This window comes from Gordonia sp. IEGM753, assembly GCF_050321825.1.
Classification (GTDB): Bacteria; Pseudomonadota; Gammaproteobacteria; order Pseudomonadales; family Pseudomonadaceae; genus Aquipseudomonas.
Window position 1 is genome coordinate 1 of sequence record NZ_JBNQGB010000004.1, and the last position, 56,880, is coordinate 56,880.

Consider the following 56,880-nt stretch of genomic DNA (forward strand, 5'->3'; position numbering starts at 1 on the left):
GCATTCTACAGCAGCCTCTGTTGCTGTCAAGTGGTTATTTTCAGAAGTTTTCGAAGGTTTCTTCAACAACTTCAACCACTTGCGCTTTCGATCTCTCGTTAGCGGGAGGCGAATTCTACAGCGTTACTCGCTGCTGTCAACACCTGTTCAACAAATAAATCAATCCGCTCAAACCCAGCGATACGGATCAATGCGTTCACTCCCAAATGGCCTTGACCACCCTCCTCATATATAGACAGGAGGCTCAATGCTGGAAGCATTCTGAAACTGGTGTCCCAGGGCAGGTTCGAACTGCCAACCTTCCCCTTAGGAGGGGGATGCTCTATCCAATTGAGCTACTGAGACAAATTCGCCCGCCAACACTGCGCGGAGAACGGCGTGCATGTTAACGGGCACTCTCGCTTTTGTCATGTCGTCCGTGGGCTTTTTACGTGTAGGCAATAGCCCTGCAGACGACATAAGCCCCGCGCATCGTGCAAATTGCATCACCACACAAGACCAGCATTGCAAAATGCAATCATGGCCAATTCCAGAATCAAACTAAGTCTTTGCTTTTAAACGATTTAATTTCAAAAAAGCCTTGGCACGACAGGTGCTTTAGCTGGTATAGAAGAACACAGTGGAGGCCTACCCCATGAACCATGCCCTTGTACTCTCTAATGCAATCGCCATGGCGGTTGTGTTGGGGCTTCATTACGCACCTCAAAATGGTACAGAAACGGTCGCGCAGCGCATGCCCCACTATCTTCAGCTGCAGAAAGCGCCCCAGCTGGCGGTTATGAATGATCGAAGCGACTCCAGAATTCTCGGAGTACGCGAAGAGGCTGGCTCCACTCTTAGTCAATCATCCGAACGCTGGATATTCTAAAACCGATCATCAGGAACACAATATGTCCAAATTAGCTGCAGGATTTTTGATCATGACATTGCTGACCGGCATTCTTCATCTGTCCTTGGCACAGGAGAAGGCTGTCACCCTGCCACTGATTGCGTGCGCAGTATTTGGCTCGCTGTTCGTCCTGGCACTTGTTGCAGGACGGAAAATCAAATTTGACCCTGTACTCCGTTAACGGCTAACAACTCGATCAAGCTTGCAACGGTGATATTTAGATCACCAGAGTTATCAAGGTTCTTTATCTGCACACTGTCTATTGGTCCGCGATCCACGAAGAGCGCATTACGCAGCAGCCTGGCTTCAACCTCGGCAAAAGATTCTCGACCGCGCCGCAACAATCGTTTGCGCAAAACCTTATCACTGGCAGTGATCAAAACCGGCAGCAGCGATGGATAGCGAAGCAATGCCTCCGCCAGATATCCACGAGAACCATTTACCAAGACATTCCGGCCACTCATAAGCCATTCATCTATCTGAATAGGAATGCCGTAATCCAAGCCGTTGGCACTCCACGCAAGTGCGAAACCACCCTGCGCCTTGAGGCGCGCAAACTCTTCACGCGTTACACCGATGGCATCCTCTCCAACGGACTCAGCTGAACGAGTGATGACCCGGCGCACCACCTCGCAATTTCGCGATCGCAACGATTCTCGAGCAGCCCCGATTAGACTGTCCTTGCCGGATCCGGACGGACCCATCAGATATATCAGCCTGCCACCCATCCTAAATCGCCCCCGCTACCCATCTGCCACTAGTAAATCGGCCAATTGCCACTATCCTATACAGGAAGGAGCAACACACGAATCCGCACAGCATGCGCCTACGGGGGTCTCTGGACATCATCTGTCGAGCAGCAGGGCGCGGAAGCTTATTCGGCCTGATCAAACTTTATTAACCAGTCCGCATTTCTGACAACTGGTGCTGGCATAAAGCCTTTATCCGGGTCAATATTTGTCACAGAATTGACGCCAATGATCTGGCAGCTTTGAGGCATGATGCGCGCCTCTATCAATTCAGGTTGAACATTTGGCGAGAAAGCTTGTCCTAACAGACATCCTGCGGCCAATCCCGAGAACCGCTCCCCTGAACTAACCGGTTAAATATATGCGCCCATTGAAACAGGCAATTTATTCCAGCCGTACGGCTGACAAGTTCGTCGTACGTCTGCCAGACGGAATGCGTGAACGCATTGCCGAGGTGGCTCGCAATCATCACCGCAGCATGAACTCCGAGATCATCGCGCGCCTTGAGCAGAGCCTCATTCAGGAAGGCGCTTTGGGCGAAGAACTGAGCATGCGCCTAGACAGTCCAGAACTGTCATTGCATGAACGTGAATTGCTACAACGCTTTCGTCAACTCTCCCACCGACAGCAAAACGCCCTGGTTTCGCTGATTGCCCACGATGCCGAATTGGCAGCCGACGCTTCCTGATTCATCAAATGCTCCAGAGCCAGCTTTATAGCTGGCTTTTTTTTGCCTTAATTTTGGCAATAAAAAACCCGTCAATTGACGGGTTTTTTAAGAAAGATCAGAGCAGGAAGATTGTCGCCAGCCCCAGAAAGATGAAGAACCCACCGCTGTCGGTCATTGCCGTGATCATCACACTGGCCCCCATTGCAGGATCTCGCCCTAGTCGCGCCAGCGTCATCGGGATTAGCACCCCCATCAATGCCGCAAGCAGAAGGTTGAGCGTCATGGCGGCCGTCATCACCACCCCTAGCGACCAACTGCCATAGAGCAAGTAGGCGACAACACCAATTACACCGCCCCAAACCAAGCCGTTAATCAAGCCAACCGCTAACTCTTTACGCATCAAGCGAGAAGTATTACCGGTACTTACCTGATCCAGAGCCATGGCGCGAACGATCATGGTGATCGTCTGGTTACCGGAATTACCGCCGATACCCGCCACGATGGGCATTAGAGCTGCAAGCGCTACCAGTTTTTCGATAGAGCCCTCGAACAAGCCAATCACCCGAGACGCGATAAACGCGGTAATCAGGTTTACCGCCAACCATGCCCAGCGGTTGCGTAGAGATTTCCAGACCGATGCAAAAATATCCTCCTCTTCACGCAAACCCGCCATGTTGAGAACTTCGTTCTCGCTCTCTTCACGAATCAGGTCGACCATTTCATCAATGGTCAAACGGCCTATCAACTTGCCGTTCTTGTCGACTACAGGCGCAGAGATCAAGTCGTAACGCTCAAACGCCTGAGCCGCATCATAAGCGTCTTCATCCGGGTGAAAACTCACCGGATCGCTTGCCATGACGTCCGCTACTTGTTTTTCCGGATCGTTGACCAACAAACGCTTGATAGGCAAAACGCCTTTGAGAACGCCGTCGTAATCAACCACAAACAGTTTGTCGGTATGCCCGGGTAATTCTTTCAGGCGACGCAGGTAACGCAGAACCACTTCAAGACTGACATCCTCTCGGATGGTCACCATCTCGAAGTCCATCAGTGCACCGACCTGCTCCTCGTCATACGACAGCGCGGAGCGAACACGCTCACGCTGCTGACCATCGAGGGTTTCCATCAGCTCGTGGACGACATCTCGCGGCAGCTCGGAAGCGAGGTCAGCGAGTTCGTCGGCGTCCATGTCCTTGGCCGCAGCCAGGAGCTCATGATCGTCCATGTCGGCGATCAGCGTTTCGCGGACCGAGTCGGATACTTCGAGCAGAATGTCGCCGTCGCGATCAGCCTTGACCAACTGCCAGAGCGTCAGGCGATCGTGCAGCGGCAATGCTTCAAGGATGTAGGCGACGTCAGCGGAGTGCAGATCATCGAGCTTGCGTTGCAGCTCAACCAGATTCTGCCGGTGAACCAGGCTCTCTACCCGGTCGTGATGCGGACCTTCCTGACGATGAGTCAGGTCTTCGACTACCCGCTGACGCTGCAACAGCTCAATTACTTGAGCGAGGCGGTCTTGCAGGCTCTCTTGCGTTTTCTTTACTTCAACTTCAGACATAGGCGAACTCCACTCCCAGCAGCGGGGAACGCCGGAAGGATCAATCAGTCAATTCATGATTGGAAAAACGGGGTATTGAGCAACTACTGGGTAAGTCCATGGAGGTATTCCACAAGCCCCGGCGGGGCTGACGGCCGTAATGATACACCGCCCAACGGTTTAAAACGTTAAAAAATCGCGTCTGAAACAAGCGCTTGCAAGACAAACCTGAGCGATGTCCTGATCTATAAAACTGCGACGACTTATTCAGAAAAGAAAACACACCCACATCGAGAAAAGCAGCAACTACCCTTCACATAGACCGTCACGGAGGACGATTGATGCCATCGACTGCAATTGTTTTTTTTCTATCCGCCCTGCCCTTCCTTTCATTCCAGGCATACGCGACAACAATCCATCGATGCGAAGCGGCCGATGGTGGCGTCACATTCACCACACTGAGCTGCATGGCGGGCGAGAGGCTTATACCGCAGGAAGTGCACGCCTTTAATCCAGTCAGCAGGTTTGCACTGATGCCAGAAGCCGAGCGTCACAAACCACCCCGCATCGAGATCAAGCGCAGCCAGCGCTACGAAATCGAAGTTGACGAACATTGATGGTCAATGAAAAAGCTAAATCCCAGACGGCAAAAAGCCCGCGTTAGACGCAGGCTTTTTGGTGTTTGGTGCACTCGACAGGATTCGAACCTGTGACCGCTCGGTTCGTAGCCGAGTACTCTATCCAGCTGAGCTACGAGTGCATTTTGTGTTTTTAGACCAGATCACAACTGGTTGAAGCAAGCCATTCACATTACTGCAAACAACCCTTAAATGGTGCACTCGACAGGATTCGAACCTGTGACCGCTCGGTTCGTAGCCGAGTACTCTATCCAGCTGAGCTACGAGTGCATTTGTTGCCGCGCATTATAGGCCGTTGAATCTTTTTGTAAAGCACTTTTTCTAGTAATTTCAACAACTTACAGAAGAAGCCAGATTACAACGTACTACGCAAATAATGGCGGAGAACGGGGGATTCGAACCCCCGACACCCTTTTGAGGTGTACTCCCTTAGCAGGGGAGCGCCTTCGGCCACTCGGCCAGCTCTCCGCAACACGGGGCGTATATTAACCAGCTTCTTCCCCGTTTGCAAACATAAAAAACGATAAAAATTAATGGCTTGGTTCTTCGTCCTTCTCTTTCTTTATACGCAGGTAAATTTCTTCACGGTGCACAGCAACCTCTTTCGGGGCGTTGACACCTATACGCACTTGATTTCCTTTAACGCCGAGCACGGTCACGGTGATTTCGCCATCACCAATAATCAGGCTTTCTGCGCACCGACGAGTCAGAATCAGCATACCTTTCTCCTCACGCATTTCAATTCAGGGACAACAGTCTGCAAAAAAAAGGCATTCGACCTACAACCGAAACGGTCGCAGCCCCCATGCCTGAGTATTGACTAGCGCGAGCAAAAGAAAAGCCTTGGGTCGCACCATTCAAAAAAACAAAGGGCGCGGTCAAGCCGCGCCCTTTGGTAAACGCATCACTCGCCCTGTCGCGCCGGTGCGTCCAGTTCGAAAGCCGTGTGCAGAGCACGCACAGCCAGTTCCAGATACTTCTCTTCAATGACCACGGACACCTTGATTTCCGAGGTCGAGATCATCTGGATGTTGATGCTTTCTTTCGCCAGCGATTCGAACATGCGGCTAGCCACGCCAGCGTGAGAGCGCATACCAACGCCAACGATCGAGACCTTGGCAATCTTGATGTCGCCAACCACTTCACGAGCACCGATTTCACGCGCAGTGTTTTCCAGCACGGCTTGCGCAGCCTGGAAGTCATTGCGATGCACAGTGAAGGTGAAGTCGGTGGTGTTATCGTGAGCAACGTTCTGCACGATCATATCGACTTCGATGTTAGCGCCACTGATCGGGCCAAGAATCTTGAAGGCCACGCCAGGGGTGTCTGGCACGCCACGGATGGTCAGCTTGGCTTCATCGCGATTGAAAGCGATGCCGGAAATGATCGGCTGTTCCATGGTTTCCTCTTCATCAATAGTAATGAGGGTGCCCGGACCCTCCTTGAAGCTGTGCAGTACGCGCAGCGGAACGTTGTACTTGCCGGCGAACTCGACCGCACGGATCTGCAATACCTTGGACCCGAGACTGGCCATCTCCAGCATCTCTTCGAAGGTAATCTTGTCCAGGCGCTGGGCCACGGACACGACGCGCGGATCGGTGGTATAGACGCCGTCGACATCGGTATAGATCTGGCATTCGTCAGCCTTCAAGGCTGCTGCCAGCGCGACACCGGTCGTGTCTGAACCGCCGCGGCCGAGGGTCGTGATATTGCCGTGCTCGTCGACGCCCTGGAACCCGGCGACAACCACTACACGACCTGCTTTCAGATCACCGCGAATCTTTTGATCATCAATCTGCAAGATACGCGCTTTATTGTGCGCGCTGTCCGTCAGTATCCGCACCTGGTTGCCGGTGTAGGACACCGCTGGCACGCCGCGCTTGATCAACGCCATGGCCAGCAGTGCAATCGTCACCTGCTCACCGGTGGAGACGATCACATCCAGCTCACGCGGAACCGGTTGATCGTCGCCACTGATTTGTTTGGCCAGATCGATCAGACGGTTGGTTTCGCCGCTCATTGCAGACAACACAATCACCAGGTCATCGCCGGCATCGCGGAATTTCTTAACCTTGTCGGCGACCTGCTCGATTCTCTCGACAGTGCCGACCGAGGTGCCTCCAAATTTCTGTACGATCAAAGCCATTTCAAAGCCGCCTCTGCCCATGAAGGGCGCCCAAATAATCACTCAAACAGCGCGCGGGCCCGCCACTAGACTGCGGGCCAGATACACTGCCTTATAAACCCTGCTCTACAAATGGAACGGTCAGGGCCAATGCGGCATCCAGTGCGCCAGCGTCGGTACCACCGCCCTGCGCCATATCTGGACGACCTCCGCCCTTGCCACCCACTGCCGCAGCGGCTTGCTTCATCAAATCACCGGCTTTGAGTTGGCCAGTCAGGTCTTTGGTTACGCCTGCAACCAGAACGACCTTATCCTCATGGACACTGCCGAGCAGGATCACTGCGTGGCCGAGTTTGTTTTTCAGTTGATCGACCAGCGCCAGCAGTGCCTTGCCATCCTGACCGTCCAGACGCACGGCCAGCACTTTCACACCTTTGACATCCAGGGCCGAGGCCGACAGATCGTCGCCCGCAGCGCTGGCTGCCTTGGCTTGCAGTTGCTCGAGTTGTTTCTCGAGCATACGGTTGCGCTCCAGCACAGCCGACAGCTTATCGATCAGGTTGTCGCGGCTGCCCTTGACCAGGTTGGCCGCTTCCTTGAGTTGTTCTTCGGCAGCGTTCAGGTAGGCCAACGCTGCTGCGCCAGTAACGGCTTCGATACGACGTACGCCTGAGGCAACGCCGCCTTCGCTGATGATTTTCAGCAAGCCAATGTCGCCAGTACGGTTGGCGTGGATACCGCCGCACAGTTCGACGGAGAAGCCGCCGCCCATGCTCAGCACGCGCACGTTGTCGCCGTACTTCTCGCCAAACAGCGCCATTGCGCCTTTGTTCTTGGCGGTCTCGATGTCGGTTTCTTCTGTTTCAACGGCGGAGTTCTTGCGAATTTCGGCGTTGACGATGTCTTCCAGCGCCTTCAGTTGCTCAGGCTTGATGGCCTCGAAGTGACTGAAGTCAAAGCGCAGGCGCTGGCTATCGACCAACGAACCTTTCTGCTGAACGTGCTCGCCCAGTACTTGGCGCAAAGCAGCGTGCAGCAAGTGGGTTGCCGAATGGTTCAGAGCAGTCGCATGCCGCACCTCGGCATCGACATGAGCCTCGACCGGCGCGCCGATCATCAGGCTGCCGGACGCCAGCACACCGTGATGCAGGAACGCACCGCCAGTTTTGGTGGTGTCACGCACATCGAAACGGCTATTGCCGACCGTCAAATAGCCGCAGTCGCCGATCTGGCCGCCGGACTCAGCGTAGAAAGGCGTCTGATCGAGAACAACCACGCCCTCTTCGCCTTCATTCAAAACGTCGACCGATTGTCCGTCCTTATAGATAGCAATCACTTTGGCCGAACCGCTGGTGGCTTTGTAACCCGTGAACTCGGTGGCCACGTCAACCTTGACCAGCGTGTTGTAGTCCAGGCCAAAGGAGCTGGCCGAGCGTGCACGAACGCGCTGAGCTTCCATTTCACGCTCGAAACCGACCTCATCGACAGTCAGGTTACGCTCACGGGCAATGTCGGCAGTCAGGTCCATCGGGAAGCCGTAAGTGTCATACAGCTTGAACACGACATCGCCCGGCACCACGGTCCCTTTGAGTTCCAGCAGGTCCTGCTCGAGGATCTTCAAACCGTGCTCCAGCGTCTTGGAGAATTGCTCCTCTTCAGCCTTCAGTACGCGCTCGATATTAGCCTGTTGCTGCTTGAGTTCCGGGAAGGCTTCACCCATTTCGGCAACCAGCGCGGCGACGATCTTGTAGAAGAAACTACCGGTAGCACCCAATTTGTTGCCGTGACGGCAAGCACGACGAATGATCCGGCGCAGCACATAGCCGCGCCCTTCATTGGACGGCAACACACCGTCTGCAATCAGGAAACCGCACGAACGAATGTGGTCAGACACCACTTTCAACGAAGACTGGTCGTCGTTGCTGCAGCCAATGGCTTGCGCCGAAGCACTCAGCAGATTTTTGAACAGGTCGATTTCATAGTTGGAGTGAACGTGTTGCATCACCGCACTGATCCGTTCCAGGCCCATGCCGGTGTCTACCGACGGCGCTGGCAGCGGATGCAACACGCCGTCGGCGGTGCGGTTGAACTGCATGAACACGTTGTTCCAGATCTCGATGTAACGGTCGCCATCCTCTTCCGGCGAACCCGGTGGGCCGCCCCAGATGTCGGCGCCGTGATCGTAGAAAATCTCGGTGCAAGGACCACACGGACCGGTATCGCCCATGGTCCAGAAGTTGTCAGACGCGTAAGGCGCGCCTTTGTTGTCGCCAATTCGGATCATGCGCTCGACCGGAACGCCAATCACTTGGGTCCAGATGTCATAGGCTTCGTCATCGCTTGCGTAAACGGTAACCCAGAGTTTTTCCTTGGGCAGGTTCAGAACGCCGGTCAGAAACGTCCATGCGTAGGTGATGGCGTCGCGCTTGAAATAGTCGCCGAAGCTGAAGTTACCCAACATTTCGAAGAATGTGTGGTGACGAGCGGTATAGCCGACGTTTTCCAGGTCGCTGTTCTTGCCACCGGCGCGCACGCACTTCTGGCTGCTGGTCGCGCGGGTGTACGCACGTTTTTCCTGGCCCAGGAAACAGTCCTTGAACTGATTCATCCCCGCGTTAGTGAACAGCAGGGTTGGGTCGTTGCCCGGAATCAAAGAGCTGGAGGCTACACGGGTGTGGCCTTGCTCTTCGAAGAAGCGAAGGAAGGCTTCACGGATTTCTGCGCTTTTCATAGGTTCTTCCACGGAGGCTGCGGCCAAAGGCCTGTGCGAAACGTCAACAGACGAAGCGACGGCAAAGGGCCGCATTATATCGGCCCTGCGCGCGGGGTACAGCGTGTTTATACGATAGAAACGGTCAATTGGACGGCTAACGCTGTCAGTTGCGTGAAAACTCGACGAATGCCGCGACGACTTGCTCTATCTGAGCGCGGCTGATGTCCATGTGCGTGACCATTCTGAGACGACCCGCGGCGCTTAGCTTGATCCCGCGCTCGGCGGCAAACGCCTTGATCGCCTCGGCTTTGTCGCCCATCTGCACGTAAACCATGTTGGTCTGTACCGGTTCGACTTCATAGCCAGCCTTACGCAGCTCGTCGGCCATATGTTGAGCGTTGGCATGGTCGTCAGCCAGACGCTGAACGTTATTGTCCAGCGCGTACAACCCCGCCGCGGCCAATATTCCGGCCTGACGCATGCCGCCACCTACCATTTTCCGCAAGCGGCGTGCCTTGCCAATCAACGCCTGAGAACCGCACAACACCGAGCCAATGGGTGCACCCAGGCCTTTGGACAGGCAAACCGACACCGAATCGAAATGCTGAGTGATCTCACGGGCGTCAACGCCCAATTTGACCGACGCGTTGTAAAGTCGCGCGCCGTCCAGGTGCAAGGCCAAGCCATGTTCACGAGTGAAGTGTCTCGCGCGCGCCAGGTATTCAAGCGGCAGGACTTTGCCTTGCATGGTGTTTTCCAAGGCCAGTAACCGGGTACGGGCGAAGTGGAAATCATCCGGTTTGATTGCCGCTGCCACCTGATTCAGGTCAATTGAGCCATCGGCCTGGACATCCAGTGGCTGAGGTTGAATCGAACCAAGCACCGCCGCTCCGCCACCTTCGTACTTATACGTGTGGGCCTGCTGGCCGACGACGTACTCATCACCGCGCTCGCAATGGGCCATCAGGCCTAGCAGGTTGCTCATAGTGCCTGTCGGAACGAATAGCGCAGTGGCGAAACCCAGGCGTTTTGCGAGTTCGGCCTCCAGGCGATTGACCGTAGGATCTTCGCCATAGACGTCGTCACCGGTGGCCGCTGTGGCCATCGCGTCGAGCATCCCTGCAGAGGGTTGGGTGACAGTGTCGCTACGAAGATCAATAACACTCATGAATCTGGCCTCGGCAAGCAGGGAGAAAATCCCTTTCAATCACGAATTACTGAGGCCAAGACGAAGAATAATCAACCCTTGATCCAGCAAATTGATGATCGCGGCTACGAAAAAACCGATATGAATCATCAGAAGGCAGCGATGCGCGTCTCGAAAATATGTGTTAAAAACGCTTCGCCGCCAGAAAATCTGTCGGCAAAACGTTCTCAGGGCGGGGTGCAACTCCCCACCGGCGGTAATTGCGCGCAACGCGCATAGCCCGCGAGCGCTTGGTGGCAGGCATGGCAATAGCCGTGCAGGTCGGCAAGGTCAGCAGACCCGGTGTGATCCCGGGGCCGACGGTCATAGTCCGGATGAAGAGAGAACGGGATTGGCGCCAAAGGGCCGTCCGCACGCGTTAATGCGAGCGAGCGCACCCTTAAATCCCATTCGATTCATAAGCCCTGTTTTTTACTCAAACAGGAACCAGAACATGCAACCCACCGCAATCGATAGCAAAAGCAAAAACCATCAAGGCGAGCGCGTCGCGTTCATCCAGGCCTGCTGGCACAAGGAAATCGTCGATCAGAGCCGTAAAGGTTTCGTCGCCGAAATGATTGCCCAGGGTTATCAAGAATCCGAAATCGACTTCTTCGAAGTCGGTGGCGCCTTCGAAATCCCGTTGCACGCCAAATTGCTCGCCAAGTCCGGCCGGTACGCCGGTATCGTCGCCGCCGGTCTGGTGGTTGATGGCGGAATCTACCGTCACGAGTTTGTCGCCCAGTCGGTGATCAGCGGCCTGATGCAGGTTCAGCTGGAAACCGAAGTGCCGGTGTTCTCGGTCGTTTTGACCCCGCACCACTTCCATGCCGGCGAAGAACATCAGAAGTTCTTCTTCGAACACTTCGTGCATAAAGGCCAGGAAGCGGCGAAGACGTGTGCCGATACGCTGCACAAGATGCGTGCATTGCGCCGCAGCGAACCACGCGCGGTAGCGGTTTAAACATCAAAACCGAAGGTGTGGGTGAGGTCTTCGGCTTCACCCAAAGCAAATGTGGGAGCGGGCCGTGGCGAGGGGATTTATCCCCGTCGGGTGGCGCAGCCACCCCAAAAACCTGGGCCTGCTCCACAGCCCAACGGGGATAAATCCCCTCGCCACAGCCACTCCCACACGTGTTGTGTGCTGCGCCTAGGCGAGGTTTTCGTCGGTGGTCGGCACGATCAGGATGCCAGCCCGCAGTCCATTCTTTACCTTGGGGTTCGGGAAGATAATCCGGGCGCCCTCCTCCTCGATGATCCAACGCGTTTGGGCAATGTCTTCTGCCAACACGTAGCCCATTTCCAGTTCGGAAAAGTTTTCGATGTCCGCTGGCAGGTTCAGGAGGAAATTATCGCTGTGCTTGATGATTTCCCGCGCCACGCTAAACAACTGCAAGCCCTCCAGTGATGCTTCGGCCAGGCTTGGCTCATTGCCTTCGATGATGTGTTGCAGGCGATTTTCCAGCAGCGAAACATTCACGCCTTCGTTCTGCCCGAACGGCCGCGCCTTACCCAATTCGAGAGTGAAAGATTCAGCATCGAGTTTGTCGTAGGTGTATGAGCTGAAAACGATGGACGGTTTGTTCTGCAACAATACCGCTTGCATGCCGGCGGCACGCAGGCGAGCCAGCTCCTGGCGTGAATGCTGGCGTCCCTGTTTCCAGGGGTATAACGCGAACTGCTCGATTTTAGAGCCTCGAATCGCAGTGTGCAGGTCGTAATGCAGGCGGCTGCGGTCCGGCAGACTGAAGAAACTTGCTGCCAAACGCTCCAGCTCACAAGCGCGGAGAGCCTCTGAGCCGCTACTTTGTTCATGACGGCCATTAAACAGCCGATTGACGTCCTGTTCGATGAAGCGCTCGCCTTTGCGCATCGCTTCCGGGTTGCCGAACAGAAACAGAATTCGTGCTCGCGGCTTCAAATCCCCGCGCGCGATGCCATTCAGCAGGCGATCAAGCAACTCGATCGGCGCTGTTTCGTTACCGTGAATACCAGCCGAGAGCAGCAAGTCCAGGCCGTTGTCACGTGCTTGCGGTGGCCTGACTTCCAGCGCACCTTCACTCAGCCAGCGCATCCGCACGCCTTCGACAGTCAGTTGAGTCTTCTCCGCCGGTTCACGGCCGGCGAGGGTCAGTTCAAGCAGTTTGCCGAGGGCGAGCATGAGGCGATTTCCTTAGTGGTCGTGTGCGCAATCCGGGCCGTGCACGTGGTCTTCGTCACCGACTTCAGCCGGTTCCATTTCCAGTTGCAGACTTACCAGATTAGTTGCCAATGGGCGCAGCAGCAGGTTTGCGTATTCTGCGTCACCTTCTTCAACGTCAACGCCGATCAGTAGTTGGCCACGGCCATCGTGCTGGATCCACAGCTCTTTGCCTTGCCAAATGACAGCGACGCGGGTGCAGGAAGTTTCCAGTTGTGTGCCGTCGGTGTCTTCAAGGATCAGCTGCAGGGTATCGCTCATGGTGTTTACGCTCTCGTCTTTCAATTGATCTGGAATGGATAAACCGCGCCCAGTTTAAGGATTTGCGTCAGTTCATCCAGTGCCGTCCGGCACTCAAGCAGCAATTGCGGGTCTGCAAGATCGTTCTCGGTCATGCGGTCGCGGTAGTGCTTGTCGACCCACTCGGTCAGCGTGCCGTACAACGGGGCCGTCATGATAACGCCTGGGTTGACGGCCGCCAGTTCGGTTTCATTCAGCGCAACGCGCAAGCGCAGGCACGCCGGGCCACCACCGTTTTGCATACTTTGCTTGAGGTCGAACACCTTGACCTCGCGGATCAGGCCGCCGGCGCTGGTCAACGTTTGCAGGTAATGCCAGACGCGCTCATTGCCGCGACATTCTTCCGGCACGATCAACAGCATCGAACCGTCCGGGCGCGTTAGCAACTGGCTGTTGAACAGGTAGGAGCGCACAGCGTCCTCGACAGCCACTGCGGAACGCGGAACACAGATCGATTGAAATTTCCCGCCCACTTTCGCCAGTTTGCGCTGCAACTCAGCCAGCATCTGCTCGGTGTCGAGGAATGCATCCTCGTGATAGAACAACACCTCACCATTGCCCACGGCGATCACGTCGTTGTGGAACACGCCCTGATCGATCACTGAAGGGTTTTGCTGAGCGTACACCACACCTTCTTCGCTCAGGCCGTGCAAACGGGCAACAGCCTGGGACGCTTCCAGCGTCTGGCGGGCCGGGTATTTTTGCGGCGCCGGGTAACGGGTGTCGAAGGCGCTGCGACCAAACACGAAAAATTCGACACCTGCGTCACCGTACTCACGGCAGAAACGCGTGTGGTTGGCGGCACCTTCGTCACCGAACTGCGCTACGGCCGGCAGGGCGGTGTGATGAGCGAAGTGCTTCTGGTCAGCAAACATCGCACCCAGCACGCGGCTGGTGGTCGGGTGTTCGATGCTGCGGTGGTATTTGCAGTTGAGGTTGGCAGCGGTGAAATGCACCCGGCCGTCGGCAGTGTCTGCACTCGGGCTGACGGTAGCGGCGTTGGCCACCCACATGCTTGAGGCTGAGCAACTGGCAACCAGCAACGGCATCGCTTCTTTAGCGGCGCGCTCGATGACCTGAGCGTCGGTGCCGCTGAAGCCCAAACGGCGCAGTGCGGCTACATCCGGGCGTTCTTGCGGCGCCAAAACACCTTGTTGAAAGCCCATTTCCATCAGCGCTTTCATTTTTGCCAGGCCTTGCAGCGCGGCTTCCTTGGGGTTCGACGATTGCTGGCTGTTGCTCTGCGACGCAACGTTGCCGTACGACAGACCGCCGTAGTTATGGGTCGGCCCCACTAGACCGTCGAAATTGACTTCATAGGATTTCATCAGCGAGGCTCCACGAGAATCTGTTGTTATAGGCTTCAAGTAACAATTCAGTACGACCGGTTGGCGGCCTTCGCCGGCAGGCTGGCTCCCACAGAGAATGGGTCGAACACAACATGTGTGAGCACCACAAAACCTGTGGGAGCCAGCCTGCTGGCGATGGGCATCACGCCATTTTCACGCCTGGTGTCAGGGTCGCAGGCAACGTCAGGCTTGGCGTTTCCAGGGAGGCAACCGGGTAGGCGCAGTAATCTGCGGCGTAGTAGGCGCTGGCGCGGTGGTTGCCCGAAGCACCTACACCGCCGAAGGGTGCGCTGCTTGCCGCACCGGTCAGTTGCTTGTTCCAGTTGACGATACCCGCACGGCTTTCCAGCCAGAATTGCTGATAACGCGCTTCGCAATCCGACAGCAAACCAGCGGCCAGGCCAAACGCAGTGTTGTTGGCTTCGGCAATGGCCGCTTCAAAGTCAGCGTAGCGAATCACCTGCAGCAACGGGCCGAACAATTCTTCGTCAGAACGATCGGCCACGGCCGTCACGTCAAGAATGCCGGGGGTGAGCAACGCGGACTGCGACTGGGGCTGAGTCATCTCCAGCAACGCCGATGCGCCATTGGCCAGCAAATGTGCCTGCGCATCCATCAATGCTTTTGCAGCCCCCAGGGAAATAACAGACCCCATGAACGGCGCTGGTTGCTGATCAAACGCACCCACCTCGATCGTCGCGCTCACCGCCACCAGGCGCGCCAGCAACGCATCGCCCCACGCGCCTTGTGGCACCAGCAAACGGCGTGCACACGTACAGCGCTGACCGGCAGAAATAAACGCCGACTGGATGATGGTGTAAACGGCAGCTTCAACGTCTGCCACTTCGTCCACCAGCAACGGGTTGTTACCACCCATCTCGAGCGCGAGGATCTTGTCAGGCCGACCGGCAAATTGTTGATGCAGATGATTGCCGGTACGGCTGGACCCGGTGAAAAACAGGCCATCGATGCCCGGGTTCGCCGCCAGGGCAATACCGGTTTCGCGAGCGCCTTGCAGCAGGTTCAACACGCCGGCCGGCAGACCGGCCTCGATCCAGCACTTGACCGTCAGCTCAGCAACTTTTGGCGTCAATTCACTGGGTTTGAACAATACGCTGTTACCGGCCAACAAGGCCGGCACGATGTGCCCGTTCGGCAAATGACCTGGAAAATTGTAAGGTCCAAATACTGCCACCACACCGTGCGGCTTGTGGCGCAGCACGGCAGTGGCGTCGCCCAGAGGGCCGCTCTTCTCACCGGTACGCTCACGGTAACTCTGCACCGAGATCGCGATTTTATTGACCATGCTGGTCACTTCAGTCGCCGATTCCCACAGTGGTTTGCCCGTTTCTTCGCCGATGCAACGCGCCAGTTCGTCAGCGTTGTTTTTCAGCGCGGCGGCAAATGCCTCCAGCACCGCAATGCGCTCCTCAAGCGTGCGACGTGCCCATTGCGGGAACGCTTGACGTGCAGCTTGCACGGCCGACTCAACCTGAGCGGCGGTGGCGCCCTCACCCGTCCACAGCACTTGCTGGGTGACCGGGTTTAGCGACTGAAAAGCTTCGCCCTGACCGGCCAGCCATTCACCTGCGATGTATAGCGAATTCATTATTTCGACTCCCGGGCAGCAGACAACGGGACGGCGCGCACTTGATCGCCGGCGTTGAGTTGAAGACGTTTGGCGGTCAGCGGATCGACCACCAGCGTACCGGCGGCGAAGCGCGCGGGTGCGGCGGTGATCCGGCAGTCTTCGCGCTTGCGGTTGTGAATCAGGAAAGGGGTGGCGTCGTCACCCGGTGTGCCGATGGCCAGCACCAATGCCTGGCTGTCGCGGATCGCGCGGATTTTGCCGGTTTCGCACTCCACGGCAGGGCCGGCGTCGAAGATATCGACGTAACCCTGATAGCTGAAACCTTCGCTCTTGAGCATCGACAGCGCCGGCTCGGTGTCCGGGTGAACCTGGCCGATCACGTTACGCGCATCGGGCGACAGGAAGCAGGTGTACAGCGGGAATTTAGGCATCAACTCAGCGATGAATGCCTTATTGCCAACGCCCGTCAGGTAATCCGCCTGGCTGAACTCCATTTTGAAAAAATGACGGCCCAGGCTTTCCCAGAATGGCGAGCGCCCGGCCTCATCAGACACGCCGCGCATTTCGGCGATGATCTTGTTGCCGAACAGTTGCGAGAACTCTGCGATGAACAGCATCCGCGCCTTGGCCAGCATCCGGCCATTGAGGCCAGTGCGGTAATCGGCATGCAGGAACAACGAACACAATTCCGAGTTGCCGGTCAGGTCGTTGGCCAGGAACAGCGTCGGGATTTCGCGATAGATGTTCAGCTCTTGCGAGGCACTGACTGTCAGCCCCACTCGAAAGTTGTACCAGGGCTCACGCAGGCCAACGGCGCCGGCGATAGCAGAAATGCCCACCACGCGGCCATTGTCATCTTCGAGTACAAACAGGTAATCCGCGTCGCCGCGCCCCGCTTCGCCGCGAAAGGTCTTCTCGGCCCAGCCGACCCGATGGGCCAGCCGCTCTTCGTTGGCCGGCAAAGTGGTCAGGCCGGTGCCGGTGCTACGGGCCAGGTCGATCAGAGCGGGTAAGTCGCTGCTGCGTACGGGACGAACGATCATGCTATCTCCTCAAACGGGCCGCTTGCGCCACCCGCGAAACTCGCTGTTTTAAACCGCTACCAAACGCACGCTGGCACCTTCGCCGACGCCCAGGGCTTCGGCGGCTTCAAGGTCCAGGATCACGGGTTTACCCGGCGCGTAATCGAGCTCGAGCAACACGGCGCGGTAATCCTGCAACTGTGCGTTGGCCACCAGGTACTGACGACCGGCGCCTTTGACTGTCTCACCGATTTTCACCGGTACTACACGGCTTTGCGCGATAGAACGGATACCCGAGACGCGAGCGTGCAGCGTTGGGCCACCGTCAAAAATATCGATGTAATGATCGGTCTCAAAACCTTCGCGCATCAGTATGTCGAAGGTGATCTGCGCCCGCGGGTGCACCTGGCCCATCGCTTCTTGAGCGGAGTCTGGCAACAGCGGAACGTAGATCGGGTAATGCGGCATCAGCTCGGCCAGGAACGTTCGGCTTTTCAGACCGCACAAGCGCTCGGCCGCGGCGTAATTGAGGTCAAAAAAGTTGCGGCCGATGGCATCCCAAAACGGCGAGTCGCCGTTTTCATCGCTGTAGCCGACGATCTCGGTGACCACGGAATCGGCGAAGCGCTCCGGATGACTGGCCACAAACAGCAATCGCCCGCGAGAGTTGAGCTCTGACCAGGCCGAACCCACCAGTTCCGGCAGCACGTAGAAACTGGTCAGCAAACTGTTGCCGGTCAGATCGTGGCACTGGGAGAGCACGTGAATCTTGTTATGAATCTTCAGCTCGCGGGAGGCGTGCACGAAGGTTTCATTACGGAAACTGTAGAACGGCTCGGAATAGCCCGCCGATGCGACGATGGCCGAACAGCCAACCAATTTGCCGGTAGCGGTGTCTTCGAGCACAAAGAAATAGCTTTCTTCACCGTTAAAGCTGACTTCAGCGGCGAACGAAGCTTCGCTCGCAGCGATTTTGTCGCTCAGGCGTTCAACGTCATCCGGCAAGGAAGTGACACCAATCGGGCTGTCCGCAGCCAGACGCTGTACCTCGCCCAGATCAGCCATTTGCGCGGGGCGCATCACCAGCATGGTGTCACTCCTTAATCTCAGAACTAACAAAAGAAAAAATCCCGGGCCATCCCTGAAACAACTCAGCGTCAACTGTGGGCGCTAGCCTGCTAGCGATACCTTCCTGTCAGGCAACAATGATGTTGGCTGGCAGGCCCTCGTCGCCAGCAGGCTGGCTCCCACAGTTTGATTCGGCCTGGAACAAAAAATTGGGTTCGACGCCTGAATCGTCAGGCGTCGAAGGGTCTATCAAGCTTGAGTCAGTTTTGCGACGGCGCGTTCGAAGCGGTCCAGACCGGCATCGATATCAGCATCCTCGACCACCAGGCTCGGCGCGAAACGCACGACGTCCGGGCCAGCTTGCAGGATCATCAAACCTTCACGCTCGGCGGCGTTGAACACGTCTTTGGCTTTGCCTTTCCAGGCATCGCTCAGCACGCAACCGATCAGCAGGCCCAAACCACGAACCTGAGTGAAGATGCCGTACTGCTCGCCGATCTGTTCCAGACGAGCCTTGAACTTGTCGTGCTTGGCGTTAACGCCGTCCAGCACTTGCGGGGTATTGATCACATCGATCACGGCCTCCGCAACAGCACATGCCAGCGGGTTGCCGCCGTAAGTGGTGCCGTGGGTGCCAACCACCAGGTGCTTGGCCAGTTCTTCACTGGTGAGCATCGCCGCAATCGGGAAACCACCACCCAGGCTTTTGGCGCTGGTGAGGATGTCCGGCGTCACGCCGTAATGCTGATAGGCAAACAGCTTGCCGCTGCGGCCCATACCAGTTTGCACTTCATCGAACACCAGCAGCGCATTGTGCTCGGTGCACAACTCGCGCGCGCCTTGCAGGTAAGCCAGTTCGGCCGGCAACACGCCGCCTTCACCCTGGATCGGTTCCAGCACCACCGCGCAGGTCTTGTCGGAAACAGCCGCTTTCAAAGCAGCCAAATCGTTGTACGGCACGTGGGTGATGCCGGTGATTTTCGGTCCGAAACCGTCGGAGTACTTCGACTGCCCGCCAACGTTCACGGTGAACAGGGTGCGACCGTGGAAGCTGTTCAACGCCGCGATGATTTCGTACTTTTCGCTACCGTAACGATCGAAAGCTACGCGACGGGCCAGCTTGAAAGCGGCCTCGTTGGCTTCGGCGCCGGAGTTGCAGAAAAACACGCGCTCGGCAAAGGTTGCGTCGATCAGCTTATGCGCCAGACGCAGCGCCGGCTCATTGGTGAACACGTTGGACACATGCCACAGCTTGTTTGCCTGCTCGGTCAATGCACTGACCAGCGCCGGGTGTGCATGGCCCAATACGTTAACGGCAATCCCGCCAGCGAAGTCGATCAGCTCGCGGCCAGACTGGTCCCAAACGCGCGAACCAGCGCCACGCACAGGGATGAAAGCGGCAGGCGCGTAGTTGGGAACCATTACCTGGTCGAAATCGGCGCGTTCTACCGCAGCGTGCTCAACGGACATCGGAGTCTCCTGAAGAGGAACACTCGCCGGAAACTGGCGAGCGATGAGGGGATTGTAAGGACAGTTTTCAGCCCGGCCTTGCCGCCAAGCGACAACTTCTTATAGCGCAAACACAGGTTTTGCCCGGGTTTACGGCAATGCGACATATACCGTCGCAAAGGCGCAGTTTAAACCGCCGGCGCAGATTACAGGCAGGCTTGTGCAGCGATGCGGTAAATATGTACCGCCTACACCACTTCAGCCTCTGTTTTGATTGCGCTCCATCCAACGCTAAGGGACTAGCGCATGAAGCAAGATGACCATGAGGTTGCCGTTCATCCGGACGAACACTTTCATCACCTGTACCAAAACCTCCCCGAATGGTTACTGAAAGCATCGGCCCAAACGCGCGATTCGCTGAAAAACGCCAGCCTTGATATTCCTCTTTGGCATGGCACAGCCACCCGACAGCAGCACGAGATGCTGAAAACCATCAGCCAGCAGCACTGGGGCCAGCGCAATCACCTGAGCTCGATGCTGGCCAATCTGCTCAGCGCACGCGATTTTGCAGAGCCGCTGCTGGCAGCAGCACTGAATACCCGGTTCAACCTGGCACTGGACGTTAAAACCACCTTCCTGCGCCTGTACATCCCTCTGTCTTTGCCCTTGTTTGCGATCAAATCGGGCGCTGCACGGACATGGACCGTGTCGTTACTCGACGCAGCGTTGCACAACTTTCAGGCATCGGAGGCTGAGGCAAATGCTTACGAACGTGACTCGACCTTCATCACCGAACCATCACCCTCGGGGCGATTCGAAACGCTGCCGCATGTTTCCCGGACAATCACGGTGCAAGCGTTCGTGCGGTTATGCCGTGAACTGGACATTGGTCGCCAATACAACGCCTACCTCAAAGACAACCTTGGGCTAACCAACCGGCTGACAGCAGCCGTGCTGCAGCCTGCAGTCATCGCTACGCAAAAAGCTGCCTTTCGGTCGGCGCTATTACTGAGTCACTTGAGCAGGGATATAGATGAAGATGCCGGCAATTCCATCTATCAATTAACAGAGGGGCTCGCACCTTCGCTGGACGGACAGACGCTCCAGGCTCACGACCTGACGATGATGTCTTCATCACTGACCGGCATTGTCATTTTCGGCAACAGCTTCAGCCGTGCAAGCAAGCCCACACGCATCATTGCCTACATTCCCGATGACCCGGAACATCCCCTTAAGCAGTACCCCGATACCGTTGCATTCATGCACGATCTGACCCGCAAGCTGCGCTCTGCCAGCTATCAAACATTCTTCAGTCGTTTCGTCGACCATCAAGAGCGCGGGCATTTTTTTGCCGACCTTAATAGCCGCTTGCAGTCAGTGACCTGGCACCAACATGCGCAGGGCGACCCGCTACCCGCGTGGCGTGAAACGCCCATCGACAAGCCTAACTTGAGGTTTTCGCTGACCCCGCTTCGGGCGGGACTGTGGAATCACCTTTATCAGCGGCAACTCAACAAAATTCTCAATGACGCCAGCACACTCGCGGTCTCCACCGCCCAAGCCGATCAAGCAGCCCGATGGGCGCTGTGGGATGCCTTCAGCAAAGTCGCCTCTACGGTCCTTCAATTGGCGGCATTCGTTGCCCTGCCGTTTGTGCCATTCCTCGTGAGCTGATGCTGGCCTACATGGCGTACCAAGTGCTCGACGAAACCTTCGAAGGCATTGTCGATTGGGCGCAAGGGGCAAAGTCGGAAGCGTTCGGGCACTTGATCGGCTTCACCGAGACGGTGGTTCAATTGGGGACATTTGCGATCGGTGGCGCGATAGCTGCCGGCGCATTCGCTCGCCTCCTGTCACGCGAAACAGTTGCGCTGCTTGAGCCACTCAAACCGGTACAGACGTCAGCAGGCAGGACCCGTTACTGGCAGCCAGACCTGAGGCCTTACGAACATAGGGGTACGTTGCCAAAAAACCTGACAGCGGATAACCGTGGTCTGTATCAACATCAGGGCCAGACGCTGCTGCCCTTAGAGAACAAACTCTATGCGGTCGAAGCCAACAGCGAAAACGGCGAGTTTCAGATTTTGCATCCCGAGCGTAAAGAAGCTTATCAACCGCCATTGCGGCATAACAATCACGGCGCCTGGCAAACAAAACTCGAGCAACCCCTGTCGTGGGACAGGGAAACCGTCATGCGTCGCCTTGGCCACAGTGTCGACACATTGACCGTCGCCGAGCGCGAACAGGTCCTGCGCATCAGCGGGTTTCACGACAATGTATTGCGCGAGGCACATGTCGAGAACCATCGCCCGCCTTCGCTGCTCACCGACACCATCAAGCGCTTCAAAATCGACCGAGACATTCAAGCCTTGATCGAGCAACCCGATGCCGACCCCACTGAACGTTACTTGGCATTGAGCAACCGCAAATCGCTATTCGAATCCCGCTATCGCACCCTTGAACAAACCGGAGACCGCCAGGTTCAGTTGCTGCTTGGCGAAGTAACGGGTTTACCCACAGACATCGCCGCAGAACTGGTAGCCAATGCAACGGGGACCGAATTGATGCACCTGCACACCGGCCGAGTGCCTCAGCGACTCAAGGACGTTGCACTCAAAGCCATGGAAGCCGTGCGTGTCGCCCGAGCCTACGAAGGGTTTTATCGTGAGGATATGGAGACGACAGATACCCATCGACTCGCCTTGCATAGCCTGGAATCGATGCCCGGCTGGCCCGACAAGGTGCGGATTGAGGTCAGGGATTTTTCCGCCGAAGGCGTCCTCGGCGACAGCATCGGCGACGTTGACGCATCAATCCGAAGAATCCTGGTACACGCTGACGATGGCAGCTACCAGGTTTACGGAAGCGATGAAAAACCAAGCAGTTTCTACAGCGCCATTCTTCAGGCATTACCCGAGGTGCAACGCAATAACCTCGGTGCTTTTCCTGCTGATGGCCAGGCTTTTAAACAGCATATTGCTGAACACGCTCAGAATAATTCGCAGTTGCGCACGCTGTTTGCCAGGCACCCCAATCGAAAGCCGTTCTATGATCCAACAACCATGCGCCTGCCGGGCGGCACGCAGGGCTACAGCCGCGTTGCTCGAAACAGCCCGACGCTTGATGATCGGGTTCGAGAGGTTTTTCCAAACCTGGCCCAAGACGAACTCAACGCTTTTGTCGCCCGCCTGCAGCGCCACCCGAATGGCGCTCGTGTTGAACTGTCACGTTTGTCGAACGAACTGGAGTCACTGCATAGGGATCTGGACAAATGGGCACAGGAAGCACCCGCCACCCACCATGAATCTGGAGTTGCAATCAGTGATTTGGAGCAACAGGCAACGCGTCACAACCGTAGGCTGCTAGCGCAGGAAATACAGCGCAGTTGGCGCCGACAGTCCGACCGCGATTTCGACAACCCTGAAGGGTTCGAGCGCTACACGCTGAGGTTTTCAGAACCGCTACCGGGCAACCTGCCAAAATTGACCGCCAACTTCGACCACGTGTCATTGCTGTCTCTGGAAGGCAATCACGTCGCGCATGGCCTGCCGGAGTTTCTGCAACAGTTCCCCAATCTTCGTCGTCTTGAATTGCGCCGTTTCAACTTGGGCACCCTTCCCGACGTTATCGCTCACATGCCGAATCTTGATGCACTGGTGCTCAACGATTGCGCCATCAGATTCGATGCCGCGGCATGGTCGATCGTGTCTTCGATGAAGAGGCTGACCGTGCTGGATTTGTATCAGAATCCAATTGAAACCATGCCCAATATAGATTCGTTACCCCAACTGTTTCATCTGGACCTGAGCCACACCGGTCTCACCGAGATTCCGCTCAGCGCTTTGCGCCATCCCAAACTCGATACGCTCATGCTGATAGGCAACCGGATAAGCGAGCTACCACTCGAATTATTCGATAGCACGGCCTACAACAATCGCGGTGTGCACCTTTCGCAGAACCCTCTTAGCAACACGGCGCTGGAAACAATCAAGCATCAATACTTTGAAACTGTATACGACCTGGGTGTGTATGCCCCAATGGCAGACATCGAACGAGTCAAGGCGCTGTATCCCAAGTACGCTAACGAGCAAGCAAGTGAGTTTGTTTATGAGCTCAGTGGCACGCTGGAAGATGGCCGTATCGAATTGAAACGAATGGAGCTTGAGCTGTCGCGACTCAACGAGGACTTATCTGCGTGGACCGCTGACTTGCCAACGCGGCACCCGTCAACCGGCGAACCGTTTACTTCAATGCAAGTGCTTTTCGAACATTCAGCCCGCGACGAATTCAAGCAACTGGTAGAACGATGCTGGCGACAGGACACAGAACTGGATGATTTCAATGATGCACTGGAGCCCACCTATGAGCTGGTTTTCAACTCCGTGATCAATGGTGAACTACCGACCCTCAGCGCAACCTTTGAGCGCGTGTCTATGGTGGAGTTGGTCAGCGCGGACGGTGCGACGCAAATCGGACGTTTCCTGGAATCCTTCCCGAACCTTAAAAGCCTGACATTACGCGACTGCAACCTTGGCGATATTCCCGCCGGGGTATTCAAGATGGGGCAACTTCGAGCGCTTTCCATTCCCGGATGCCGCGTTGTCTTGTCTGCTGATTCGGTTATGGCGCTGGCGGGTATGGAGCACCTCGACTACCTCGACCTCAGCCAAAACCCGCTGGGAAATGCCCCGGATATCAGCCAGATGCCACGCTTGGCGACTGTGCTGCTGAATGAAACCGGGATCACCGAAATCCCGCGAGGTCTCATGCAGGTGGATGAGCTGAACATGGCAGACTTGAGTGACAACGCGATCACCGAATTCCCCGCCGACCTGCAGGAGATGCCACTGGCGGTTGCGCAAAATCTCATCTTGAGAGGCAACCGGTTTTCCGAAGAAAGCCTCTCAAGGCTGATCAGCTATTTCGAACGCACGAGGGTAGATTTCGGCGTGCAGGAAGTGATCGATCAAGGCCAGATGGAAGTGTCTTCCGGTGAAGGTTCCGAGGTCGATGAGTAATAGCGCTTTCAACCGCGCTCGGACGGTACCGAGGACAACTCGAACGGGCTACTGCTGCGCCGCTGATTGCGATCTTCGCGCGGCGTGGCGCCGAAGAAATTGCGATAGGCACTGGAAAAATGCGGCCCCGAGGAGAAACCGCATGACAGGCCGATCTGAATGATCGACTTGCTGGTCTGCATCAGCATCTGCCGGGCCTTGTTCAGGCGCAGCTCCAGGTAGTACTGGCTCGGCACGCGGTTGAGGTATTGCTTGAAGATTCGCTCCAATTGCCGACGGGAGACACATACGTGCTGGGCAATTTCGTCGGTGGTCAGCGGCTCTTCGATATTGGCTTCCATCAACAGCACCGCTTGGGTGAGTTTCGGATGGCTGGAGCCGAGGCGGTTTTGCAGTGGGATACGCTGCCGCTCACCGCCCTCGCGGATGCGCTCTACGACTAACTCTTCGGATACAGCGCCCGCCAGTTCGGCGCCGTGATCGCGGGCCAGCACGGCCAACAACAAATCGAGGACCGACATGCCGCCGCAAGCGGTCAGGCGATCGCGATCCCAATCGAACAGGTGGCTGGTGGCGATCACTTTAGGAAAGCGCTCGACGAAATCGTCCTGCCAGCGCCAATGCACGGCAGCGCGGTAGCCATCGAGCAAGCCGAGTTGAGCCAATGGATACACACCGGCCGACAAACCGCCGATCACACAACCGGCGCGCACCAATTGCTTCAACGAACTGCTGAGCGCCGGCGCCAGCGTTGTCGGCGGCTCGTCAGCGAGCAAGAACAGTTTCTGGAAGTTTTCAAGCTTGCCAGCCCAAGGTTCGCCCGGCAGTTGCCAAGCCCCTTCGGCCTGCGGTTCGGCCTGCAAAAACGACAACTCGTAGACAACGTCCGGATGCACACGCTGGGCAACACGCAAGGCCTCCTCAGCCAGCGCAAGCGTCAGTGCTTTAGTGCTGGGCCAAATCAGGAAACCAATTCGATGGGCAGTCATGGCGGGCAATCCGAAACGAAAACAGTGATGAAGGCATGGGCCAATGCTAGCCCGTAAATGAACACAAATCTCAAAACCGATGGAGATCAATCTGTGGGAGCTGGCCTGCCAGCGATGGAGGTGTGTCTGTGCCAGAGATGCAAACTGGCCCACCGCTATCGCTGGCAGGCCAGCTCCCAGAGGGATCGAGGCCAGCCTCTAGGCTGCGAAGCATGCACTATCCCGGTGCACAACGGGAGTTCGGTTTTACTTAAGGCTGCCCGAGAGGAACTGTTGCAGACGTTCGGACTGTGGATTGACCAGTACCTCACGCGGATTACCACTTTCTTCCACGATTCCTTTGTGCAGGAACACCAACTGATTCGACACTTCACGGGCGAAACCCATTTCGTGCGTGACCACGACCATGGTCCGGCCTTCCAGCGCCAGGGCCTGCATGACCTTCAATACGTCGCCGACCAGTTCCGGGTCGAGTGCCGAAGTCGGCTCATCGAACAGCATCACTTCAGGCTCCATTGCCAGCGCACGAGCAATCGCTACACGCTGCTGTTCGCCACCGGACATGTGGCCCGGATAGGCGTCTTTGCGGTGTGCCACGCCAACCTTGTTCAGGTAATGCTCGGCCTTCTCGCGCGCTTCGGCCTTGGACAGGCCCAGCACGTGAACCGGTGCTTCCATGATGTTTTCCATCGCGGTCATGTGCGACCACAAATTGAAATGCTGGAACACCATCGACAGACGCGAACGCATGCGTTGCAGTTGTTTCGGATCGGCTGCCTTCATGGCGCCATCCTTGTTGGCGACCAGTTTCAGCTCTTCGTTGTTGAGCAGGATCTTGCCGGCGTGCGGTTGCTCAAGCAGGTTGATACAGCGCAGGAAGGTACTTTTGCCGGAGCCACTGGAGCCGATGATGCTGATCACATCGCCAGCCGCCGCTTTCAGGGACACACCCTTGAGCACTTCGTGACTGCCATAGCGTTTATGCAGGTCTTGGACTTCAAGTTTGTACATGCGGTCGGTTCTCACAAAAACAGTCAGTCAGTCGTTGAGCAAGCGCCCGTGACGCAGCGCTTCGCGCCCCGCCACCTTGGCCAGCCAGAAACCGGGTTGGGCATAACGCAGCCGTTCAATGGCAAACAGCACCCCGGACGTACCAGCACACACCGTGCTGACCCGATCCGACAACGGATCGATCACTTCAAAAATTTCGTCCCCGGCTTCAACCCACTCGCCAGGTTTGCGCAAAAAGCTGAGCACACCAGGGTGCGGTGCGAACAACAATTCGGTGCCTTCAAACGGCATGCCTTCACAGGCCTCTTGCACGGGCGTCGGCCATTCGCCGCTGATCAAACCTTGCTCGGCGAGGAACGCCAAAATACCTTCGGCGTGATCCACCGCAGCCTGACGTCCGGTGTCGGCCTGGCCACCCAACTCAATGGTAGTCGCCAGGCAAGCCAGCGGAATTTGTGCCTCCGGAAACAGCCGCGACAGGCGCAACCATGGCAGCGAGCACGCTTCGTCGAAGGAGCTGCCGCCGGAATCTTCCGCCAGCAAACCGACCTTCACATTCAGGTGCGCGGCCAGCGAACGCCACTGCGGCCAGTGTTGCGGCAACGCATACATATGCAGCGCTGCTTCGGCATCGCAGTGCAAATCGAGTACTACATCTGCGGTGCAGGCATGGCTTAGCAATACGCGCTGCATGCCCTGCAACTGACTCGCAGCGGGTGGCAACGCGGCCAGCGCATCGCTCATGGCCTGGCGAATCAAACGGATATTGGCGTGCGGGTCATCGCCCAGGCGCCCATCCAGCGCGGCCGCTACGGGCGCGCTGAGCTCGACGAAATCACGGTTGAAGTTCTTGCCACTGCCCGCCTCAAAGCGACCTTGATGATTGCCTTGCAACAATTGACCGAGGCCCAGCGGATTAGCCACCGGAACCAGTTCGATGACACCGTTGAGCAAGCCTTGGGTTTCGAGTTCGGCCAAGCGTTTTTTCAGCTCCCACGCCGTACGCATGCCCGGCAACTCATCAGCATGCAGACTCGCCTGAATGTAAGCCTTGCGTTCGCCAGTACCGAAACGGAACACCGAAACCTGACGTTCGCTGCCCAAGTGGCTCCACGGCAATGTATGGTCTATGCGCTCCATATCAGTGCTTCCGTGGGGCCAGATAGCCCAGCCAGCGGCGCTCTGCCAGTTTGAACAGCTTGACCAGAATGAACGTCAGGCACAGATAGAACACACCGGCAGTAATGTAGGCTTCGAACGGCAAGTAGTATTGAGCGTTGACGGTGCGCGCGGCACCCGTGATGTCGATCAGGGTCACGATGGACGCCAGACTGGTGGTCTGCAACATCATGATCACTTCATTGCTGTACTGCGGCAGTGCCCGGCGCAGGGCCGACGGCAGCAGAATGCGCTTGTACATTTTGTATCGCGACATGCCCATCGCCTTGGCGGCTTCGATCTCGCCATTGGGCGTTGCGCGCAGGCTGCCGGCGATGATTTCAGCGGTGTAGGCGCTGGTGTTGATCGCAAAGGCCAGGCACGCACAGAACGTTGCACTGGACAGCCACGGCCAAAGGAAGCTTTCACGCACTGCTGCGAATTGCGCCAGGCCGTAGTAGATCAAAAACAGCTGCACCAGCATCGGCGTGCCGCGGATTACGTAGGTGTAAAGCCACGCCGTCATGTTGACGACAGAGTTTTTCGAGACGCGCATCAAGCCCAGCGGCAACGCACACAGCAGGCCGAAAAACAGCGACAGCGCGAGCAATTTCAGGGTGGTCACCAAGCCGCCGAGGTACAGCGGCATGGCCTCCCAAATGACGTTGTAGTCGAAGATCATAGATCAGCCGCCCTTACGCCTACCGAGTAGCGCTTCTCAAGGTGACGCAATGCCAGCAACGAGACACTGGTGATCACCAGGTACATCGCCGCCACTGCGAGGAAGAAGGTGAAAGGCTCGCGGGTGGCATCTGCCGCCTGCTTGGCCTTGAACATCATGTCTTGCAGACCCACTACCGAAATCAGCGCGGTAGCCTTGGTCAGTACCAGCCAGTTGTTAGTGAAACCTGGAATCGCCAGACGAATCATCTGCGGCACCAACACCCGGAAGAACACCTGGAAACCACTCATGCCGTACGCCATGCCAGCTTCTGCCTGTCCCTTGGGAATGGCCATGAAAGCACCACGAAAGGTTTCCGACAGGTAAGCACCGAAGATAAAACCGAGGGTGCCAATACCGGCGGCTAACGGATTCAGGTCGATGTAGTCATTAAAACCGAGCATCGGCGCAACACGATTGAGCAGGTCCTGACCACCGTAGAAAATCAGCAGGATAAGCACCAGGTCGGGAATACCGCGGATAACCGTGGAATACAGGTCGCCCAGCCAGGCCAGCCAACGAACCGGCGAAAGACGCAGCGCAACGCCGATCAGACCCAGAACAATGGCCAAGGCCATGGACGACAAGGCGAGCTGAAGCGTCAGCCATGCGCCATCGAGGATGACAGCCCCGTAGCCTTTCAACATGATTCAGGTCCTCGAAAGTTGGGATGAAAAAATGGCGCAAACCTCAGTGATCCTGCTGCTTGCGCCATTTCGGACTTGTCGCCGGGACGAGTTACTTGCCGTAAATATCGAAGGCGAAGTATTTGTCCTGGATTTGCTTGTACTTGCCGTTCTCACGAATGGCAGTAATGGCGGCGTTGATTTTGTCTTTCAACGCGTCGCCCTTACGAACGGCAATACCGATGCCATCGCCGAAATACTTCTCGTCGGTGAACGCCGGCCCCACGAAGGTGAAACCTTTGCCGGCGTCGGTTTTCAGGAAACCATCGTCCAGCAAGGTGGCGTCTGCCACGGTACCGTCGAGACGGCCAGCGGCCACGTCGAGGTAGATTTCATTCTGCGAGCCGTAAGGCTTGATCTCGGCACCCAGCGGGGCCAAGACTTCGCGGGCGAAACGCTCGTGGATCGAACCACGCTGTACGCCAATGTTCTTGCCCTTAAGCTCTGCCAGGCTGTCGCTGACTTGCGTGCCAGCCTTCATCACCAGGCGTGCCGGGGTGTTGTAGTACTTGTTGGTGAAGTCCACGGACTTCTTGCGATCTTCAGTGATCGACATCGACGACAGAATCGCGTCGATCTTGCGCACTTTAAGTGCCGGGATCAGGCCATCGAACTCTTGCTCGACCCACACACACTTAACCTGCATCTGCTCGCACAGAGCGTTGCCGATGTCGTAGTCAAAACCAACGATGCTGCCGTCCGGTGCTTTGGAAGCAAACGGAGGGTAAGCCGCTTCGATGCCAATTTTCAGAGGCTTCTCATCAGCGAAGGTTGGCAGGGACAGCACGGACAGTGCCAGGGCGCCAAGCAGCACGAGTTTCTTCATCTTGGGACTCCATCGGTAAAGGGCTAAAACAGCAGAGTGAGCGACAGCCCAATATGCGAATGAGTGAAACCGCAAAGCAGTGCTGCGTCCTAGGAAACCCACGTTGAATTCAACGCAAGCAACGACGAGCGAGTGATCGGCATTCTAACGACAGGCCGGAAGCCGATATTTCTTCAATGCGACAACAAATTACAGAAGCACCGAGAAAGCCGTTTAGGCACGTTGACAGCCTTGCAATTTCATGCAAGAGCAAAAGACATTGAACCTATCTATGTTGCAAATTGCGGGCCTATTATTGGCAAAGCCTTCTAATCCGGCAAGCGCAGCGTGTTCTCTTATTTTTTTTGCGGGTGCTTGAGGCCCTAAAACAAGGCTTTGCGTTTCCCAACGCCCCGTATCGGCGCGCACGGTTACACATTTGGTTACTTGAACACTGATGGGTAACAGTAGGAAAAGGATGACAGGGGATGCCGATAATTATTGGCTGCTGTTCATTTAGCGTCTGACAAATCGCCATCGCTAGCAGGCTAGCTCCCACAGGGGAATTGCGCTCGGCTCACATCGTGAATCCACTGAAGATACTTGTGGGAGCTAGCCTGCTAGCGATGAAGCCAACGATCCCCACAAAAAACCCAGACCAAAAAAAACCCTATCCGGCACAACACCGGACAGGGCTTTTACAGACTCAGATACGACCGTTAAGCCACATTCATCGTCTTGTGCGTATCAATCAAATGCTGCACCACACCCGGGTCCGCCAGGGTCGAAATATCGCCCAACCCGTCGTACTCAGCAGTCGCAATCTTGCGCAGAATCCGCCGCATGATTTTCCCAGAGCGGGTTTTTGGAAGGCCCGGCGCCCACTGAATCACGTCAGGGGATGCGATCGGACCGATCTCCTTACGCACCCAGTTTTTCAACTCGATACGCAGTTGTTCGCTCGGCTCTTCGCCGTTTTTAAGGGTGACATACACATAAATGCCCTGCCCCTTGATGTCGTGCGGCACACCCACCACCGCCGCTTCAGCGACTTTCGGGTGCGCAACCATCGCGCTTTCAATTTCGGCGGTGCCCATGCGGTGCCCCGAAACGTTAAGCACGTCATCCACGCGACCGGTGATCCAGTAGTAACCGTCTTCGTCACGACGTGCGCCGTCACCGGTGAAATACATGCCACGGAAGGTCTTGAAGTAGGTGTCGACGAAGCGGTCATGATCGCCATACAACGTACGCGCCTGGCCTGGCCACGAATCGAGTATCACCAGGTTACCTTCGGCCACGCCTTCGATGATGTTACCCAGGTTGTCGACCAACGCCGGTACGACGCCGAAGAATGGACGGGCCGCCGAACCTGGCTTGAGGGCGTGAGCACCCGGCAGCGGGCTCATCATGTTGCCGCCGGTTTCGGTCTGCCACCAGGTATCGACGATCGGGCAACGGGATTTGCCCACGTTCTTGTAGTACCAATCCCAGGCTTCCGGGTTGATCGGCTCACCCACCGAACCCAACAGGCGCAGGCTGCTGCCATCCGCCCCTTCAACTGCAGCTTGGCCGGACGCCATCATCGCGCGAATCGCGGTAGGCGCGGTGTAGAGGATGTTGACCTTGTGCTTGTCGACGATTTTCGCCACCCGGGTGATGTCCGGGTAGTTCGGCACGCCTTCGAACAGCAGTGTGGTCGCGCCATTGGCCAGCGGGCCGTAGACGATATAACTGTGGCCGGTGACCCAGCCGACGTCGGCGGTGCACCAGTAGATTTCACCCGGACGGTAGTCGAACACACGCTCGTGGGTCATTGCCGCGTACAGCAAGTAACCGCCCGTGGTGTGTTGCACGCCCTTCGGCTTGCCGGTTGAACCGGAGGTATAAAGGATGAACAACGCTTCTTCAGCGCCCATTTCTTTTGGCGCGCAGACACTGCCCGCCACTTTCATCAGGTCTTCGTACCAGATGTCGCGATGCTGGTTCCACTTGATGTCGCCACCGGTGCGCTTGCACACGATAACTTTCTGGATGCTGCTGGTTTCCGGGTTGGTCAGCGCATCGTCGACGTTGGATTTAAGCGAGATTTTCTTGCCCGCACGAATGCCTTCGTCAGCGGTGATCACCACTTTTGAGCGGCAGTCGATAATCCGGCCAGCCAAGGCTTCCGGCGAGAAACCACCGAACACTACCGAGTGAATCGCGCCGATCCGGGTGCAGGCCAACATGGCGACCACGGCTTCGGGAATCATCGGCATATAGATCGTCACCACGTCGCCGCGATGCACGTCCTGGCCGCGCAAGGCGTTGGCGAATTTGCAGACTTGTTCATGCAGTTCGCGGTAGGTGATGTTGCGGCTTTCGGAAGGGTCGTCGCCCTCCCAAATGATCGCGACTTGATCGCCACGCTCGGCCAGGTGACGGTCGAGGCAGTTATAGGAAACGTTCAGGGTGCCGTCGGCGAACCATTTGATGTCGACATGGTGATCGTCGAAAGAAGTTTGTTTCACCGTGGTGAAAGGCTTGATCCAGTCGAGGCGCTGGGCTTGCTCGCGCCAGAAGCCGTCCGGGTTGACGACCGACTGCTGGTACATGGCCTTGTAGGTCGCCTCGTCAGTCAGCGTGTTAGCCAGGACCTCGGGACGAACGGGATACACAGAAGCCGCACTCATCTTTCTTACCTCGGTGGAATAGTTGTTTTTGTATGCCCCCGTTTTAGCCGGGCCGGGCCTATAGAACCATTCGACGATGGTAGTAACAAGCCCCTACAAAGTGTCCTGACAAGCCTGGAACCACCGTCCCAAATACTGCGCAACCCTCGTAGTAGCGGGCTGGCTCGCGATAAACCTGAGCGCACCCCGCGGCATCACACAAGGCGCATTATTGTTAACGGCCCCGCGACCGGGCTCGCTTTCACCACAGCCTGTTTCGATTGTTACGAAATCTGTCAAAGGTGTTTATCAAAACCACGCCTATATGAATCAACCCCTCGCGCCTAAAATCCACCTCGCCAACAAGGCACAGTGATTAACCAAGTTACAGCCCCCACGAAGGCAGTTAATCCAACATCAAAACTGAAGTTACACACGCAATCCCAAAAAGATTGCGTGACCCCTTTCGACCTAAAAAAGGTAAATTTGAAATGAAAGCTTTATTAGTTCTGGCCCTCAGCAGCCTGTGCGCTACCGCCATGGCAGATGAGGTCCCGACTGATGTCGCGCAGCAACAACCGGTGGTTGAGGAATACACTTACTCAACTCACCTGGACATCGCGAATGTAGTTTCCATGAGCGAAATCCCCAATGTGTGTGAAGTCGTACCGATGAAAATGGAATACGACGACTCTAAAGGCCAGCGCCACATTCTTCGTTACAGCGTGATGGGCAACGGCTGCTCCAACGGCTAAACACTCCTGCTTCAAAAATCCAACGGTTCGACCCACCGGCCCGCTTTCTTACGGCAGATGAAGCGCCGAACCGTATATCGATTTATTCGATTGCTTCTAACGTTTATTTGAACTTTTAAATCAATTTTGTTGGCGTAAGATCAATTCCATACCCAAGGCGAACAACGCCAACTCATCTGGAGCCACACTCATGAAAACCAAACTGATCCTCGCCCTGACCCTTTCTGTTCTGGCCGCTAACACGTTTGCCGCTGATGGCTTTGATCGCACCGGGTCTGCTGTAGCCGCCGATGGCTATGACCGCACTGGCTCCGCCACCGTTGCTGCTGACGGCTACGACCGCACCGGTTCCGCCACTGTTGCTGAAGACGGCTACGACAAAACCGGCTCCGCCACCTTCGCTGCCGACGGCTACGACCGCACCGGTTCTGCCACTGTTGCTGAAGACGGCTATGACAAAACCGGCTCTGCCACCTTCGCTGCCGACGGCTTTGAACGCACCAACTCCGCCACTTTCAGCTGATAACAGCTGAATATTTACAGCCCGACCTGGTCGGGCTTAGTTGTGTCTGCAGCCTTCAAAAGTCGATCTAAAACACAACATGTAGTGAAAAACTTGATTTCTGGCTATTTTTTGCACAAAAAAACCAGCTCGGAAAAAATTATAAAAAAAAATCTGCTCCCACGATCTCCAGCCAAAGCCCTGTAAACCCTCGCTCTGACCGAAAAACCTCCCTCGCCGACCGCTCCATGCGCGGATTCGCCCCACCACGGCCGCAAAAATTTCCCTATAATGCCGGCTCAAACGGGCCTGCAATATTCCCTTACAGGGATGACAGCCAGTCCGAAGCCCAGGCCGAAGTCTTCATCGAATTCTGCGCCCGTCAGAGGCTCTCGGAATCCCCGTACAAAATTCTGTTTGATGCCTGCGTATAGCTGCTGAAAAACGACCTTTAGATCCAACGCGGCCAGAACGGTCGTGTGAAAAACCAACCAACAGGTTTCACACGGGCATCTGGCCCTCACGCAGGAGACGACACGTCATGCTGAGCTGGGACGAATTCGATAAAGAAGACAGCGGCGAAGCCGTGGTTAAAGGCGCCAACGCCGGCCACGCTACTGAAGCCAACATGGACCGACTCGACACCGCAGGTGGTGTTGCCGCTCAAGAAGCTCGTGCTGTGACAGCGTCTGACTCCGCCGCGATCGCTCGCGCCAAAGCCGCCCTCGACACCCTCGACGTTGCCGAAGGCCTCGCCGAACTCGAAGGCGCTTCCGCCCGTGTAGCCGTTGACGAAAAGCGCATGATCAACTGCCGCGCCGACCTCAACCAACTCGTGCCTTTCAAGTACGACTGGGCTTGGCAGAAGTATCTGGACGGTTGCGCAAACCACTGGATGCCGCAAGAAGTCAACATGACCGCCGACATTGCCCTCTGGAAAGACCCGGAAGGCCTGACCGACGACGAGCGCCGCATCGTCATGCGCAACCTGGGCTTCTTCTCCACCGCCGACTCCCTGGTTGCCAACAACCTGGTGCTGGCCGTGTACCGCCTGATCACCAACCCGGAATGCCGCCAGTACATCCTGCGCCAGGCGTTCGAAGAGGCGATCCACACTCACGCCTACCAGTACTGCATCGAATCGTTGGCCATGGATGAAGGCGAAATCTTCAACATGTACCACGAGATTCCATCGGTCGCGAAAAAAGCCACCTGGGGCCTGAAGTACACCCGTTCGATCTCCGATCCGAAGTTCGAAACCGGCACCGTCGAAACCGACAAAGAATTACTGCGCAACCTGATCGCCTACTACTGCGTTCTGGAAGGCATCTTCTTCTACTGCGGCTTCACCCAGATCCTCTCCATGGGCCGTCGCAACAAAATGACCGGCGTCGCCGAGCAGTTCCAATACATCCTGCGCGACGAATCCATGCACCTGAACTTCGGCATCGACGTGATCAACCAGATCAAAATCGAAAACCCACACTTGTGGGACGCCGAAATGAAGGAAGAAGCTTCGCAGATGATTCTGCAGGGCACTCAGCTCGAGATCGAATACGCACGTGACACCATGCCTCGCGGCGTGTTGGGCATGAACGCGGCGATGATGGAGGACTACCTGAAGTTCATCGCTAACCGTCGTCTGTCGCAGATCGGTCTTAAAGAAGAATATCCAGGGACAACTAACCCGTTCCCTTGGATGAGCGAGATCATGGACTTGAAGAAAGAGAAGAACTTCTTCGAGACTCGGGTTATTGAGTATCAGACTGGTGGGGCGTTGAGCTGGGATTGATTCCTGAGCTTCCCGTGATTTGACGATTGTTGCTTGAATCGAAAAATCGAAAAAATAGAAGCCCCGATTTGATCGGGGCTTTTTTATGGGCGGATGCTTTTAATTCCTACTGTCTGATGCCAAAACTTGCTCATTCTCACGCGGCGGCGGGTTTAAGTTGCCAGGCCTTGGTGGCGAAAGATTGTGGAGGTGTTTCATTGAATTCGGCAAAGGTTCTTAGGAACGATTGTGCGATCAGTCAGTTTTTTCTGTAGGAATTTTCGTAGACAGTCGTAATGGCCACTCAGTATCGTCGGAGGGTTTTCAACCCTCGGCGAAAGTATGGATACGCAAAAGAACAACAGCGATTGGAGCGACGTGGAGATTCAGGCCGCGGTCGATGCTTATCTCCGCATGTGGTCGCAGGAGCAGAAAGGTCAGGTCTTCAATAAGGCCCACGAGAATCGAATGCTGCGCGAGGGTGCGTTAGCGGGTCGTACTAAGGGATCCGTTGAGTTTCGGATGCAGAACATTTCTACAGTTCTGGTCGAGTTAGGGCGCGCGCCTATCAAAGGCTACAAACCCGCCAAGAATGTCGGCGCCAATGTTGCCCGCAGCATTCGTGAAGCACTCACCGCAGAGAGCAACCCCACACCTGAAGATTTTGTTCCAACGGCAGACGAGACGACGCTGGAACGGCGAGCCGTCAAACTTGAACGACGCCCGATTAAAGAGGTGCCTAAGGGAATTGAAAAACCAGATCAAACTCAATCCAGCGCAAAGGCATTTGTTCGCGATCCAGCAGTAAGAGCGTGGGTTCGACAACAGGCGAATGGCAAGTGTGAAGGCTGCGCAAAACCTGCCCCTTTTGAAATGGACGGCAGGCCTTTCCTTGAGGTTCATCACGTTAAGCATTTGGCGCAGAAAGGTTCAGATCGCCCGAGCAATGCCGTAGCGTTGTGTCCGAATTGTCATCGCCGTTGTCACCATTCGAGTGATCGGGATGAGTTCACAGCTTCGCTGTTTCAGAAGGTGAAGCGTTTGAAGATTGAGTGATTCAGCCTGGAAAGGCTAACGCCCACGAAGGCAGCGAGTCGCAAGGATTGCGCTGCAATCCAGATAAAAAAAGAAAATGCTTAGAGTCATTTAGGACCCGTCCTACAGCCACAATCAGCCACGTTCGATAACGTCGCGCAGCTCATTTTCCTGGGCTTGCGATGGATCAACGAAAGGATGATCAGTGGCTGGCAACAAGGACATTCCGCGGATTAAGAATCCACCCTCCGGTGACGGGCATCACGTCACTCACCGCTTCATGACGGCCACCGAATTGGCCGAGCGAGACGCCAGACAAAAAACCTACGAGGCTATGCTGGCCAGGCAAGACGCCTTTGAACGGAGCCGTCAGGTCATAGCGCAAAAGCAAAGGCCCATTCAAGCCGGATGTGTCTTTGCCAAATCCTGCAAGCTGCCGAACGCCATCATCAATTACTCCAATCCCTCAGATGGTGCCAACCGATAGGCGTGTGGAACCATGATTTATGTAATCGAAGCCTTTCACAAACATAACGAACTGCTGGCATTCGAAGTGGAGTTACCCACTGGGCACGACCAGGAGATTAAAAACATCATGGGTTGGACTGCTGAGCAGCACGGATGGGAGGGCTACAACCTTACGGGCGAGCAGCTTGGAGCCTTAGAGGATGTGCTGGGGAAAAAATTGTATGACGCAGCCTACCTGTTTCAACTTAGCTGCAACGTCTGAACATATGAGCGGGACTACAAAAGTAATGCTGTGGAAAAACACGACAAACTCTGGATCCATCTAGGCGAATTCAACCACACCACCGGCGAACAGAAAAAACCTGCAAAACCTGCAGACCCAACGAGGACGGTAGAGCCATGAAGCACACGGTGATGGGTGTCAATGAGGGAGACGACTTTGCTTCCCCCCAGGCTATTGAGCTAGCCCCTTCCAACGCAAATCCCACTGTCATATCACCTTAACATCACCCTGACATCATCCCGCATTTACCCGGTGCGATGATTCAGTTATGAACGCAGAACACTTCACTTTCATGCATCCCAAGCTGCCAAAAGACCACAAGTGCGCCGGTGATTTATGCAATGAGGCGCCTGCGATCAGTCTGGATAGCACCAACACTCTGGTCATGGAGATTTTCACCGCGCAGCGCGAGGTTGTGTGCCTGGCGGTGGTTGAAGACTCGCGGCCGGTTGGCCTGATCAACCGCAACATCTTCCTGTCGCAAATGAGCAAACCGTTTCACCGTGAGCTGTATGACAAGAAAAGCTGCATCGCTTTTATGGACAAGGAGCCGTTGATTGTCGACGCCGAGATGAGCATTGAGGCGTTGACGTTTAAAACGGTGGAATACGGTGAGAAGGCTCTCGCCGACGGCTTTATCGTGACCAGAAACGGCAGGTTCGCGGGGTTGGGCAATGGCCTGCAGCTGATGGCCGTGGTGGCGGACATGCAAGCTGAAAAGAACCGCCAGATGATGCAGAGCATTGAGTACGCGAGTGTCATCCAACGCGCGATGCTTCGGGCCTCTCGTGATGCGTTGGCGTTGACGCTGGATGACGCGGCGTTGCTGTGGGAGCCACGGGACGTGGTGGGCGGCGACTTTTACCATTTTTGCGCCTACCCAAACGGGTGGTTTGGGGCGATTGCCGACTGCACCGGTCACGGTGTGCCGGGGGCTTTCATGACGTTGATCGCCTCCTCTTCATTGACCCAGGCGCTGACCCAGCTAGGCCCGCGTGATCCTGGGCACCTTTTGTCTGCGGTTAACCGAGGCGTCAAGGGTCTGCTGGGGCAGGTCAACGGACTGGACGGCACCCCGGAGTCGGATGACGGTCTGGACGCAGCTTTTTTCTGGTTCGATTCGGCCACTCATGTGTTGAGTTTTGCCGGAGCGAGAATGTCGCTGAATGTGTTGAAGCCGAATGCCGACCAGGTTGAAACCATTGCCGGCCAGCGTCTTGGCGTCGGTTATGTCGACAGCGGTTTGGACTATGCGTGGACGGTGAGCTCGGTTCACCTGCCACCGGGCAGCATCATTTTCATCGCCACTGATGGCCTCACGGACCAGATCGGCGGCCCTAAAAAAATAGCTTTCGGTAAGCGCAAGGCGTTCGACACCCTGCTGGAACACCGTGATAAATCGTCAACGCTCATCTGCGAAGCGCTGCAACGCACGTTTGCTGTTTGGCAGGGGGAACAAACCCGTCGCGACGACCTGACCCTTTTTTGTGCCCGCATTAGGAACTGATGATGCTCAACCCTGCGTCCGTGCAACACGACTGCACTTTTTTCGATCTGGCCCAGCAACGAAATGTCATTTTCTATCACATGGGTTACTTCTCCCATCACATCCTTTCGGCGATGGCGGAAGTGGTGAAGCTGCAACTTGAGATCTCCGGTGTGAGTGGCCCGACACGGCGCAAGTTGTTCTCGTCCTTCGTGGAGCTGTCGCAAAACATCCTCCATTACTCCTCCGACTCGTTGTACACCGCTGTGTCCGATGAGTCGGTGTTGCGCCAGGGCGCGGTGTGCATCAGCAAGGAAGGTGAGCACCACCTGATGCTCTGCGCCAACCCCGTGGCCACCACCGAAGTCGAGCGCCTGCGGGAGAAACTTGAGCCCCTGCGCAGCATGTCGCTGGAAGAAATCAAACAGGCTTACAAGGTGACACTGCGGGCCGAAACGCCGGTCGACAGCAAGGGCGCCGGCCTGGGTTTTTTGACGATGGCGCGCGACGCTTGCGCGCCCCTGGAGTTTGACTTTCATCCCAGAGCGGACGATCCGGACACTACCCTGTTTTGTCTTAAAGCCATCATTTGAGTCGAGAGCGTTATGGATAATTTCTACATTCACGCCACCGCAACATCACCGGAAGTGGACTTTCGTTTCGATCAAAACCTGCTGTCGATAAAAGGCGAGTCTTACCCCGAAAACGCGGCGGCTTTTTATGCGCCGATCCTCCAGCAGTTGCGCAGTTTTCTGGACGGGTGCCAAGACGCGACGATCACGACCAACATTGCGTTGGCGTATTTCAATAGCTCCAGCACCAAAATGCTGTTCAGCATTTTCGATGCGCTTGATCGCTCGGCTCAGGCTGGCAACCGGATTGAAGTGAACTGGTACCACGATGAGGAAGACGAAACGATTTTCGAGTTTGGCGAGGAGCTGAAGGCCGACTTCGAATCGATTATTTTCAACGATCACGCGATTACGACCTGAGGTAATGACAAACATGACCCCTTTAGTCACTGCCGTCGGGGATGTGGGTGACTCGACTCCCGATCTGTTCAAAAGCGAGAATGATGCGCTAGAGCGCGCTCGCTCGACGTTGGCGCTGAGCGGGGCTGATGCCGGAACGTACCAGCGTTCGCTGGCTGATATCACGTCGCACTTTGAGCGTTTGATGCGCGAGACTCGCCGGTTGATTGGTCGAAGCGACCGGGCCGAACGCGAGATGAATACCCTGAATGCGCAACTGCAGATATTGGCCCGCCAGCTCGAATATCGCGCGACTCACGATGGCCTGACGGGTGTCCTGAATCGCAGTGCCGTGATTGACCTGTCCGTACAGACCTTGCAAAAGGTCGGTGCGGTGATGATCGTTCTGGACATCGATCACTTCAAGCAGGTGAATGATGAGTTCGGTCATCCTGCCGGGGATGCGGTGATCCAGGGCATCGTCGGCTGCCTGCGCAGGATCGTCGGCGACAGCGGAAAAATCGGGCGAGTGGGCGGTGAAGAATTTACCGTGCTGATCCCCGCCGGCGAAATCAACGAAGGCTTGAACCTCGCGGAAGCCATGCGCGAAGCAATCGCCACTCATGTATTTGACAGCCCCGTGAACCGCCAGATCACCGCGAGTTTCGGCGTGAGTGCCAGTGCTGTTGGAACACGTTTCGATACGGCTTACAGCCTGGCGGATACCGCCCTGTACCTGGCAAAGCGCTCAGGCAGAAACCGCGTAGAACTGGCGGGCGAAGAAGCGCTTTGAAGCGTTGCGTAAGTTGATGCTATTAATAGCCTCTTCTTCCCCGGCTATCTGAATCCACCATGAAATTCGACCTCGCCTACTGCCTCAGTCTCGACGACAAGTTGTCGATCTATGACGTGCGCGACCTGAATTTCGACGAGACCGTGGCGTTCGATTCCGCCAAAGAACACTTCCAATGCCCCAACGATGCCTGCCGCTTGGCATTCGATGCGGCGAACGTGCTGACGACGTTCAACGCCAAGAACGTGAATTACATCCGTACTCCACACTTCAAAAATACCCCGGGCACGCGGCATGTGGCGGATTGTCCTTATCTGAGTCTCAAGGCACCGGCGTCGGCTATGGACGCGGACGGTGCGGAAACGGATGACAGTCGCGAGGAGCATTTCCCGTCGGAGTTGTTGCTGACTCGGCGTCAGTATGTGCGTAAGCCGTCGAACCCGGCTGTGGCGCCAGAGGTACTGCGTGACAATCCGAAACTTCTTACAAAGCACAGCGATAACGAGCACCCAAGCCACGAATCAGCGCCGGACAAGACCAGTGTCTTTGCGCATCCGGTGGAGTGCTTCGTGTCGAACTTCGACGATAAGGAACTGATCAAACGCATGCCGCTGAAGATCGGCGAGCACACGGCGCCGTATGGATCGTTCTTCAAAAAGATCGAATACCTGACGGACAACAAGGGGTTGATTTACTGGGGCAAGATCAAGGAGATCAAGGATTACACCCAGAGTTTTCGCATCGATTTCGAGCAGAAGGTCTGGTTCAAGCACGTGGATGAGGTGAAGAAGAAGCCTTATTCAGTGAACGTCTACCTGAGCAAGAAGTTGATCGAGAACTACCGCAAGCGCAAAGCGTTTCTGGAGGAGATCAAACATGCCATCGACAGTGAAGCGCAGTTGTATTGCTTCTTTTATGGCGTGACGCCGGAGTTGACGCAGGTGCCGAGCAAGAAGAACCCCGAGCAGACGTTCGGGGTTTTCAGTGCGAATATCGAGAACCTGGATCACTTTATTATTCGCGAAGCGCCGGGGCTGGAGGCGAAGTAACAGCGTTTAACTCAGGCACATGCTGATCATCACCAACACCAGCAAACCGATGTACACCCGCGGATGGAATCGAACCGGAATCCGCCCGATCCACGGTGTGGACAATCGAATCCCCAGTCAATCCACAGCCCCACAAACCAAACGTCCAGATCAAGCTCCGCGAACCCCACCATCGCCATGTGAGTCAGTTCTCGACGATGTTTCGTCGCGTATTGGGGCACCCACCGTCCGTCTGGTTGGAGGGGGCGAAATAGAACAAATCAAAAAATGAGTTTGATCCGGGCGCAAAACAACTGTACAAAAACACAGTACATCTTGAATCAGCACTCTCGAGCCCGGAGAACACCATGGCCACTCAAGCGATGAAAATCACCCTGGAACGTATCGCCCTTTTTCAATTCACCCCTGCACATTGCGCCCAGGCCCGGGCCATGTTGGGCTGGAGTGTCGAAGAGCTGTCCCGCGAATCCGGGGTTTCCGTAGACGCCATTCAGCGATTCGAGGACGAGCGCGAGGTGCTGGATGTAACCCGGCTGACGCTGGCTTATCGGTTCGAGTCTGAAGGGCTGGTGTTCTTCCCGGGTTTCGCACCAGGGCGAGGGATGAATGTACGGGGCTGCACGCCCAATCCAGTGGGTCGAGCGGATTATGCGATGGTGGAGTGAACGCCCACGCCCCTTGCCAAGCAGTGCAAAAAATTCGCGGCATCAGTGACGCTTATGACTTGAATGTGGGGACTGGCCTTGCTTCAGAGGCTTGTTCATAACCGTAGGCCAATGCCAGAAGCGTCGCTTCGCTCCAACGAGCGCCGAAGAACAATATGGAGGTAGGCACTCCGTCATCGTCCACCCCAGAAGGCATCATGATGCTGGGGTATCCCGCCAAAGGTATAACGTTCAAACCGGGTGACCCCACATCCAGTAGCAAGGCATCAAGTTGATTCGTTACCAACACATCTTCGATGACTGCCGCATTTTCGCTTTGGATTTTTTGCCACAACTCGTTGTAAGCCTGCTCATCAAACTCAATGTCGCAGGCCGCTGCCAACGTGGATTGACCGTAACCCTCGACACCCGGAAAGCTATCGTTGTATTGCTTAAGGTCCTCAAGGTTCTGGATTGCCAGGCCCGTTCTCGTCGCCAGATATTTGGGCAGTTCCCACTTGATACTCATCGAGAACGCCCTGTCCACGGCCTCCATCGTTTGCGTTGCAGGGTCATTGAATTCCACAGGAATCAACATTGCTCCCGCAGCTTGCATAACTTCCAGGGCCTGCGAAAACTGAGGGTCGATCCGCGCCGCTTCATCGTTTTCATCAAACTTGGCCGGAAAACCTATACGCCGTCCTATCAGCGAATCGGGAAGCATTAATGCTGTGTAGTCCACGCCATTGATAGCGAGAGGTTTTTCGTCCAATTGCGCAGGGTCGCTGCCAATCATGACGTTCAAAAGCAGTGCAGCCTCACGAACAGTACGCGCCATTGGCCCCGGGGTATCGACGTAAAGGCTAACCGGGACGATACCCTTACGACTCAGCAGGCCTACCGTGGGCTTAAGGCCTACCACGCCATTGATGGATGCCGGCGCAACAATGGAACCCGCGGTTTCCGTGCCGACCGCCAACGGTGTGAAGCCTGCAGCAACAGCCGCTGCAGAGCCAGAGCTCGAGCCGAGTGGTGTGACGCTCAACACGTGGGGATTTTTGGTGAGTCCGCCGCGGCAGCTCCAACCATCGGGGATATTCGGGTCACGAAAACCGGCCCATTCACTGAGATTGGTTTTACCCAGGATGATGGCCCCGGCCGCTCTGAGTCGCTGCACGATAAACGCATCCTGAGCAGCAGGCTTTCCGATCATGGCCAGCGAACCGGCACTGGTCTGCATCTGGTCTGACGTATCGATAGTGTCCTTGAGCAATACCGGGATGCCATGCAGAGGTCCACGAACGAAGCCGTTTCGGCGTTCTTTGTCCAGCGCCTTGGCAATATTCAAAGCATCTGGGTTGAGTTCGATAACCGCATTTATTTGCGGCCCCTGCTTATCCAGCCTCTTGATCCGATGCTGCAAATGCCGCACAAGCGCCACGGCAGTTAGCTGATTGAGCGACATTTTTCGAGTGAGTTCATCGACGCTGAGGTATTCGATCCTTGTCTCAGTTGCCTGAGCTTTCACAGCAATTTCTAATCTGACGTCCATGTAATTAATAGCCTTCGGTTGATTGATGGCGAATGAATTCGATCATTCGCTCTTCAATCTACAGAGGCCACCGCAAATGTTGGCCAGCACTTGTCGACAGATCAGGTATGAATATTCACCATCATTTGTAGCTCAGCCGACACTCTGCTGGTAGGCCTGCTGCTCGACCTCATACCACCAAGCGCTGCCCCGCTGCGGTTGCAGCACATTAAACGCCTCGCCCATTTGCGGCGTGGTAATCGACACATTCCGCTCCCAGGCCAAGGCCAGGATCCGGTCAAACGGTTCGAACCAGGCGTGCATCGACAGATCGAACGTGCCGTTGTGAATCGGCAATAACCAGCGGCCCTTGAGGTCGATGTGCGCTTGCAGGGTTTGCTCGGGTTGCATGTGCACATGCGGCCATTCGACGTTGTAGGCACCGGTTTCCATGAGTGTCAGGTCGAACGGGCCGTATTGTTCGCCAATGCGTTTGAAGCCATCGAAATAACCGCTGTCGCCGCTGAAGAAAATACGTGTGTCACCGTCGATCATCACCCACGAAGCCCAGAGCGTGGTGTTGCCGTCGAAAAGGCCTCGCCCGGAAAAATGTTGCGACGGCGTGGCGATGAACTGAATGCCGTCGACTTCGGTGCCTTGCCACCAATCGAATTGGCGCACTTTGCTCGCATCAATGCCCCATTTGATCAGCGTGTCGCCAACACCCAGCGGCGTCAGGAAGTGGTTCGCCTTGTGCGCCAGTTTGACCACGGCTTGGTAGTCGAGGTGGTCGTAGTGATTGTGGGACAGGATCACCGCTTCAATCGGTGGCAATTCATCGAGGCTGATAGGCGGCTGGTGAAAACGCTTGGGGCCGGCCCATTGCACAGGTGAGGCACGTTCGGCGAAGACCGGGTCGGTGATCCAGAATTTATCCCGCATTTTCAGCAATACCGTGGAATGCCCCAAGCGATAGACGCTGTGATTGGGCGCGGCGAGCAATGCCGCTTGCGTCAGTGCTTGTACCGGCACGGCATTGGTCGGGCGAGTATTGCGCGGCTTGTGGAAAATCATGTTCCACATGATGCGCAGCATTTTACGCAAGCCTTCACGTTGCACCGGCGCAACATTGCGAAAGTGCCCTTCTACCTGAGGGGACGCTTGAGGTGCGGCGGTGTTATCTGCAGGGGAATTTGAAGTGGCCATGACTGAGTGACTCCAGAAAAACCGCAAAGATTCCGATTGTTCACGGTAGGACGATAAATGGCCAAAGCACGCACGCATCAGCCGAACCTTCTAATTTTCACTGGGCAGGATTAACAAAACATTACACTGCACAGTGTAGTTTCTAGGTTGCATGAATCCGGATCACAAGTAAACTGCCGAGTGTAATTCTCACTTTCTTCTGCCGAAGCTTACTTATGACAGCTCCACAGCGCCTCACCGACCGAAAACGCGAAGCCATCATTCTGGCGGCGATTGCCGAATTCCGGGCCAACGGGTTCGAAATCACCAGCATGGACAAAATAGCCGCGACGGCGGGTGTATCGAAGCGCACGGTGTACAACCATTTCCCCAGCAAGGAAGAGTTGTTCGCCGAAATTCTCAATCAATTGTGGGCAAGGCTTACGGCAGAAACAGAAACGCCCTACCGCCCAGACGTGCCTTTGCGCGAGCAGATGCGCCAGATGCTCAAGGCGAAATTACAAATGATGGGTGATAACAACTTTCTCGACCTTGCCCGTGTCGCGATTGCCGCCACCATCCATTCACCGGAACGCGCGCAAAACATGGTCGCGAGGATGAGTGAGCGAGAGGAAGGTTTGACCGTATGGATTCGCGCCGCTCAGGCTGACGGCCGGTTAAAGCCAGCGGAACCGGAATTCGCGGCCCAGCAGATTCATGGAATGCTCAAATCCTTCGCGTTCTGGCCACAGATTTCCATGGGCGTCCCAGCGCTTTCCAGTGACAAACAAACCGTTGTGGCAGAGTCAGCACTGGATATGTTTCTAGCCTGCTACGAAGTCTGAATCGCCCCTTCACTGCGCCCTGCTACCGTTAAATGGCTTCGAAGGACACTGATTATTCCGCTTGGAATAAATGACAATGTCAGCCGTTTTACCGATGAACGGTAGCTCTGATTAAACACCACAATGTGTTTCAGAATGAATCTGGCGCAGGAAATTATGGAAAACCAACGCGGCAAGGGCTTGTCATTTGCCAGGCGCATTTATATACCCAGATTCATTGGCTCGGGCATTGGCTTCATCAGTGTGGCCACAGCGCTCTACCCCTTCGATGTGCCGATGTGGGTCTGGGGATTGCTGCTGTTCAACGGCTTCATCTGGCCACACGTGGCCTATCAAATAGCCCGCCATTCAGCGTTCCCTTACCAGGCTGAACATCGAAACCTGATTTACGATTCGTTATTGGGTGGTTTCTGGGCCGCGACGATTCAGTTCAATCCCCTGACCACGGTGACAATCCTGTCGATGATGGCGATGAACAATGTCGCTGCCGGAGGGTTGCGTCTGTTTTCTCTCGGCGCCGCCACCCAAGCGCTGGGCGTGCTGATTTCGTGGTGGCTGTTTGGGATAAGGTTTGTACCGATAACCACTCAGGCACAGATTTGGGCGTGCATGCCAATGCTCACGTTCTACCCGTTGGCGCTGGGTACGGTTTGCTATCGACTGGCGATAAAACTGTCCGAACACAAGCGCGCCTTGAGTGCATTGAGCCGAACCGACAGCTTGACCGGGCTGCTCAATCACGGCGCCTGGAAAGACCTGCTGCAACTCAAGTTCGAACACTGTCGCGCCCACAATGAGCCCGCGGCCATTGCGTTGATCGACATCGACCACTTCAAACCTATCAACGATAACTACGGGCACATCGTGGGTGATTCGGTGTTGCGCCAGCTCAGCATCGAACTCAAACGCAACTTGCGAGAATGTGATCTGGCCGGGCGATATGGTGGGGACGAGTTTTGTGTGATTTTGCCGAACATGCCACTGCATCAGGCCAGGGATGTCATGGAACGGATATTGGAAGTGCTGCGTGACTATCGCCATGAGGATGTACCCGGCCTGCGCATCAGCCTGAGTATCGGGCTGTCAGCGTTTCAATCCTCGTTTGCCGACGCGATCACCTGGCTGGACGAAGCCGATAAAGCGCTTTATATCGCTAAAAATACGGGCCGAAACAAGATAAACATCGCGCTGAACACTGCTGCGGTCAGTGGCGAAAAAGGCGTAAGCGCGTGAAAAACTTGTACAACACGTCAAAAAATACAATTCTTGTACAAGTTTATTATTTTTTGTATAAGTATTGCTCTGTCAGCCAAGGATTGCTGACATTGAGCAGACAACGCCGAAGGTAACCTTGATTTTCGGCTCGCAGGCGCAGGAATAGGGACTGACTCCATGTTTTTCCAACTTCCAGAGCCTCGCAGCCATGTTCTTCAATCGCCATAAGTCGACCATCGACGATCTCCAGCAAAACCTCGCCAACCAAACTGCATTGCTAGAAGCGATTGATCGCTCAATGGCTGTGGTCGAATTCGATCTGAACGGCAACGTATTGCGCGCCAATCAAAACTTTTTGAAGACCCTGGGTTTCACCGTCGAACAGGTGCTGGGGAAACCGCATCGTCAGTTCTGTACCCCGGAGTTCGCCAGAAGCAGTCAATACACACAGTTGTGGACGCGATTGAAGGGCGGGCATTTCGAGTCGGGCACATTTGAACGGGTCGCCAGCAACGGGCAACCGATTTGGCTGGAAGCCAACTACAACCCGATCAAGGACGCGGCGGGCAATGTGGTGAAGGTGGTCAAATATGCAATGGACGTGACGGCAAAGGTGCAGCAAGAGAGTGAAACCAAGGCCAGGTTGGAGGCTATCGATCGCGCCATGGCGGTGATCGAATTCAATCTCGATGGCAGCATCATCAGTGCCAATCAGAACTTTCTGACGCGGATGGGTTACACCCTTGCCGAACTCAAAGGCAAACATCACCGGTTGTTCTGCACCGACTCATTGATTAACAGCAGCGAGTATCAAGACTTCTGGCGCCGGTTGAATCAAGGGGAGTTTTTCCACGGGCAGTTCGAGCGCGTTGATAAACGCGGGCAAGTTGTCTGGCTGGAAGCGAACTACAACCCGGTGTACGACGCCAGCGGACGGTTGAGCAAAGTGGTGAAGTTTGCCTCGGACGTAACGTCCCGGGTTCAGCAGCACGAACGGGACGCTCGCAGCGCCAGCGAGGCGTATCACATCTCTGTCGAAACCCGCAAAGTCGCCGAGCAAGGCACTGAGGTGATCCAGCAGACTGCCAGCGAAATGCGTGAAATTGCCGCCAACATTGATCAGTCTTCGACGCTGATTGCGCAATTGGGCGAGCGCTCGGAACAGATCACCACGATCGTGAACACCATTCGTGCCATCGCCGACCAGACCAATCTGTTAGCGCTGAACGCGGCCATTGAAGCGGCCCGCGCCGGTGAACAGGGCCGTGGATTTGCCGTGGTGGCGGACGAGGTGCGCCAATTGGCGGCGCGCACCAGCGGTTCGACGGCAGAGATTTCGACCATGATCGGTTTGATCCAGACCGAAACCCGGCAGGCGATCAAAAGCATGGGTACGACCCGAGATCGGGCGGCGGAAGGTGTGGAACTGGCGAATCTGGCGGGCACCGTCATCCTGCAGATACGCGACGGCGCAAGCAATGCGGAGCAAGCGGTGAGCATGTTTGCCAACGAGCGTCTGCCCGGTTGAAGGCACACGCTCGTTCAACGTTGATTCAGCTTATCGTTTCTCGTGCAGGGCTATAGTGACTGTCAGTCCCGTAGCCTTGCAGAGTGCGTCATGAACTCAACCAAACCCGATACCCAATCCGCAGCACCGGTCGATCACCTGCGCTTTCATCGGCCTCATGCGCATCTGGCCCCGACCTTCGGTAACGACACCTTTGCCTTGAAAGCCGAGGCCTTTGCGCGGTTTTTTGGCACCCCGACCTTCCTCGGTGCGCAAACCCTGATCGTGGTGATTTGGGTGTGCCTCAATCTGTTTGGCGTCACGCATTTCGACGTCTACCCATTCATCCTGCTCAACCTGGCGTTCAGCCTGCAATCGGCGTATGCCGCCCCGCTGATTCTGCTGGCCCAGACCCGACAGGCTGCGCGCGACAAGGCTCAGTCCGACGCCGACGCGCAACACCGCGAAGCACTGGCCGTTGCCAACACCGAACGTCAGGCGCAAGCCGCGCAGAATTCGGCGCAACTGATGGAGTTGCTGGAGCAAAACACCAAACTCACCGAATTGACCAAGTCGCTCACCGAACGCATCGAGAGCCTGACTTCGGAAATGCATCAGCACTTTGTGCACAATGAACAACCGAATCGTTGATCAGCGCACCAACACCTTGTCGGCAGGTATCTGAAGCAGCGCGGACGCTCGTTGCTGCCAACGTTTTCTGTAGCTTGGGGTGGACGTCTCGTTGTTGCCATCGAGCACGATCTGAACGACGCCTTTTTCACGCACTGACTATCAGCAAAGTCGACAAGGGCTCCGGGGCAAAGTCGCTTGGTGTTGTAATCTCAATGATTGCTATCGCGCTTGAAGCCGCCATCGCGAGCAGGTCGGGTGTGCTCACGAAGCGGCCATCAAAAACAACCGTACACCTTCACCCCTGCACCAGACTCCGCACCGCCGTAATCTGCGGCACTTCGCGCCGGTTCATGTACACCCGCAACGGTTCGGTGATGTTGATCCGGTCATCGATGTTCTGGTCCAGCAGCAGTTGAATCAAATCCCGGCTGAGCGTCATGGCGGGTCCGCTACCGGCGGCCCAGACAAATTCGCTGGTGGGAATGATGCCGTCGTCCGCCACGTCCATGCCGAAGGAATCTTCACTGAAACGCACGATGTAGTGGCCGGTTTTGCGGTTGAGGCCGACGAAGCCTTTAAGTTGGTCGGCAGCCTGGCAGATGAGCTGGGAAGTGATGCGCATGGTAAACCTCACAAAAGGTCGTGAATGACCGGTGATCAATGGTTTACACGCAAGGACAGCCAACGGGTTTCCCTCTGCCGGGGAAACTGCCGTGGCCAAGAGTACTGCAAACACGCGCACAGACGCGCTGAAAAAATCTGCTTTAAACACGTTTATGTCGGTGTGGCGATGGCGCTCGCAGCGCTCAGTTGTTAAAACAGACGTCTTTGAAAACTGCGAAAGGATCTCGACCATGCCTGCAACCTTCACCCAAAGCGCCCTGCTAATGAGTGTGCTGCTCGGCTTCGGTCAGGCTCAGGCTGCCAGCGAGCCAAGCCCCACCGCCCTCGCAACGCGCATGGGCATCCCGCACCCGGCGGTGATCGCGCACCGTGGCGCCTCTTTCGATGCACCGGAATCCACCGCTGCGTCGTATAGGCTTGCCCGTGATCTGGGCGCCGATTACCTGGAGATGGATCTGCAGCGCAGCAAGGATGGCGTGCTGTTTGCGCTGCACGACAACAACCTGCAACGCACCACCGACGTCGCCCGCAAATTTCCCGAGCGCAAAGACAGCCCGGCTAACGAATTCACCCTCGCGGAGCTTAAAACCCTGGATGCCGGCAGTTGGTTCAACGCGGCTTACCCGGATCGTGCGCGCGCCTCGTTTGTGGGCCTGCAGATTTTGACCCTCGACGAAATCATCGACATCGCCCAGGCCAACCCTTTGCACAAGCCCGGCCTGTACATAGAGACCAAAGCGCCAAAACAATTTCCCGGCATCGAGCGTGACCTCAAGGACAAACTGCAGGATCGCGGCTGGCTGAGTCCGGCGGGTTCGAAACTGGCGAAAAGCGAGCTGGCGGTCGGCCAGGGCAAAGGCAAGGTAGTACTGCAGACCTTCGAAAAAAGCAGCCTTGAGTTGCTCGAAAAGGAAATGCCGCACGTGCCGAAGGTACTGCTGCTGTGGGTCGGTGAAGGCAGTATCGAACCCAAGTCGAAGGTGACTTTTGCCGAGTCGGGCGACAAGGACAAAGCCACTTTCTACGCTAGGCAACAGCCGAAAACCAAAGCCGAGTTTCAGCAATGGGTGGATTACGCCAAAGCCCAAGGCGCAATCGGTACCGGCCCTTCAGCGGCATTGACCCAGGGTGGCGATCAGAGTTATTCGGATTTGGTGCAACCATGGATGAACCAATACACCCACGACCAAGGCCTGTTGGTGCACGCCTACACCGTGGATGATGCCGTGGATTATCAGAAAGTCATGGACGCCGGCGTTGACGGGATTTTTACCAATCGCACCAGCGAACTGTTGAAGTTTTATAAACGCCCTGCCGCAGCGAGTGTCGCGCAGGTGCTACAGAACAATGGCTACTGAGTGAGGCAATCTGCCGAATGGACCGGCGAACTGTGGTTAGGCCATGACTTTGGCCTGATCCACGGTGAATTGGGGTGCACGGCGCCGCATGCGCATTACGCCCATCAACTTATCCTCGCACCTGATCGGCCGGTAACGATCAATCTGGACGGCGTAACCCACACCGCCCAACGCCTGTTCATTCCTTCGCAAACCCGCCACCGCATCGTCGAGTCGACGGATGCAGTGTTTACCATTTACGCGGAGCCATTGGTCTTCGATGGCCAGACCTTGCGCGAACATGTGACCGAATCAGCGCTGTCCTTGTCGAGTCTTACGCACGCCGTTCAACAGTGCCCGCATCGCCCGTTGAACGATCCACGGCTTGAACGGGCCTTGTCTGCGCTCGACAGTTTGCTGAACCGCAAAGTGGCGGCCAGCGCATTGGCGACCGAGGCGAATTTGTCGTTGAGCCAGCTGCAACGACTGTTCGCCAGTCAGCTCGGTTTGCCAATACGCAGGCTGGTGTTATGGCGCCGACTGCGGTTGTCGATGGTGTTGATTCTGGCGGGCAATTCGGTGACGCAAGCAGCGCACGAGGCCGGGTTTGCCGATTCCGCACACTTCTCCCGAAGCCTGAAAAAACTCTTCGGTGTCACCGCACGCCAGGCATTGCAGCCGATCAATTTGCGCTTGCTGGATTGACTCGGCGGCGCAACGGTTCAGGCACCGAGGGTTCCTTGCTTAGCGTTGCCGCTGCGAACGGGTCGCGCAGTTGCGCCAGGTAATCGCGAGGAAAATCCGGCCGGCTGCCAATGCCCAAATCACCGTGACGAATCGAGTAGTCCGTGGTGTAGAACGCAGTTCCCAGCAACCTGTCCCACAGGTTGAAGAACAGGCCAAAATTAACGTCGCCCGCCCTGCCGTACTTCATGTGATGGAAGCGGTGCACGGGCGCCCAGGCGAACACATGACGCAACGGTCCCAACTGCATATCGACATTGGAATGTTGCAACAGCAGTTGAATGGCAATGGCGAATGCGAGCAGCGTCGCTACCTCCAGCGGTATTCCCAGCACCAGCAATGGCAATAATCCTGCTGTGGCTTCGAGCAATTGATGCAACGGGTGCTTCATCAAACCGTTGAAGCCGTAAAGGCGCTCGACGCTGTGATGCACGGCATGCAAACGCCACAGCCCATGCACACGGTGGCTGGCGTAATGCATCAGGCTGATGCCCGCATCGGCAATGAAAATGGCCAGCGCCAACTGCAGCCACAGCGGCCATTGGTTCGGCCACACGCCATCGAACGACAGCAATGCCACCAGCCCCGGCAGTGCCAGCAGGCCAACTGCATTCAACGTCTCGTTGACCAACGCGTGAAGCATGTCCCGCACGCGATCACCGGCCGCACGGTTCCAGCTCGCCTCATACGGCAGCACCCACTCGGTCACGAATGACACGGCCAACGCGGCGAGAAATAACGGTAGCAACCACAGCGCTGAAAACCCGGCCTGCACCACGCCGAGTCCTAGGGCAATGAATCCTCCCCAAAACAGGGGTGCATATAGACGTGCGATAATTCGTTTCATCCGTACCTCCATTGATCGAGGTCACAGCATGAAACGTTGTCCTGTGGCGCAATTGAATAAACGACGCAATCGAACCCTGACGCTCTTTTAAGGGTCAATTAAGTTTGGGAAGTTAATCTGGCCCCACTTAAACAGCTCACCTAAGGAAAGAACCTGATGAAAACCCTGACTGCCCTGTTCACTGCTGCCGCACTGACTCTGACTGCTGGCCTGGCCCAGGCCGATGTTCGCCCTGACCTGATTCCGGGCCTGCTCAAGTCTGGTGCGATCATGGACTTTGAAAAACTCAATCAGGTCGCTCTTGCCGAGCATCCAGGTACCACCGCTGCCAACATCAAAGACACCGAGCTTGAGCAAGAAGCGACTGGCCCGTATGTCTACAAGGTAGAAATTCTCGACGCCAAGAACGTTGAATGGGACGTGAAGGTCGATGCCAAAACCGGCAAAGTACTGAGCAACAAGCAAGACAAGTAACTGCAATACAAATAAGCCGCACGATTTTCGGATCGTGCGGCTTTTTTGCATTTTAAAAACGGCGAAAGATCAAGCCGTGGTGCTGACCAGCGATCCGGAGGTGCTGGTGTCGGAGTCCTGCAGCGCTTGCAACAACGCCGCCGTTGCCGTTTGTAACGACCCCGAAGTGCTCGCGATCTGCGACTGTGCCGAGGCAACCGCTGCCGCTTTGGCGTCATCACTTTCCTGCTTGGCCTGGGCCGCTTGCAACTGCTGCTGTTGTTCCTGCAATTGCTTTTGCAACTCGGCAATCTGCTTGCGCAGCGCTTTTACCGAATCCGATTCTTCGCTGCTGCTGGAACTGCTGTCGCTGCTTGCTGGAGCACCGCCGGCGGCGACCTTGGTGCTGTCGCTGGCGGCGCCGGCAGTGGCGGTTGCCGCAACCGAGGAGTCATCGCTGCTGTCGGTGATCGCGGTTTTGCTCGACGGTGTCGAGAGTGTTTGATTGATCGAAACGGAACTGATGCTGACCATGGCTACCATCCTCTAGGGTTATGGGGTTACGGTCATCATCGACACCGTTATGCCTGACTTGAGATCGACTGTGTACCGACTCGGTAAGAAAACCGGTACACAGCACGTTGCATTACGCGCTGAGGCGCGACGTCACTTCATTCAACTGCCCCGACAAACCGTGCAAATTGTGGCTGGCCGCTTCGGTACGTTGCACGTTGTCCAGGTTGGTACTGGCGATGGTGGTGATCTCGGTGAGGTTGCGCGAGATGTCCTCGGCCACGGAAGTCTGCTCTTCAGCGGCAGTGGCGATCTGGCGGTTCATGTCACGAATGGCCTCCACGGCCTGGGTGATGCGTTCCAGCATCACGCCTGCTTGCGTCACTTGCTCAACACTTTCTTCGCTGCGCGCCTGACCGCTTTCGATCGCCTGCGCGGCATCCACCGCACCGGTTTGCACCGTTTGAATGATCTGGTTGATCTCGATGATCGACGCCGCCGTGCGCTGAGCCAGGCTGCGCACCTCATCGGCAACCACCGCAAAACCGCGCCCCGCTTCACCGGCCCGAGCGGCTTCGATGGCGGCGTTGAGTGCCAGCAAATTGGTTTGTTCGGCAATCCCGCGAATCACTTCCAGTACCTTGCCGATGCGTCCGCTGTCGGTTTCCAGACGACGAATGACCGTGGCGGTATTGGCAATTTCACCGCGCATTTGGGTGATCGTGTAAATCGTCCCCTGCATGACCTTTTCGCCCTGCTGCGCAGACTGGTCGGCATCATCTGCTGCGCGCGCCGCATCGGCTGCGTGACGTGCAACTTCTTGCGCCGTGGCAGACATCTCGTTCATCGCCGTAGCGACCTGATCGGTGCGATTGAATTGCTCGTTGGTGCCGCTGGCCATCAGCGTGGCGATGGCGTTCAACTCACCGCTGGCGCCGTCGAGATCAGTAGCGCTGCGCTGCAAACGAGTGAACGTTTCTGCCAGAAAATCACGCAAGGTGTTGGCGGCCATCGCCAGCCGGCCCAATTCATCCTGGCGAGTGCTGGCCACGCGCTCGGCGAAACGGCCCTGGCTGAGTTGCGCCACGTACTCGATCAGGTTGCGGATCGGCTCAATCAGGTTGCGGTTGACCAGCCAAACACTCAACAAGCCGATCAACAGACCGGAAGCCAACATCACCACAATGCCCAGCAACACCGTATTTTCAGCGCTGGCACTGATCAGAGTCGATTGCTGCACGCCCTGCTCGCGCAACTCGTTAACCAGTTCGCTCATCTGCTCGCTGGTCGCACGGTCCACACCCTTGACCGCACTGTCGCCTGCGGTCGGATCGGCACCGGCCGCGACATAGGCATCACGGCCCTTTTGATACGCCGCGCCTAACAGAAGGTGTTCGCTACGAAGACGCTCGATGCGGGCCTTGAGCTGCGGCTCAAGGTCCTTCTGCCCGGCGAGCTCACCGAGTATTCCCTGAACGTCGCGCTGGCGGTCTTCGAATTGCTTCCAGTATTTATCCAGGTCCGCCGGTTGCTTGCCGCGCAACAGGACGTTTTTCCACTCCTGCACCTGCACCTTGAATTGCAGATTGGCCTCATCGATCAGTTGCGAGGTGTGCAGCGGACCGTCAACCAAATGCGCGTAGCTCTGGACACCGCTGGACAGAAAGTGGAAGCAGGCAAGGGCAATCAGCAACATGGCTAGCAAGCTACCGCTCAGCAAGGCGAGGATTTGTGCTCTCAGGGATTTTTGCAGCATCGAGTGATACTCATGGCAGGAATGAAGCACGCTGGCGTGCACGTCTCGGACATCCCTGTCGGCGGCGCGGTTTTTAAACCGGCAACGCATTGATCAACATCAGCGTAATCGGCGTTAAACAGCCGTTCTTGAGCGCTTCCGACCATCGGTAGTAGTCACTTCACTGGCGCCATAAACCTGTCACAAAACTGTCAAGACTGCTTGCGATGATGCGGCTCAAGTGAACCTGTAAAACCCGCAACAGGCGACTTACCTTGCGAGCACTCATGAACCACAGCATCGACCAAAGCCATCGTGATCCGGACCTCTTCGGCCTGCTTTACGGTTTCAGTTTTCGCCCCGGCGAGCGTGGCCGAGAGATCGATTCGGCCGAGGCGTTGCGCTGTCTGCAATCGCCTCAAGACAGTGAGGAATTTCTTTGGCTGCACCTGAATCTGGCGCACGCTGCTTGTGAGCGCTGGATGAAAAGCCACCTGGAACTGCCGGACGAGTTTTTCGAGGCGCTGCATGAGGGTTCGCGTTCGACACGTATCGAGCATGTCGATTCGGCGTTGCTGGCGGTGGTCAACGACGTGGTGTTTAACCTCAGCAGCATGGTGTCCTCGGACGTCTCTACGTTGTGGGTGTGCGCCCGCAGCCGACTGATCATCAGCGCACGCCTGCAACCGCTGCACTCGGTGGACAAGCTGCGCTCGTCGGTGAAGGCCGGTGAATGCTTCCGCTCACCTCTGGAATTGCTGGTGCACCTGCTGCGCGATCAAGGTGAAGTGCTGACCCAGATCGTGCGCAAGACCAGCCAGAGTGTCGACCAGATAGAGGATGAATTACTGTCGTCCCGGCTGTCGACTAACCGCGCCGAGTTGGGTGCCAATCGCCGAGTGCTGGTGCGTCTGCAGCGGCTACTGGCGCTGGAACCCGGTTCGCTGTTGCGCCTGCTGAACCGTCCGCCGCAATGGTTGCAGAAAGAGGACGTGAAGGAATTGCGCAAATCCACTGAAGAGTTCGCCCTGATCATCAACGACCTGACGGCCCTGGGCGAGCGGATAAAACTGCTGCAGGAAGAAATCGCCGCCAACCTCAATGAGCAAAGCAACCGCACACTGTTCACCCTGACGGTGGTGACGGTGCTGGCGCTGCCGATCAACATCATTGCCGGTTTTTTTGGGATGAACGTCGGCGGCGTGCCACTTTCCGGCGACCCGGAAGGGTTCTGGATTCTGGTTGCACTGGTAGCAACGTTCACCTTGATCGCCGGCCGCTGGGCGTTTCGCAAACGCCAGGATTATTAAACACCCAGGCCCGGGCCGGCGATGAGTGCCGGGATTGATGTGGTTCACCCAAATCCCGTAGGAAACCGGCTTGCCGGTGATGGCGATTCCAAAGACGCCATCGCTGGCAAGCCAGT

General features: G+C 56.2%; 52 protein-coding genes, 4 tRNA genes, 1 pseudogene and 1 riboswitch. Of the genes and pseudogenes, 27 read left to right on the forward strand and 30 right to left on the reverse strand.

The annotated features are described in order from the left end of the window. Positions 1-268 precede the first annotated feature (268 nt). Positions 269-345 (reverse strand) — tRNA-Arg (locus tag ACQR3R_RS19655). Positions 346-782: 437 nt separating this feature from the next. On the opposite strand from ACQR3R_RS19655, the gene ACQR3R_RS19660 reads away from it, so the two are divergent. Then, positions 783-1,070 (forward strand): PA3371 family protein, encoded by a 288-nt coding sequence (locus ACQR3R_RS19660; RefSeq protein WP_428274454.1) that lies wholly within the window; start codon positions 783-785, stop codon positions 1,068-1,070. On the opposite strand, the gene phnN is transcribed toward ACQR3R_RS19660, so the two are convergent. Next, positions 1,045-1,617, reverse strand: coding sequence for a phosphonate metabolism protein/1,5-bisphosphokinase (PRPP-forming) PhnN (gene phnN / locus ACQR3R_RS19665; RefSeq protein WP_428274456.1), 573 nt, complete (start codon positions 1,615-1,617; stop codon positions 1,045-1,047). The two genes, ACQR3R_RS19660 and phnN, sit on opposite strands and share 26 nt — an antisense overlap. A gap of 382 nt (positions 1,618-1,999) precedes the next feature. On the opposite strand from phnN, the gene ACQR3R_RS19670 reads away from it, so the two are divergent. After that, entirely contained in the window at positions 2,000-2,326 is a 327-nt protein-coding gene (locus ACQR3R_RS19670) for an Arc family DNA-binding protein (RefSeq protein ID WP_028620557.1), read from the forward strand. 97 nt (positions 2,327-2,423) lie between these two features. On the opposite strand, the gene mgtE is transcribed toward ACQR3R_RS19670, so the two are convergent. Next, the gene (gene mgtE, locus ACQR3R_RS19675) at positions 2,424-3,866 is read right to left on the reverse strand and encodes a magnesium transporter (protein WP_428274458.1); all 1,443 of its coding nucleotides are present in this window, start codon (positions 3,864-3,866) and stop codon (positions 2,424-2,426) included. A 320-nt stretch (positions 3,867-4,186) separates the two neighbouring features. On the opposite strand from mgtE, the gene ACQR3R_RS19680 reads away from it, so the two are divergent. Next, entirely contained in the window at positions 4,187-4,462 is a 276-nt protein-coding gene (locus tag ACQR3R_RS19680) for a hypothetical protein (protein WP_428274460.1), read from the forward strand. A 66-nt stretch (positions 4,463-4,528) separates the two neighbouring features. On the opposite strand, the gene ACQR3R_RS19685 is transcribed toward ACQR3R_RS19680, so the two are convergent. The 7 genes from ACQR3R_RS19685 to ltaE all read right to left on the reverse strand — a co-directional run bounded on the left by ACQR3R_RS19685 (position 4,529) and on the right by ltaE (position 10,489). Then, positions 4,529-4,605, reverse strand: a tRNA-Arg gene (locus ACQR3R_RS19685). 71 nt (positions 4,606-4,676) lie between these two features. Beyond that, a tRNA-Arg gene (locus ACQR3R_RS19690) sits at positions 4,677-4,753 on the reverse strand. A 107-nt stretch (positions 4,754-4,860) separates the two neighbouring features. After that, positions 4,861-4,951 (reverse strand) — tRNA-Ser (locus tag ACQR3R_RS19695). A gap of 62 nt (positions 4,952-5,013) precedes the next feature. Further along, positions 5,014-5,202: a carbon storage regulator CsrA gene (gene csrA / locus ACQR3R_RS19700; protein WP_002554426.1), complete on the reverse strand. Its 189-nt coding sequence runs from the start codon at positions 5,200-5,202 to the stop codon at positions 5,014-5,016. 185 nt (positions 5,203-5,387) lie between these two features. Further along, a complete protein-coding gene (locus tag ACQR3R_RS19705) occupies positions 5,388-6,629 on the reverse strand; it encodes an aspartate kinase (protein WP_428274463.1) in 1,242 nt (413 codons plus the stop codon). Positions 6,630-6,720: 91 nt separating this feature from the next. Further along, entirely contained in the window at positions 6,721-9,339 is a 2,619-nt protein-coding gene (gene alaS / locus ACQR3R_RS19710) for an alanine--tRNA ligase (RefSeq protein ID WP_428274465.1), read from the reverse strand. 145 nt (positions 9,340-9,484) lie between these two features. Beyond that, positions 9,485-10,489 (reverse strand): low-specificity L-threonine aldolase, encoded by a 1,005-nt coding sequence (gene ltaE / locus ACQR3R_RS19715; RefSeq protein ID WP_428274467.1) that lies wholly within the window; start codon positions 10,487-10,489, stop codon positions 9,485-9,487. Between the two features lie 198 nt (positions 10,490-10,687). Next, positions 10,688-10,859, forward strand: a riboswitch (FMN riboswitch). A gap of 102 nt (positions 10,860-10,961) precedes the next feature. On the opposite strand from ltaE, the gene ACQR3R_RS19720 reads away from it, so the two are divergent. Further along, on the forward strand, positions 10,962-11,471 hold the full coding sequence (locus tag ACQR3R_RS19720) for a 6,7-dimethyl-8-ribityllumazine synthase (protein WP_007943897.1): 510 nt from the start codon (positions 10,962-10,964) through the stop codon (positions 11,469-11,471). A gap of 186 nt (positions 11,472-11,657) precedes the next feature. Here the strand turns inward: ACQR3R_RS19720 and astE are convergent, their stop codons facing one another. The 7 genes from astE to ACQR3R_RS19755 all read right to left on the reverse strand — a co-directional run bounded on the left by astE (position 11,658) and on the right by ACQR3R_RS19755 (position 19,507). After that, the gene (gene astE / locus ACQR3R_RS19725; RefSeq protein ID WP_428274469.1) at positions 11,658-12,668 is read right to left on the reverse strand and encodes a succinylglutamate desuccinylase; all 1,011 of its coding nucleotides are present in this window, start codon (positions 12,666-12,668) and stop codon (positions 11,658-11,660) included. 12 nt (positions 12,669-12,680) lie between these two features. Continuing rightward, the gene (locus ACQR3R_RS19730; protein WP_008033108.1) at positions 12,681-12,968 is read right to left on the reverse strand and encodes a hypothetical protein; all 288 of its coding nucleotides are present in this window, start codon (positions 12,966-12,968) and stop codon (positions 12,681-12,683) included. A gap of 20 nt (positions 12,969-12,988) precedes the next feature. Then, positions 12,989-14,335 carry an N-succinylarginine dihydrolase gene (gene astB / locus ACQR3R_RS19735; protein WP_428274472.1) on the reverse strand — a complete coding sequence of 449 codons (1,347 nt, stop codon included), beginning with the start codon at positions 14,333-14,335 and terminating at the stop codon, positions 12,989-12,991. A gap of 163 nt (positions 14,336-14,498) precedes the next feature. Next, positions 14,499-15,965, reverse strand: coding sequence for a succinylglutamate-semialdehyde dehydrogenase (astD, locus tag ACQR3R_RS19740; protein ID WP_428274474.1), 1,467 nt, complete (start codon positions 15,963-15,965; stop codon positions 14,499-14,501). Beyond that, on the reverse strand, positions 15,965-16,990 hold the full coding sequence (gene astA, locus ACQR3R_RS19745) for an arginine N-succinyltransferase (protein WP_428274476.1): 1,026 nt from the start codon (positions 16,988-16,990) through the stop codon (positions 15,965-15,967). The genes astD and astA overlap by 1 nt, the downstream gene beginning before the upstream one ends. Positions 16,991-17,038: 48 nt before the next feature. Then, positions 17,039-18,058 carry an arginine/ornithine succinyltransferase subunit alpha gene (gene aruF / locus ACQR3R_RS19750; RefSeq protein WP_428274478.1) on the reverse strand — a complete coding sequence of 340 codons (1,020 nt, stop codon included), beginning with the start codon at positions 18,056-18,058 and terminating at the stop codon, positions 17,039-17,041. Between the two features lie 228 nt (positions 18,059-18,286). Further along, on the reverse strand, positions 18,287-19,507 hold the full coding sequence (locus ACQR3R_RS19755) for an acetylornithine/succinyldiaminopimelate transaminase (RefSeq protein WP_428274480.1): 1,221 nt from the start codon (positions 19,505-19,507) through the stop codon (positions 18,287-18,289). A gap of 285 nt (positions 19,508-19,792) precedes the next feature. On the opposite strand from ACQR3R_RS19755, the gene ACQR3R_RS19760 reads away from it, so the two are divergent. After that, entirely contained in the window at positions 19,793-21,160 is a 1,368-nt protein-coding gene (locus tag ACQR3R_RS19760; RefSeq protein WP_428274482.1) for a dermonecrotic toxin domain-containing protein, read from the forward strand. Next, a complete protein-coding gene (locus ACQR3R_RS19765) occupies positions 21,160-24,504 on the forward strand; it encodes a hypothetical protein (protein ID WP_428274484.1) in 3,345 nt (1,114 codons plus the stop codon). Before ACQR3R_RS19760 ends, ACQR3R_RS19765 begins: the two co-directional genes overlap by 1 nt. 8 nt (positions 24,505-24,512) lie before the next feature. On the opposite strand, the gene argR is transcribed toward ACQR3R_RS19765, so the two are convergent. The 7 genes from argR to acs form a co-directional block, all read right to left on the reverse strand. Further along, entirely contained in the window at positions 24,513-25,493 is a 981-nt protein-coding gene (gene argR, locus ACQR3R_RS19770; RefSeq protein WP_428274485.1) for a transcriptional regulator ArgR, read from the reverse strand. Between the two features lie 246 nt (positions 25,494-25,739). Next, positions 25,740-26,504: an ATP-binding cassette domain-containing protein gene (locus tag ACQR3R_RS19775; RefSeq protein WP_428274487.1), complete on the reverse strand. Its 765-nt coding sequence runs from the start codon at positions 26,502-26,504 to the stop codon at positions 25,740-25,742. Between the two features lie 27 nt (positions 26,505-26,531). Then, complete coding sequence (locus ACQR3R_RS19780; protein WP_428274489.1) at positions 26,532-27,644, reverse strand: succinylglutamate desuccinylase/aspartoacylase family protein; 1,113 nt, start codon at positions 27,642-27,644, stop codon at positions 26,532-26,534. Between the two features lies 1 nt (position 27,645). Continuing rightward, positions 27,646-28,344 (reverse strand): ABC transporter permease subunit, encoded by a 699-nt coding sequence (locus tag ACQR3R_RS19785; protein ID WP_428274491.1) that lies wholly within the window; start codon positions 28,342-28,344, stop codon positions 27,646-27,648. Beyond that, positions 28,341-29,030: an ABC transporter permease subunit gene (locus ACQR3R_RS19790; RefSeq protein WP_428274493.1), complete on the reverse strand. Its 690-nt coding sequence runs from the start codon at positions 29,028-29,030 to the stop codon at positions 28,341-28,343. Before ACQR3R_RS19790 ends, ACQR3R_RS19785 begins: the two co-directional genes overlap by 4 nt. Before the next feature lie 91 nt (positions 29,031-29,121). Further along, a complete protein-coding gene (locus tag ACQR3R_RS19795) occupies positions 29,122-29,895 on the reverse strand; it encodes a lysine/arginine/ornithine ABC transporter substrate-binding protein (RefSeq protein ID WP_428274495.1) in 774 nt (257 codons plus the stop codon). Positions 29,896-30,593: 698 nt separating this feature from the next. Then, complete coding sequence (gene acs, locus ACQR3R_RS19800; RefSeq protein WP_428274497.1) at positions 30,594-32,549, reverse strand: acetate--CoA ligase; 1,956 nt, start codon at positions 32,547-32,549, stop codon at positions 30,594-30,596. Between the two features lie 470 nt (positions 32,550-33,019). Between acs and ACQR3R_RS19805 the strand changes: the two genes are divergently transcribed. The 13 genes and pseudogenes from ACQR3R_RS19805 to ACQR3R_RS19865 all read left to right on the forward strand — a co-directional run bounded on the left by ACQR3R_RS19805 (position 33,020) and on the right by ACQR3R_RS19865 (position 42,306). Next, positions 33,020-33,283, forward strand: coding sequence for a DUF2790 domain-containing protein (locus ACQR3R_RS19805; protein WP_428274499.1), 264 nt, complete (start codon positions 33,020-33,022; stop codon positions 33,281-33,283). A gap of 190 nt (positions 33,284-33,473) precedes the next feature. Next, entirely contained in the window at positions 33,474-33,806 is a 333-nt protein-coding gene (locus ACQR3R_RS19810) for a hypothetical protein (RefSeq protein WP_428274501.1), read from the forward strand. 520 nt (positions 33,807-34,326) lie between these two features. Continuing rightward, positions 34,327-35,577, forward strand: a complete 1,251-nt coding sequence (locus ACQR3R_RS19815; RefSeq protein WP_201120113.1) for a ribonucleotide-diphosphate reductase subunit beta — start codon at positions 34,327-34,329, stop codon at positions 35,575-35,577. A 321-nt stretch (positions 35,578-35,898) separates the two neighbouring features. Further along, positions 35,899-36,612 (forward strand): HNH endonuclease, encoded by a 714-nt coding sequence (locus ACQR3R_RS19820; protein WP_428274503.1) that lies wholly within the window; start codon positions 35,899-35,901, stop codon positions 36,610-36,612. 184 nt (positions 36,613-36,796) lie between these two features. Further along, positions 36,797-37,078 carry a hypothetical protein gene (locus ACQR3R_RS19825; protein ID WP_428274505.1) on the forward strand — a complete coding sequence of 94 codons (282 nt, stop codon included), beginning with the start codon at positions 36,797-36,799 and terminating at the stop codon, positions 37,076-37,078. 12 nt (positions 37,079-37,090) lie between these two features. Beyond that, complete coding sequence (locus ACQR3R_RS19830) at positions 37,091-37,321, forward strand: DUF7683 domain-containing protein (protein ID WP_428274507.1); 231 nt, start codon at positions 37,091-37,093, stop codon at positions 37,319-37,321. A 15-nt stretch (positions 37,322-37,336) separates the two neighbouring features. Next, positions 37,337-37,462, forward strand: a pseudogene (locus ACQR3R_RS19835) (colicin E3/pyocin S6 family cytotoxin); the annotation flags it as partial. A 148-nt stretch (positions 37,463-37,610) separates the two neighbouring features. Then, the gene (locus ACQR3R_RS19840; RefSeq protein ID WP_428274509.1) at positions 37,611-38,849 is read left to right on the forward strand and encodes a SpoIIE family protein phosphatase; all 1,239 of its coding nucleotides are present in this window, start codon (positions 37,611-37,613) and stop codon (positions 38,847-38,849) included. Positions 38,850-38,851: 2 nt separating this feature from the next. After that, on the forward strand, positions 38,852-39,421 hold the full coding sequence (locus ACQR3R_RS19845) for a SiaB family protein kinase (RefSeq protein ID WP_428274511.1): 570 nt from the start codon (positions 38,852-38,854) through the stop codon (positions 39,419-39,421). Positions 39,422-39,433: 12 nt separating this feature from the next. Beyond that, on the forward strand, positions 39,434-39,820 hold the full coding sequence (locus tag ACQR3R_RS19850) for a SiaC family regulatory phosphoprotein (protein WP_428274513.1): 387 nt from the start codon (positions 39,434-39,436) through the stop codon (positions 39,818-39,820). 13 nt (positions 39,821-39,833) lie between these two features. Beyond that, the gene (locus ACQR3R_RS19855) at positions 39,834-40,592 is read left to right on the forward strand and encodes a diguanylate cyclase (protein WP_428274515.1); all 759 of its coding nucleotides are present in this window, start codon (positions 39,834-39,836) and stop codon (positions 40,590-40,592) included. A 59-nt stretch (positions 40,593-40,651) separates the two neighbouring features. Further along, the gene (locus ACQR3R_RS19860; protein ID WP_428274517.1) at positions 40,652-41,641 is read left to right on the forward strand and encodes a hypothetical protein; all 990 of its coding nucleotides are present in this window, start codon (positions 40,652-40,654) and stop codon (positions 41,639-41,641) included. A 347-nt stretch (positions 41,642-41,988) separates the two neighbouring features. Then, positions 41,989-42,306 (forward strand): hypothetical protein, encoded by a 318-nt coding sequence (locus tag ACQR3R_RS19865; RefSeq protein ID WP_428274519.1) that lies wholly within the window; start codon positions 41,989-41,991, stop codon positions 42,304-42,306. Between the two features lie 52 nt (positions 42,307-42,358). Here the strand turns inward: ACQR3R_RS19865 and ACQR3R_RS19870 are convergent, their stop codons facing one another. Both ACQR3R_RS19870 and ACQR3R_RS19875 read right to left on the reverse strand, forming a co-directional pair. Continuing rightward, complete coding sequence (locus ACQR3R_RS19870) at positions 42,359-43,837, reverse strand: amidase family protein (RefSeq protein ID WP_428274521.1); 1,479 nt, start codon at positions 43,835-43,837, stop codon at positions 42,359-42,361. Between the two features lie 132 nt (positions 43,838-43,969). Beyond that, complete coding sequence (locus tag ACQR3R_RS19875; protein WP_428274523.1) at positions 43,970-45,022, reverse strand: MBL fold metallo-hydrolase; 1,053 nt, start codon at positions 45,020-45,022, stop codon at positions 43,970-43,972. A gap of 215 nt (positions 45,023-45,237) precedes the next feature. Here ACQR3R_RS19875 and ACQR3R_RS19880 point away from each other — a divergent pair, with 215 nt between their 5' ends. The 4 genes from ACQR3R_RS19880 (at position 45,238) to ACQR3R_RS19895 (ending at position 49,219) form a co-directional block, all read left to right on the forward strand. Continuing rightward, entirely contained in the window at positions 45,238-45,846 is a 609-nt protein-coding gene (locus ACQR3R_RS19880; RefSeq protein ID WP_428274525.1) for a TetR/AcrR family transcriptional regulator C-terminal domain-containing protein, read from the forward strand. A gap of 156 nt (positions 45,847-46,002) precedes the next feature. Continuing rightward, positions 46,003-47,079 (forward strand): diguanylate cyclase, encoded by a 1,077-nt coding sequence (locus ACQR3R_RS19885; RefSeq protein ID WP_428274527.1) that lies wholly within the window; start codon positions 46,003-46,005, stop codon positions 47,077-47,079. 190 nt (positions 47,080-47,269) lie between these two features. Next, positions 47,270-48,589, forward strand: coding sequence for a methyl-accepting chemotaxis protein (locus tag ACQR3R_RS19890; RefSeq protein ID WP_428274528.1), 1,320 nt, complete (start codon positions 47,270-47,272; stop codon positions 48,587-48,589). Positions 48,590-48,679: 90 nt separating this feature from the next. Next, entirely contained in the window at positions 48,680-49,219 is a 540-nt protein-coding gene (locus tag ACQR3R_RS19895; protein ID WP_428274530.1) for a DUF1003 domain-containing protein, read from the forward strand. A gap of 277 nt (positions 49,220-49,496) precedes the next feature. On the opposite strand, the gene ACQR3R_RS19900 is transcribed toward ACQR3R_RS19895, so the two are convergent. Then, the gene (locus tag ACQR3R_RS19900; RefSeq protein ID WP_428274532.1) at positions 49,497-49,823 is read right to left on the reverse strand and encodes a DUF2025 family protein; all 327 of its coding nucleotides are present in this window, start codon (positions 49,821-49,823) and stop codon (positions 49,497-49,499) included. A gap of 232 nt (positions 49,824-50,055) precedes the next feature. Between ACQR3R_RS19900 and ACQR3R_RS19905 the strand changes: the two genes are divergently transcribed. Continuing rightward, a complete protein-coding gene (locus ACQR3R_RS19905; RefSeq protein WP_428274534.1) occupies positions 50,056-51,183 on the forward strand; it encodes a glycerophosphodiester phosphodiesterase family protein in 1,128 nt (375 codons plus the stop codon). Further along, positions 51,184-51,867 carry a helix-turn-helix domain-containing protein gene (locus ACQR3R_RS19910; RefSeq protein ID WP_428274536.1) on the forward strand — a complete coding sequence of 228 codons (684 nt, stop codon included), beginning with the start codon at positions 51,184-51,186 and terminating at the stop codon, positions 51,865-51,867. Here the strand turns inward: ACQR3R_RS19910 and ACQR3R_RS19915 are convergent. Next, on the reverse strand, positions 51,845-52,753 hold the full coding sequence (locus ACQR3R_RS19915) for a sterol desaturase family protein (protein WP_428274538.1): 909 nt from the start codon (positions 52,751-52,753) through the stop codon (positions 51,845-51,847). The genes ACQR3R_RS19910 and ACQR3R_RS19915 overlap by 23 nt on opposite strands. A gap of 156 nt (positions 52,754-52,909) precedes the next feature. Here ACQR3R_RS19915 and ACQR3R_RS19920 point away from each other — a divergent pair, with 156 nt between their 5' ends. Beyond that, positions 52,910-53,227 (forward strand): PepSY domain-containing protein, encoded by a 318-nt coding sequence (locus tag ACQR3R_RS19920; protein ID WP_428274540.1) that lies wholly within the window; start codon positions 52,910-52,912, stop codon positions 53,225-53,227. 69 nt (positions 53,228-53,296) lie between these two features. On the opposite strand, the gene ACQR3R_RS19925 is transcribed toward ACQR3R_RS19920, so the two are convergent. Then, positions 53,297-53,740, reverse strand: coding sequence for a hypothetical protein (locus ACQR3R_RS19925; RefSeq protein WP_428274542.1), 444 nt, complete (start codon positions 53,738-53,740; stop codon positions 53,297-53,299). Between the two features lie 112 nt (positions 53,741-53,852). Beyond that, the gene (locus ACQR3R_RS19930; RefSeq protein ID WP_428274544.1) at positions 53,853-55,475 is read right to left on the reverse strand and encodes a methyl-accepting chemotaxis protein; all 1,623 of its coding nucleotides are present in this window, start codon (positions 55,473-55,475) and stop codon (positions 53,853-53,855) included. A gap of 266 nt (positions 55,476-55,741) precedes the next feature. Here ACQR3R_RS19930 and ACQR3R_RS19935 point away from each other — a divergent pair, with 266 nt between their 5' ends. Next, the gene (locus tag ACQR3R_RS19935) at positions 55,742-56,764 is read left to right on the forward strand and encodes a CorA family divalent cation transporter (protein ID WP_428274546.1); all 1,023 of its coding nucleotides are present in this window, start codon (positions 55,742-55,744) and stop codon (positions 56,762-56,764) included. Positions 56,765-56,880 lie beyond the last annotated feature (116 nt).

Coding starts and splice junctions, on each gene's coding strand:
- ACQR3R_RS19660 (WP_428274454.1), top strand. CDS start 783: ATGATCGAAGCGACTCCAGAATTCTCGGAGTACGCGAAGAGGCTGGCT.
- phnN (WP_428274456.1), bottom strand. CDS start 1,617: ATGGGTGGCAGGCTGATATATCTGATGGGTCCGTCCGGATCCGGCAAG.
- ACQR3R_RS19670 (WP_028620557.1), top strand. CDS start 2,000: ATGCGCCCATTGAAACAGGCAATTTATTCCAGCCGTACGGCTGACAAG.
- mgtE (WP_428274458.1), bottom strand. CDS start 3,866: ATGTCTGAAGTTGAAGTAAAGAAAACGCAAGAGAGCCTGCAAGACCGC.
- ACQR3R_RS19680 (WP_428274460.1), top strand. CDS start 4,187: ATGCCATCGACTGCAATTGTTTTTTTTCTATCCGCCCTGCCCTTCCTT.
- csrA (WP_002554426.1), bottom strand. CDS start 5,202: ATGCTGATTCTGACTCGTCGGTGCGCAGAAAGCCTGATTATTGGTGAT.
- ACQR3R_RS19705 (WP_428274463.1), bottom strand. CDS start 6,629: ATGGCTTTGATCGTACAGAAATTTGGAGGCACCTCGGTCGGCACTGTC.
- alaS (WP_428274465.1), bottom strand. CDS start 9,339: ATGAAAAGCGCAGAAATCCGTGAAGCCTTCCTTCGCTTCTTCGAAGAG.
- ltaE (WP_428274467.1), bottom strand. CDS start 10,489: ATGAGTGTTATTGATCTTCGTAGCGACACTGTCACCCAACCCTCTGCA.
- ACQR3R_RS19720 (WP_007943897.1), top strand. CDS start 10,962: ATGCAACCCACCGCAATCGATAGCAAAAGCAAAAACCATCAAGGCGAG.
- astE (WP_428274469.1), bottom strand. CDS start 12,668: ATGCTCGCCCTCGGCAAACTGCTTGAACTGACCCTCGCCGGCCGTGAA.
- ACQR3R_RS19730 (WP_008033108.1), bottom strand. CDS start 12,968: ATGAGCGATACCCTGCAGCTGATCCTTGAAGACACCGACGGCACACAA.
- astB (WP_428274472.1), bottom strand. CDS start 14,335: ATGAAATCCTATGAAGTCAATTTCGACGGTCTAGTGGGGCCGACCCAT.
- astD (WP_428274474.1), bottom strand. CDS start 15,965: ATGAATTCGCTATACATCGCAGGTGAATGGCTGGCCGGTCAGGGCGAA.
- astA (WP_428274476.1), bottom strand. CDS start 16,990: ATGATCGTTCGTCCCGTACGCAGCAGCGACTTACCCGCTCTGATCGAC.
- aruF (WP_428274478.1), bottom strand. CDS start 18,058: ATGCTGGTGATGCGCCCCGCGCAAATGGCTGATCTGGGCGAGGTACAG.
- ACQR3R_RS19755 (WP_428274480.1), bottom strand. CDS start 19,507: ATGTCCGTTGAGCACGCTGCGGTAGAACGCGCCGATTTCGACCAGGTA.
- ACQR3R_RS19760 (WP_428274482.1), top strand. CDS start 19,793: ATGAAGCAAGATGACCATGAGGTTGCCGTTCATCCGGACGAACACTTT.
- ACQR3R_RS19765 (WP_428274484.1), top strand. CDS start 21,160: ATGCTGGCCTACATGGCGTACCAAGTGCTCGACGAAACCTTCGAAGGC.
- argR (WP_428274485.1), bottom strand. CDS start 25,493: ATGACTGCCCATCGAATTGGTTTCCTGATTTGGCCCAGCACTAAAGCA.
- ACQR3R_RS19775 (WP_428274487.1), bottom strand. CDS start 26,504: ATGTACAAACTTGAAGTCCAAGACCTGCATAAACGCTATGGCAGTCAC.
- ACQR3R_RS19780 (WP_428274489.1), bottom strand. CDS start 27,644: ATGGAGCGCATAGACCATACATTGCCGTGGAGCCACTTGGGCAGCGAA.
- ACQR3R_RS19785 (WP_428274491.1), bottom strand. CDS start 28,344: ATGATCTTCGACTACAACGTCATTTGGGAGGCCATGCCGCTGTACCTC.
- ACQR3R_RS19790 (WP_428274493.1), bottom strand. CDS start 29,030: ATGTTGAAAGGCTACGGGGCTGTCATCCTCGATGGCGCATGGCTGACG.
- ACQR3R_RS19795 (WP_428274495.1), bottom strand. CDS start 29,895: ATGAAGAAACTCGTGCTGCTTGGCGCCCTGGCACTGTCCGTGCTGTCC.
- acs (WP_428274497.1), bottom strand. CDS start 32,549: ATGAGTGCGGCTTCTGTGTATCCCGTTCGTCCCGAGGTCCTGGCTAAC.
- ACQR3R_RS19805 (WP_428274499.1), top strand. CDS start 33,020: ATGAAAGCTTTATTAGTTCTGGCCCTCAGCAGCCTGTGCGCTACCGCC.
- ACQR3R_RS19810 (WP_428274501.1), top strand. CDS start 33,474: ATGAAAACCAAACTGATCCTCGCCCTGACCCTTTCTGTTCTGGCCGCT.
- ACQR3R_RS19815 (WP_201120113.1), top strand. CDS start 34,327: ATGCTGAGCTGGGACGAATTCGATAAAGAAGACAGCGGCGAAGCCGTG.
- ACQR3R_RS19820 (WP_428274503.1), top strand. CDS start 35,899: ATGGATACGCAAAAGAACAACAGCGATTGGAGCGACGTGGAGATTCAG.
- ACQR3R_RS19830 (WP_428274507.1), top strand. CDS start 37,091: ATGATTTATGTAATCGAAGCCTTTCACAAACATAACGAACTGCTGGCA.
- ACQR3R_RS19840 (WP_428274509.1), top strand. CDS start 37,611: ATGAACGCAGAACACTTCACTTTCATGCATCCCAAGCTGCCAAAAGAC.
- ACQR3R_RS19845 (WP_428274511.1), top strand. CDS start 38,852: ATGCTCAACCCTGCGTCCGTGCAACACGACTGCACTTTTTTCGATCTG.
- ACQR3R_RS19850 (WP_428274513.1), top strand. CDS start 39,434: ATGGATAATTTCTACATTCACGCCACCGCAACATCACCGGAAGTGGAC.
- ACQR3R_RS19855 (WP_428274515.1), top strand. CDS start 39,834: ATGACCCCTTTAGTCACTGCCGTCGGGGATGTGGGTGACTCGACTCCC.
- ACQR3R_RS19860 (WP_428274517.1), top strand. CDS start 40,652: ATGAAATTCGACCTCGCCTACTGCCTCAGTCTCGACGACAAGTTGTCG.
- ACQR3R_RS19865 (WP_428274519.1), top strand. CDS start 41,989: ATGGCCACTCAAGCGATGAAAATCACCCTGGAACGTATCGCCCTTTTT.
- ACQR3R_RS19870 (WP_428274521.1), bottom strand. CDS start 43,837: ATGGACGTCAGATTAGAAATTGCTGTGAAAGCTCAGGCAACTGAGACA.
- ACQR3R_RS19875 (WP_428274523.1), bottom strand. CDS start 45,022: ATGGCCACTTCAAATTCCCCTGCAGATAACACCGCCGCACCTCAAGCG.
- ACQR3R_RS19880 (WP_428274525.1), top strand. CDS start 45,238: ATGACAGCTCCACAGCGCCTCACCGACCGAAAACGCGAAGCCATCATT.
- ACQR3R_RS19885 (WP_428274527.1), top strand. CDS start 46,003: ATGGAAAACCAACGCGGCAAGGGCTTGTCATTTGCCAGGCGCATTTAT.
- ACQR3R_RS19890 (WP_428274528.1), top strand. CDS start 47,270: ATGTTCTTCAATCGCCATAAGTCGACCATCGACGATCTCCAGCAAAAC.
- ACQR3R_RS19895 (WP_428274530.1), top strand. CDS start 48,680: ATGAACTCAACCAAACCCGATACCCAATCCGCAGCACCGGTCGATCAC.
- ACQR3R_RS19900 (WP_428274532.1), bottom strand. CDS start 49,823: ATGCGCATCACTTCCCAGCTCATCTGCCAGGCTGCCGACCAACTTAAA.
- ACQR3R_RS19905 (WP_428274534.1), top strand. CDS start 50,056: ATGCCTGCAACCTTCACCCAAAGCGCCCTGCTAATGAGTGTGCTGCTC.
- ACQR3R_RS19915 (WP_428274538.1), bottom strand. CDS start 52,753: ATGAAACGAATTATCGCACGTCTATATGCACCCCTGTTTTGGGGAGGA.
- ACQR3R_RS19920 (WP_428274540.1), top strand. CDS start 52,910: ATGAAAACCCTGACTGCCCTGTTCACTGCTGCCGCACTGACTCTGACT.
- ACQR3R_RS19925 (WP_428274542.1), bottom strand. CDS start 53,740: ATGGTCAGCATCAGTTCCGTTTCGATCAATCAAACACTCTCGACACCG.
- ACQR3R_RS19930 (WP_428274544.1), bottom strand. CDS start 55,475: ATGCTGCAAAAATCCCTGAGAGCACAAATCCTCGCCTTGCTGAGCGGT.
- ACQR3R_RS19935 (WP_428274546.1), top strand. CDS start 55,742: ATGAACCACAGCATCGACCAAAGCCATCGTGATCCGGACCTCTTCGGC.